General features: G+C 64.8%; 53 protein-coding genes (2 of these 53 running past the window's edge). 21 read left to right on the top strand and 32 right to left on the bottom strand.

The features are described 5' to 3' along the window. Together FHS03_RS05610 and FHS03_RS05605 are read left to right on the top strand one after the other, a co-directional pair. Window positions 1–376: the 3' portion of a hypothetical protein gene (locus FHS03_RS05610; protein ID WP_183440003.1), read on the top strand. The gene continues 206 nt to the left of window position 1, outside the view; 376 of the gene's 582 nt are visible here — the last part of the coding sequence; the start codon falls outside the window, past its left edge; its stop codon occupies window positions 374–376. A 9-nt stretch (window positions 377–385) separates the two neighbouring features. Continuing rightward, window positions 386–751, top strand: a complete 366-nt coding sequence (locus tag FHS03_RS05605; RefSeq protein ID WP_183440002.1) for a YbaN family protein — start codon at window positions 386–388, stop codon at window positions 749–751. Between the two features lie 22 nt (window positions 752–773). On the opposite strand, the gene FHS03_RS05600 is transcribed toward FHS03_RS05605, so the two are convergent. The 3 genes from FHS03_RS05600 to FHS03_RS05590 all read right to left on the bottom strand — a co-directional run bounded on the left by FHS03_RS05600 (window position 774) and on the right by FHS03_RS05590 (window position 2,441). Beyond that, a complete protein-coding gene (locus FHS03_RS05600; protein WP_183440001.1) occupies window positions 774–1,445 on the bottom strand; it encodes an RES family NAD+ phosphorylase in 672 nt (223 codons plus the stop codon). Beyond that, window positions 1,438–2,112, bottom strand: coding sequence for a hypothetical protein (locus FHS03_RS05595; protein ID WP_183440000.1), 675 nt, complete (start codon window positions 2,110–2,112; stop codon window positions 1,438–1,440). The genes FHS03_RS05600 and FHS03_RS05595 overlap by 8 nt, the downstream gene beginning before the upstream one ends. A gap of 131 nt (window positions 2,113–2,243) precedes the next feature. Next, window positions 2,244–2,441: a hypothetical protein gene (locus tag FHS03_RS05590; protein ID WP_183439999.1), complete on the bottom strand. Its 198-nt coding sequence runs from the start codon at window positions 2,439–2,441 to the stop codon at window positions 2,244–2,246. Between the two features lie 315 nt (window positions 2,442–2,756). Here FHS03_RS05590 and FHS03_RS05585 point away from each other — a divergent pair, with 315 nt between their 5' ends. Next, complete coding sequence (locus tag FHS03_RS05585) at window positions 2,757–3,812, top strand: sugar phosphate isomerase/epimerase family protein (RefSeq protein ID WP_183440072.1); 1,056 nt, start codon at window positions 2,757–2,759, stop codon at window positions 3,810–3,812. A gap of 35 nt (window positions 3,813–3,847) precedes the next feature. Continuing rightward, window positions 3,848–4,699, top strand: a complete 852-nt coding sequence (locus tag FHS03_RS05580; RefSeq protein ID WP_229426071.1) for an alpha/beta fold hydrolase — start codon at window positions 3,848–3,850, stop codon at window positions 4,697–4,699. A gap of 66 nt (window positions 4,700–4,765) precedes the next feature. Here the strand turns inward: FHS03_RS05580 and FHS03_RS05575 are convergent, their stop codons facing one another. From FHS03_RS05575 to FHS03_RS05550, 6 genes are all read right to left on the bottom strand, one after another. Continuing rightward, the gene (locus FHS03_RS05575) at window positions 4,766–5,368 is read right to left on the bottom strand and encodes a TetR/AcrR family transcriptional regulator (RefSeq protein ID WP_183439998.1); all 603 of its coding nucleotides are present in this window, start codon (window positions 5,366–5,368) and stop codon (window positions 4,766–4,768) included. Window positions 5,369–5,505: 137 nt separating this feature from the next. Beyond that, complete coding sequence (locus FHS03_RS05570) at window positions 5,506–5,676, bottom strand: hypothetical protein (protein ID WP_183439997.1); 171 nt, start codon at window positions 5,674–5,676, stop codon at window positions 5,506–5,508. Between the two features lie 16 nt (window positions 5,677–5,692). Beyond that, window positions 5,693–5,878 (bottom strand): hypothetical protein, encoded by a 186-nt coding sequence (locus FHS03_RS05565; protein ID WP_183439996.1) that lies wholly within the window; start codon window positions 5,876–5,878, stop codon window positions 5,693–5,695. A 46-nt stretch (window positions 5,879–5,924) separates the two neighbouring features. Next, window positions 5,925–6,119: a hypothetical protein gene (locus FHS03_RS05560; RefSeq protein WP_183439995.1), complete on the bottom strand. Its 195-nt coding sequence runs from the start codon at window positions 6,117–6,119 to the stop codon at window positions 5,925–5,927. Between the two features lie 24 nt (window positions 6,120–6,143). Continuing rightward, window positions 6,144–6,317: a hypothetical protein gene (locus tag FHS03_RS05555; protein WP_183439994.1), complete on the bottom strand. Its 174-nt coding sequence runs from the start codon at window positions 6,315–6,317 to the stop codon at window positions 6,144–6,146. 246 nt (window positions 6,318–6,563) lie between these two features. Continuing rightward, window positions 6,564–7,382, bottom strand: a complete 819-nt coding sequence (locus tag FHS03_RS05550) for a helix-turn-helix domain-containing protein (protein ID WP_183439993.1) — start codon at window positions 7,380–7,382, stop codon at window positions 6,564–6,566. Window positions 7,383–7,493: 111 nt separating this feature from the next. Between FHS03_RS05550 and FHS03_RS05545 the strand changes: the two genes are divergently transcribed. Beyond that, window positions 7,494–8,456 (top strand): alpha/beta fold hydrolase, encoded by a 963-nt coding sequence (locus tag FHS03_RS05545; RefSeq protein WP_183439991.1) that lies wholly within the window; start codon window positions 7,494–7,496, stop codon window positions 8,454–8,456. Between the two features lie 24 nt (window positions 8,457–8,480). Here FHS03_RS05545 and FHS03_RS05540 read toward each other — a convergent pair whose 3' ends face one another. Further along, window positions 8,481–9,401, bottom strand: a complete 921-nt coding sequence (locus tag FHS03_RS05540) for a PLP-dependent cysteine synthase family protein (RefSeq protein WP_229426070.1) — start codon at window positions 9,399–9,401, stop codon at window positions 8,481–8,483. A 161-nt stretch (window positions 9,402–9,562) separates the two neighbouring features. Here FHS03_RS05540 and lpxO point away from each other — a divergent pair, with 161 nt between their 5' ends. Then, window positions 9,563–10,462, top strand: coding sequence for a lipid A hydroxylase LpxO (lpxO, locus tag FHS03_RS05535; RefSeq protein ID WP_183439990.1), 900 nt, complete (start codon window positions 9,563–9,565; stop codon window positions 10,460–10,462). A 186-nt stretch (window positions 10,463–10,648) separates the two neighbouring features. On the opposite strand, the gene FHS03_RS05530 is transcribed toward lpxO, so the two are convergent. Next, window positions 10,649–11,326, bottom strand: coding sequence for a PEP-CTERM sorting domain-containing protein (locus FHS03_RS05530; protein WP_183439985.1), 678 nt, complete (start codon window positions 11,324–11,326; stop codon window positions 10,649–10,651). A 219-nt stretch (window positions 11,327–11,545) separates the two neighbouring features. On the opposite strand from FHS03_RS05530, the gene FHS03_RS05525 reads away from it, so the two are divergent. Beyond that, window positions 11,546–12,469 (top strand): alpha/beta hydrolase, encoded by a 924-nt coding sequence (locus FHS03_RS05525; RefSeq protein WP_183439984.1) that lies wholly within the window; start codon window positions 11,546–11,548, stop codon window positions 12,467–12,469. Here the strand turns inward: FHS03_RS05525 and FHS03_RS05520 are convergent. Next, window positions 12,466–12,798: a hypothetical protein gene (locus FHS03_RS05520; protein ID WP_183439983.1), complete on the bottom strand. Its 333-nt coding sequence runs from the start codon at window positions 12,796–12,798 to the stop codon at window positions 12,466–12,468. The genes FHS03_RS05525 and FHS03_RS05520 overlap by 4 nt on opposite strands. 31 nt (window positions 12,799–12,829) lie before the next feature. After that, window positions 12,830–14,125, bottom strand: coding sequence for an NRAMP family divalent metal transporter (locus FHS03_RS05515; RefSeq protein ID WP_183439982.1), 1,296 nt, complete (start codon window positions 14,123–14,125; stop codon window positions 12,830–12,832). 171 nt (window positions 14,126–14,296) lie between these two features. Here FHS03_RS05515 and FHS03_RS05510 point away from each other — a divergent pair, with 171 nt between their 5' ends. Continuing rightward, window positions 14,297–14,491, top strand: coding sequence for a YqaE/Pmp3 family membrane protein (locus tag FHS03_RS05510; RefSeq protein ID WP_183439981.1), 195 nt, complete (start codon window positions 14,297–14,299; stop codon window positions 14,489–14,491). 23 nt (window positions 14,492–14,514) lie between these two features. Here the strand turns inward: FHS03_RS05510 and FHS03_RS05505 are convergent, their stop codons facing one another. After that, window positions 14,515–14,700, bottom strand: a complete 186-nt coding sequence (locus FHS03_RS05505; RefSeq protein ID WP_183439980.1) for an oxidoreductase-like domain-containing protein — start codon at window positions 14,698–14,700, stop codon at window positions 14,515–14,517. A 170-nt stretch (window positions 14,701–14,870) separates the two neighbouring features. Here FHS03_RS05505 and FHS03_RS05500 point away from each other — a divergent pair, with 170 nt between their 5' ends. The 3 genes from FHS03_RS05500 (at window position 14,871) to FHS03_RS05490 (ending at window position 18,937) form a co-directional block, all read left to right on the top strand. Next, the gene (locus FHS03_RS05500; RefSeq protein ID WP_229426087.1) at window positions 14,871–16,364 is read left to right on the top strand and encodes a DEAD/DEAH box helicase; all 1,494 of its coding nucleotides are present in this window, start codon (window positions 14,871–14,873) and stop codon (window positions 16,362–16,364) included. A gap of 343 nt (window positions 16,365–16,707) precedes the next feature. Further along, window positions 16,708–16,953, top strand: a complete 246-nt coding sequence (locus FHS03_RS27905) for a hypothetical protein (RefSeq protein WP_221208046.1) — start codon at window positions 16,708–16,710, stop codon at window positions 16,951–16,953. Then, the gene (locus FHS03_RS05490) at window positions 16,925–18,937 is read left to right on the top strand and encodes an acyltransferase family protein (protein WP_183440069.1); all 2,013 of its coding nucleotides are present in this window, start codon (window positions 16,925–16,927) and stop codon (window positions 18,935–18,937) included. Before FHS03_RS27905 ends, FHS03_RS05490 begins: the two co-directional genes overlap by 29 nt. Window positions 18,938–19,035: 98 nt before the next feature. Here FHS03_RS05490 and FHS03_RS05485 read toward each other — a convergent pair whose 3' ends face one another. Next, on the bottom strand, window positions 19,036–20,946 hold the full coding sequence (locus FHS03_RS05485; protein ID WP_183439978.1) for a hypothetical protein: 1,911 nt from the start codon (window positions 20,944–20,946) through the stop codon (window positions 19,036–19,038). 126 nt (window positions 20,947–21,072) lie between these two features. Here FHS03_RS05485 and FHS03_RS05480 point away from each other — a divergent pair, with 126 nt between their 5' ends. Continuing rightward, window positions 21,073–23,139: a DUF7024 domain-containing protein gene (locus FHS03_RS05480; protein WP_183439977.1), complete on the top strand. Its 2,067-nt coding sequence runs from the start codon at window positions 21,073–21,075 to the stop codon at window positions 23,137–23,139. 46 nt (window positions 23,140–23,185) lie between these two features. Here FHS03_RS05480 and FHS03_RS05475 read toward each other — a convergent pair whose 3' ends face one another. From FHS03_RS05475 to FHS03_RS05425, 11 genes are all read right to left on the bottom strand, one after another. Further along, window positions 23,186–23,566, bottom strand: a complete 381-nt coding sequence (locus FHS03_RS05475; protein WP_371871596.1) for a GtrA family protein — start codon at window positions 23,564–23,566, stop codon at window positions 23,186–23,188. Then, window positions 23,563–24,537, bottom strand: a complete 975-nt coding sequence (locus tag FHS03_RS05470; RefSeq protein ID WP_183439976.1) for a glycosyltransferase family 2 protein — start codon at window positions 24,535–24,537, stop codon at window positions 23,563–23,565. Before FHS03_RS05470 ends, FHS03_RS05475 begins: the two co-directional genes overlap by 4 nt. Window positions 24,538–24,562: 25 nt before the next feature. Next, on the bottom strand, window positions 24,563–26,020 hold the full coding sequence (locus FHS03_RS05465) for a UbiA family prenyltransferase (RefSeq protein WP_183439975.1): 1,458 nt from the start codon (window positions 26,018–26,020) through the stop codon (window positions 24,563–24,565). After that, a complete protein-coding gene (locus FHS03_RS05460; RefSeq protein WP_183439974.1) occupies window positions 26,013–30,194 on the bottom strand; it encodes a glycosyltransferase in 4,182 nt (1,393 codons plus the stop codon). The genes FHS03_RS05465 and FHS03_RS05460 overlap by 8 nt, the downstream gene beginning before the upstream one ends. Window positions 30,195–30,196: 2 nt before the next feature. Next, window positions 30,197–31,486: an FkbM family methyltransferase gene (locus FHS03_RS05455; protein WP_229426069.1), complete on the bottom strand. Its 1,290-nt coding sequence runs from the start codon at window positions 31,484–31,486 to the stop codon at window positions 30,197–30,199. Beyond that, a complete protein-coding gene (locus tag FHS03_RS05450; RefSeq protein WP_183439973.1) occupies window positions 31,483–32,706 on the bottom strand; it encodes an ABC transporter ATP-binding protein in 1,224 nt (407 codons plus the stop codon). The genes FHS03_RS05455 and FHS03_RS05450 overlap by 4 nt, the downstream gene beginning before the upstream one ends. After that, entirely contained in the window at window positions 32,706–33,506 is an 801-nt protein-coding gene (locus FHS03_RS05445; protein WP_307729524.1) for an ABC transporter permease, read from the bottom strand. The genes FHS03_RS05450 and FHS03_RS05445 overlap by 1 nt, the downstream gene beginning before the upstream one ends. A 156-nt stretch (window positions 33,507–33,662) precedes the next feature. Then, window positions 33,663–34,394 (bottom strand): Crp/Fnr family transcriptional regulator, encoded by a 732-nt coding sequence (locus tag FHS03_RS05440; protein WP_183439972.1) that lies wholly within the window; start codon window positions 34,392–34,394, stop codon window positions 33,663–33,665. Window positions 34,395–34,439: 45 nt separating this feature from the next. Next, window positions 34,440–34,751, bottom strand: a complete 312-nt coding sequence (locus tag FHS03_RS05435) for a VanZ family protein (RefSeq protein WP_229426068.1) — start codon at window positions 34,749–34,751, stop codon at window positions 34,440–34,442. A 41-nt stretch (window positions 34,752–34,792) separates the two neighbouring features. Continuing rightward, window positions 34,793–36,013, bottom strand: coding sequence for a tetratricopeptide repeat protein (locus FHS03_RS05430; RefSeq protein ID WP_183440065.1), 1,221 nt, complete (start codon window positions 36,011–36,013; stop codon window positions 34,793–34,795). After that, window positions 36,013–37,950, bottom strand: a complete 1,938-nt coding sequence (locus FHS03_RS05425; protein WP_229426067.1) for a CHASE2 domain-containing protein — start codon at window positions 37,948–37,950, stop codon at window positions 36,013–36,015. Before FHS03_RS05425 ends, FHS03_RS05430 begins: the two co-directional genes overlap by 1 nt. A gap of 145 nt (window positions 37,951–38,095) precedes the next feature. Between FHS03_RS05425 and FHS03_RS05420 the strand changes: the two genes are divergently transcribed. The 9 genes from FHS03_RS05420 (at window position 38,096) to FHS03_RS05380 (ending at window position 50,769) form a co-directional block, all read left to right on the top strand. After that, window positions 38,096–39,439 carry a FecR family protein gene (locus FHS03_RS05420; protein WP_229426066.1) on the top strand — a complete coding sequence of 448 codons (1,344 nt, stop codon included), beginning with the start codon at window positions 38,096–38,098 and terminating at the stop codon, window positions 39,437–39,439. 406 nt (window positions 39,440–39,845) lie between these two features. Further along, window positions 39,846–44,108, top strand: coding sequence for a DUF4214 domain-containing protein (locus FHS03_RS05415; protein WP_183439970.1), 4,263 nt, complete (start codon window positions 39,846–39,848; stop codon window positions 44,106–44,108). Between the two features lie 210 nt (window positions 44,109–44,318). Then, entirely contained in the window at window positions 44,319–44,600 is a 282-nt protein-coding gene (locus FHS03_RS05410; protein WP_183439969.1) for a type II toxin-antitoxin system RelB/DinJ family antitoxin, read from the top strand. Beyond that, complete coding sequence (locus tag FHS03_RS05405; protein ID WP_183439968.1) at window positions 44,572–44,901, top strand: type II toxin-antitoxin system YafQ family toxin; 330 nt, start codon at window positions 44,572–44,574, stop codon at window positions 44,899–44,901. Before FHS03_RS05410 ends, FHS03_RS05405 begins: the two co-directional genes overlap by 29 nt. 151 nt (window positions 44,902–45,052) lie before the next feature. Then, window positions 45,053–46,900: a type I secretion system permease/ATPase gene (locus tag FHS03_RS05400; RefSeq protein WP_183439967.1), complete on the top strand. Its 1,848-nt coding sequence runs from the start codon at window positions 45,053–45,055 to the stop codon at window positions 46,898–46,900. 2 nt (window positions 46,901–46,902) lie between these two features. After that, a complete protein-coding gene (locus tag FHS03_RS05395) occupies window positions 46,903–48,264 on the top strand; it encodes an HlyD family type I secretion periplasmic adaptor subunit (RefSeq protein ID WP_183439966.1) in 1,362 nt (453 codons plus the stop codon). 2 nt (window positions 48,265–48,266) lie between these two features. Further along, window positions 48,267–49,604 (top strand): TolC family outer membrane protein, encoded by a 1,338-nt coding sequence (locus FHS03_RS05390; protein WP_371871595.1) that lies wholly within the window; start codon window positions 48,267–48,269, stop codon window positions 49,602–49,604. Between the two features lie 8 nt (window positions 49,605–49,612). Then, the gene (locus FHS03_RS05385) at window positions 49,613–49,819 is read left to right on the top strand and encodes a DUF6447 family protein (protein WP_229426065.1); all 207 of its coding nucleotides are present in this window, start codon (window positions 49,613–49,615) and stop codon (window positions 49,817–49,819) included. A gap of 122 nt (window positions 49,820–49,941) precedes the next feature. Further along, the gene (locus FHS03_RS05380) at window positions 49,942–50,769 is read left to right on the top strand and encodes a sterol desaturase family protein (protein WP_183439965.1); all 828 of its coding nucleotides are present in this window, start codon (window positions 49,942–49,944) and stop codon (window positions 50,767–50,769) included. A 131-nt stretch (window positions 50,770–50,900) separates the two neighbouring features. Here the strand turns inward: FHS03_RS05380 and FHS03_RS05375 are convergent, their stop codons facing one another. The 6 genes from FHS03_RS05375 to FHS03_RS05350 form a co-directional block, all read right to left on the bottom strand. Continuing rightward, a complete protein-coding gene (locus FHS03_RS05375) occupies window positions 50,901–51,800 on the bottom strand; it encodes a sulfurtransferase (RefSeq protein WP_183439964.1) in 900 nt (299 codons plus the stop codon). A gap of 111 nt (window positions 51,801–51,911) precedes the next feature. Continuing rightward, window positions 51,912–52,649 carry a glycosyltransferase family 2 protein gene (locus FHS03_RS05370; RefSeq protein ID WP_183439963.1) on the bottom strand — a complete coding sequence of 246 codons (738 nt, stop codon included), beginning with the start codon at window positions 52,647–52,649 and terminating at the stop codon, window positions 51,912–51,914. Then, window positions 52,646–53,041: an HAD family hydrolase gene (locus FHS03_RS05365; protein ID WP_371871593.1), complete on the bottom strand. Its 396-nt coding sequence runs from the start codon at window positions 53,039–53,041 to the stop codon at window positions 52,646–52,648. Before FHS03_RS05365 ends, FHS03_RS05370 begins: the two co-directional genes overlap by 4 nt. Beyond that, complete coding sequence (locus tag FHS03_RS05360; protein WP_183439962.1) at window positions 53,034–54,497, bottom strand: hypothetical protein; 1,464 nt, start codon at window positions 54,495–54,497, stop codon at window positions 53,034–53,036. The genes FHS03_RS05365 and FHS03_RS05360 overlap by 8 nt, the downstream gene beginning before the upstream one ends. A gap of 1 nt (window position 54,498) precedes the next feature. Then, window positions 54,499–55,365 (bottom strand): lysylphosphatidylglycerol synthase domain-containing protein, encoded by an 867-nt coding sequence (locus FHS03_RS05355; protein WP_183439961.1) that lies wholly within the window; start codon window positions 55,363–55,365, stop codon window positions 54,499–54,501. A gap of 7 nt (window positions 55,366–55,372) precedes the next feature. Continuing rightward, a protein-coding gene (locus FHS03_RS05350) for a glycosyltransferase family 2 protein (protein ID WP_183439960.1) crosses the window boundary here: on the bottom strand, window positions 55,373–55,625 show its end. It continues 557 nt past the right edge of the window; the window shows 253 of its 810 coding nt (coding positions 558–810); its start codon lies off the right edge, out of view; the stop codon is at window positions 55,373–55,375.

Raw genomic sequence — 55,625 nt, 5'->3', positions numbered from 1 at the left:
CGGCCCCGGCAACAGCTATAGCTTGAAAGGCGTAGGCGTGGGCTGGAGCTGGCGGCCCCTGGCGCGCACCGTGGTGCAGCTGCAGGTGGCGGCGAAAGTGGGCAGCAATCCGGGGCGCAACCTCAAGGGCAACGATGCCGACGGCAGCTCGTCCCGCGCGCGCCTGGTTCAATATCGCCACGTATTTCTGAAGCGCCGGCGGCAAGTCTTCCGATGCCGGCTGGACGGTTCGCCTCCTTCCGTCGCGCCAGCCGGCCTGCGGCCCGGACAGGGCCGGGCCGGGAGCAGGGGCGGTTTGCCGGGAATTTATCTTTTCGTCAATCACCTGGCGCCGCCATGGGAATCGTGCCAGCCGCCGCGCGGGCGGTTACACTAGCGCTATCTCATGCGAATCCTGCTCATCACCATCGGTTGTATCTCGGTCGCGCTCGGCATCCTGGGCGCGTTCCTGCCTTTGCTGCCGACCACGCCATTCCTGCTGCTGGCCTCGGCCTGCTTTGCGCGCAGTTCCACGCGCCTGCACCACCGGCTGCGCAACGATCCGACGTTCGGCAAATTCCTGCGCGACTACGAGGATGGACGCGGTATTCCTCTGCGCGGCAAGATCCTGGCGATCGGCATGATGTGGCCTTCGATGTTGTATTCGATGTACCGGGTGCGTTTCCTGGCCTTGCAAGTGCTGCTGGCGCTGATTGCCATCGGGGTCACGATTTACCTGCTGCGCCTGCCCACCACCCCCGCCAATAAATAGCGCCCAGGCTGCCCGCGCCGGGCTAGCCGGCGTCCTTGCCTTGCCGGCCCGGCACGATCAGCACGCCGACCAGGGCCGCCAGGTCGAGCAGTTCGCCATAGGCTTGTTCGTCGCTGTTCAGGCTGCGCGAGGGCGCGGCCGCTTGCAGCAGGCCGGGCGCGATGCGGTCGCCGAACAACATGACGGCCTTGGCTTCATCGTCCTGGCGCGAGGTCCAGCATAGGCCCTGGATGTCGCGGCGCTGGGCGTGGATGGCGGCCGCCCATGGGCGCGTGAGCGGGTACTGGTCTTTTTCGGTGTCGATCAATTGCTTGCGCGCGATGCCGAGGTGGCGCAGCGCCTTGCTGCTTAAATCGGCCAGCAGCAGGTCGCCCTGGGGCCGCAGCTGGGAATGCCGCTGGCCGGCCAGTTTGGCCTTGTCGAAGGTTTTCAGCCCGGCGGTAAAGGGAATGTCGTGAAAAACGGTTTCCATGGCCGCGCAGGTAAAGCTGGCGCCGCCGTACAGGGTGGGAATCGGCTGGCCCTGGGCATCCTGGATCGGACTGAAGCGCGCGTTGCCGGCCAGGCCGGGATTGAACTGAGCGGCCGCGTACTTGTCCTGGTGCACGCGATGCAGCAGCTCGCCCTTTTTCCAGATCGTCACGGCCAGATGCAGCTGTGTGGGCGGGGCGCCGATCAGGCCGGCCTCAGGCATGGGCCACGGCTGTCATTTCGTCGTGGGCGGCGGCGATCACGCGTTCGGGGGCGCTGGCCAGCAAGTCTTGCGGCCGCCGGCCGCCGAGAAAACTGTTGGCCGACATGAACCAGTAGGCCAGCCCCCAGCTATCCTTGGCCGCGCCGAACACGGCCAGGACCTTGGCCAGCGGTTTCAGCGGACGGTGGTCCGGTCCCAGCCCATAGCTGGGGAAATAATCATTGCCCTGGTGGTGCAGCGCGAAGATGCTGCCAGCGCGTTTCCATTTATTGGGTTGGGCGCTGGGATTGCTGGCGCTGAAGCCGGCCGCCTGGGCGATGTCGCTGGCGCTCATCCAATCGCCGCTGGTCAGCACGGCCGAGCGGGCCTGGACCCGCATCGTCACTTCCTTCAATTCATTCGGGGTCGGCACGGTGTCGGGCAGCAAGGCCTCGACCAGGGTTTCCAGCCGTTCTTCGTGACGGCTGGCCATGATTTGCCGGGCCAGCAGCGCGACCTTGGAAAACAGCTCGCTCAGGCGGCTCGCTTCGCTATCGGTGGTCTCGGGCAAGGTGACGGCCACCACATACGGGGCGCGGACCTGGTTCAGCTGGCTGCGCACATTGGCCGGCGTACCGCTCAGGGTTTGCATATTGGCGCTATCCAGATGCTTGAGGGCGCTGGTCATGGCGGCCTCCTTGGGTGAGGGTGGTTAGTTAAGTCTAATTATAACCCAAATAACCGGGCGCCTTGGACAGCCCAAGAAAAGCCCTTGTGCGCAAACAAGGGCTTACGGATCAGCTTGCGCTGGGTCGGGGCTTAGTTGCCTGGCGGCGGAAGATAACGGTCGCAATGGTACTTGCGATAGTTTTGGCAGGATTGCAGATTGCCTTCCTGGCACTCCTGGTTGTAGCTCTCACACGCTTCCGGGGTTACCGCCCACGCTGCATACGAAACACCCAGGCCCAGACCCGTTCCTACGCTGAGGACGAGCAGGGCTTTTTTCAGTTTATTCATTTGTCGCCTTTGTGGATTATTTAATTGCAAAATGAAACTGATGCGGCGATCAAGGGGATGGTCCCACCTTGATGCGCCGTAACTATCATAACATTATTTATTTTTATTTAAGCAATACAAAATACCAATTATTTTCACTTTTCCCGAGGAAAATTCCAGCGCCGCCGGCCCTTGGCCGACCCATTCGCGGCCCTCTGCCGCCGCCCCAGTCCTCCTTGATTATTTGTCGATCGTTAAAAAATTCTTTGACCTTGCCGCGCTCTGATGTATTATTTGTCGCTCGACAAACAATGAAGGAGAAAACTGATGTCTGCGATTGGAACCATGAAGGGCCCGGGCCTGCATCTGGCGCAGTTTGCCGGCGATGCGGCACCGTTCAACAGCCTGTCCGGCATTGCCGCCTGGGCCGGCGACCTGGGCTTCAAGGGCTTGCAGGTGCCAGCCTGGGACAGCCGCCTGTTCGACCTGAAAACGGCGGCCGAGAGCCAGGCCTACTGCGATGACGTAAAAGGCATGCTGGCCGAAAAAGGACTGGAAATCAGCGAGCTGTCGACCCACTTGCTGGGCCAGATGGTGGCGGTGCACCCGGCCTACGATGCGCTGGTCGACGGCTTCGCGCCGCCCGAGCTGCGCGGCAAACCGGCGCAGCGCAGCGTCTGGGCGATCGAGCAGGTCAAGCTCGCGGCCAAGGCGTCGCGCCGTCTCGGCCTGAGCGAGATGGGCACGTTCTCCGGCGCGCTGGCCTGGCCGTATTTCTTCCCCTTCCCGCAGCGTCCGCAGGGGCTGGTGGACACGGCCTTCGACGAACTGGCGCGGCGCTGGAAGCCCATCCTCGACGTTTGCGACGAGCAGGGCGTGAACCTGTGCTACGAAATCCACCCGAGCGAGGACCTGCACGACGGCGCCACCTTTGAAATGTTCCTGGATCGCGTGGGCGGCCATGAACGCTGCAACATCCTGTTCGATCCCAGCCACTTCGTGCTGCAGCAACTGAAGTACCTGGACTATATCGACATCTACCACGAGCGCATCCGCATGTTCCATGTGAAGGATGCCGAGTTCAATCCGAGCGGCCGGCAAGGCATCTATGGCGGCTACCAGAACTGGACCGAGCGCGCCGGCCGTTTCCGCTCGCTGGGCGACGGCCAGGTGGACTTTAAGGGCATCTTCTCCAAGCTGGCGCAGTACCGCTACTCGGGTTGGGCCGTGCTGGAATGGGAGTGCTGCCTGAAGCAGCCGGAAGACGGCGCGCGCGAAGGCGTGGACTTCATCAACCAGCACATCATCCAGGTGACGGACAAGGTGTTCGACGACTTCGCCGGCGCCGGCATCACGCAGCAAGAAATCAACCGCCTGCTGGGGATCGCATGACTCTCCCGCAGCAGCAACTGAAAATGGAACAAGACATGACAACTGAATTCACCCACGGCTATGCGCGCACGGCGGCTGGCCGCATCCACCACGTCAGCGTCGGCGAAGGCAAGCCGGTGCTGCTGATTCCGGGCTGGCCGCAGACCTGGTACACCTGGCGCCATGTGATGCGCACGCTGGCCGCATCGGGCTTCCGCGCCATCGCCGTCGATCCGCGCGGCATCGGCCACTCCGACCGTCCGCTGGACGGCTACGATACCGGCACCGTCGCCGCCGACCTGCATGAGGTGATGCGGCAGCTGGGCCACGAACGCTACGCCGTGGTGGGCCACGATATCGGCATGTGGATAGGCTATGCGCTGGCCAGCGACTACCCGCAGGCGGTGGAGCGGATGGCGCTGACCGAGGCCGTGATTCCCGGCCTGGCGCCGGCGCCCACGATCTTCGTGCCGCCCGAGCACAATATCTTCTTGTGGCACTTCATGTTCAACCAGGTGCGCGACTTGCCCGAGGCGCTGATCCAGGGCCGCGAGCGCGAATACCTGTCGTTCATGTTTGACAAGTGGTCCTACCGGCGCGATGCCGTGGCGTTCGAGGTGTATGCCGAAGCCTATGCCGCGCCGGGCGCGCTGCGCGCCGGCTTCGCCTACTACCGCGCCATCCCGCAGACCATCGAGCAGAATCTGCGCCGCGCCGAAACACCGCTGCCCATGCCCGTGCTGGCGCTGGGCGCCGAGCATGCGACCCAGGACGCGCCGCTGCTGACGATGCAGAAGCTGGCACCGGATCTGCGCGGCGCCATCCTGCCCGACTGCGGCCACTTCGTCACGGAAGAAAGCCCGCTCGACTTCCTGGCCGAGCTGCTGCCTTTCCTGCGCGGCGAATAAAGCCGCATAAAAACAAAAAGGCTCTTCCTGCGAAGAGCCTTTTTTCATGCCGGCAGGGCTTAGTGCTTAGTGCTTGGCGCTGGCGGCCAGCACGCTCATGGCGGGCGGGATCAGGGCCAGCAGGCGGTTGCGCGGCACGCCGTCGCGCGCCTGCACCGACAGGCCGTGCAGCAGGGCGGCATAAAAATCGCCCAGCGCTTCGGCGTCGGTGTCGGTGCGCAGTTCGCCGCTGGACACGGCCTGGCGGATGCGTTCCACGATCGATGCCGTGCGCTGCTGCCGGTGTTCGGCCAGCCAGGACATCACCGACTCGTTGCCGCTGCTGTAATTGGTGGCGGCGCTGACCACCATGCAGCCTTTGGGCTTGCCGCGCCGGGTATACAGTTCGGCGGCGTCGGTCAGCATGCGCTCGATGGCTTCGCGCGCGCTGCCGTCTTGCTTCGCCAGCGCGCGCTGGGCGAAACTGCCTTCCTCCGCCTCATAGAGTTCGACCGCTTCGCGGAACAGCGCTTCCTTGGAACCGAAGGCGGCGTAGATGCGGGCCGAGGCGATGCCCAGGGCTTCCACCAGGTCGGACAAGGCCGTACCTTCATACCCGTGCGTCCAGAACACATCGCGCGCCTGTTTCAGCGCGTTGTCGCGGTCGAATTCCCTTGGTCTGCCTGCCATGCTGCCCGCCTTTTCATTGAATTGAATGCAGGCTGTATTGTAGAACGTCCGACAAAGAATGGCGATGGCTGTCTGCGCAAATAAAAAGCCCCTGCATTCACGCCGCAGGGGCTTCAGGGATATGGTGTTGCCGGTGGTTAGCCGTGGCAGTAGGTGCGGAACAGGTTGCAGGCGATCGGGTCGCCATCGCGGCAGGAGCTCATCAGCTCCAGGCACCAATCCGGGTCAGGCAGAGCGAAGGCGCTCTGCGACATGCCGATACCCAGGCCCATGCTCACTGCCAGCAAAACCAGTTTCATCTTTTTCATGGCGTTCTCCTTTGTATCAGCACAGTGGGCCATAGGAGCGGCATGGGCCGCGATACAGTTTGCAGGAGGCTTGATCGCCCTCTTTGCAAGCGACGCAGGCGTCGCGGCAATCGTCGATCGGTGGCAGTGCCGTCGCGGACAGCGAAACACCCAGACCCATACCCAGCGCGGCGATGAACATCATTTTTTTGAGGCTTTTCATAATAGTTTTACCTTTAACGTTATGGATTTAAATATCGATGCTTCGCTTAGTCTTCGCACAGGAACGGACGGTAGGCATCGCATGGGCCGCGCAGAAAATCGCAGGACATTTGAATACCTTGGGCACACTTGGCGCATGCGGAGCGGCAGGCCTGTTCGCTTGGAATGGCATAGGCCGACAGCGATGCGCCCAGTCCCAGTCCTAATGCAGCCACAAAGGCCATTTTTTTCAGGCTTTTCATATTGGTATCACCTTTCGTTTATGGTTATGGGCAATAACGGAAATAGACCGGGCAGCCGTGGGCTTTGGGATTTTCGTCGCAAATCGGGGCCATGATTTCGCACCAGGCGGCGCTGGGGAGGGCGGCAGCGGAATAGGACAGTCCCATCCCTAGGCCAAACAGCAGAAATAGACTGGCTTTTTTCAGAGTCTTCATCATTACTATCGCTTTCATATTAATAGTGTTGTGGTGCGAAGAAATGCAAAAGTACATCTAATTAAATCGGCAGAGTGGTCATTTACTATTATTATGCAATTGACGAAATCTGCCTCCCTTTTTCGGGAGCCATTAATTTCTCATGGGTGAAAATATATTCGCAACGAATTTATTTAATTTAGTTGCAAATTTGCAGCGACTGCAAGAAAAAACGATTTATCCACGCGGCCGCTCGCGGCAAACCGGCATTTATTCGGGGCGCGCCAGCGCCTGGCAGAAAGCGGCCGTGGCTTCGTCCAGCGGGAAGCAGGATTCGATGTGCAGCTCGTCGAGGGTGACGTCGCGCGGGGTGCCGAAGGTGGTGATGGTGGAGAAGAAGCGCAGCTCCTGGCCGTTGTTGCGGAAGACGGTGCTCAGCAAAGGCGCCGGCGCGGCGCCCGGCTGGCGCCGGCGCCAGTGCGGCGGCACGCCGGGATAGGCCAGCACCTCGTCGAGCAGGGCGCGCGCCTTGGCATCGCCCGGCGACGAGGCGACCAGCGCGTGCAGATGGCCGAGCAGGTCGCTCGCCACTTCCTCATGATTGACCAGCACGGCGCGCAAATCCTGCGGATCGAAAACGTGGCGCAGCATATTGCGGTGCGGGCTGTCGCGCCCATCGAGCAGGAAGCGGTTCAGGCGCAGCGCGGCGCCGTTGGCCGCCACGATGTCCCAATAGCGGTTCAGGAGGAAGGCGGGGTAGGGTTCCTGCTGCCGCAGCATCAGGGCGATGGCTTGCTCGATGCGCGCCATATCCGGCGCGCCGAGCGCCGACTCGGGATAGTGCGGCGCGTAGCCGGCCGCCACCAGCAGGGCATTGCGTTCGCGCAGCGGCATGTCGAGGGCTTGGGCCAGCCGTCCCAGCACCTCGCGGCTGGGCTGGGCCTTGCCGGTTTCGATATAGCTCAGGTGGCGGGCCGAGAGTTCGGCGTCGAGCGCCAGATCGAGCTGGCTCAGACGCCGCGCCGCGCGCCATTCGCGCAGCAGGATGCCGATACGGGCCGGGGCGAGGGGGGCGTCATGGGTTTGCATGCGGCTTATCTTAGCGCGGCCGGGTGCGGGCCGCCATGACCTCCGAGGTTATTGAGCGCATGACCTGGCGCGCCAATACTGTGTTCACCGATTCCCCACAAGGAGCACAGCATGGACCGCAGACATTTCCTGACACTGGCCGGCGGCGCGGCCGCCGCCGCCGCCCTGGCCGGTCTGGCATCGGCGGCGACGCCCGCCGCCGCGCTGAACGCCGCCGCCTTTCACACGGCGCGCCGTTTCCAGCCGACCCGCTTCGGCCGCATCGCCTATATCGAGCAAGGCAGCGGCCCGGCGGCCCTGTTCCTGCATGGCTTCCCGCTGAACAGCTTCCAGTGGCGCGGCGCGCTGCCGCTGCTGGCGCCTTACCGGCGCTGCGTCGCGCCAGACTTTCTCGGCCTGGGTTATACCGAGGTAGCGCCGGGCCAGGGCATGGCGCCGCAAGACCAGGTGGCGATGCTGGCCGCGCTGCTCGACCGCTTGCGGATCGGGCGTGTCGACCTGATCGCCAACGACAGTGGCGGCGCCGTCGCCCAGCTCTTCATGGTGCGCTATCCGCAGCGCGTGCGCAGCCTGCTGCTGACCAATTGCGACAGCGAACCGGAATGCCCACCCGCCGCGCTGGCGCCGGTGATCGAGCTGGCCAAGGCCGGCACCTTCGCCGACCAATGGTTCCAGCCCTGGCTGGCCGACAAGGCGCTGGCGCGCAGCGCGCGGGGCATCGGCGGCATGTGCTACGCCGATCCGGCCCATCCCAGCGACGAGGCGCTGGAGTGCTATCTCGGCCCGCTGGTGAGCAGCCCGCAGCGCAAGGCGCAGATGCATGCGTATGCCGTGGCGCTGGAACGCAACTCGCTGCAGGGCATCAGCGCCGCGCTGAAGGCCAGCCGGGTGCCGGTGCGCGTGCTGTGGGGCGAAGCCGACGATATTTTCACCGCCGCCAGTGCGCGCTATTTCGAGCAGGCTTTCGGCAATGGGCGTGGCCTGCGCCGCCTGCCGGGCAGCAAGCTGTTCTGGCCGGAGGAGCAGCCCGCGCTGCTGGCGGCCGAGGCCCGGGCGCTGTGGCGCCTGGCCTGAGCGGCACGCCTGGCCTGCTGCGCGTCAGAAGTATTTGGACAGGTAGTACACGCCCGAATCGGGGAAGATGGTGGCGACGCGCGCGCTGCCCAGGCGCGGCAGCAGTTGGGCGATGCCGGCGCTGACGCAGCCGCTGGAGCCGCCGGCCAGGATGCCTTCACGGCGCGCCAGCAACTGGCAGTATTCCAGCGCTTCCTCGTCGCTCACTTGCACCACATCGTCCACCACGGCCGGATCGAAGGCGAGCGAGGGCGCGCCCTTGCCCACGCCCTCGATGGCGCTGCGGAACTCGCCGGTTTGCGGCGCGTCCGTCACCAGCTTGCGGTAGGCCGAATGGCGCGGCTCGACCCCGATCACGGTGATGCGTGGATTGCGCTCCTTCAGATAGCGGCCGATGCCGGAGATGGTGCCGCCCGAGCCGATGCCGCAGACGAAGTAGTCGAGCTGTCCGTCGAGTTGCTGCCACAGCTCGGGCGCGGTGTCGGCATAGTGGGCCTGGCGGTTCAATTCGGAGCGGTACTGGTCCAGGTGGTAGGCGCCATGTTCGGCCGCCAGCGCCTCGGCCACCGCGTAGTAGCTGCGCACATCCTGCTCCGGCACATCGGTGGCGCAGACGTGCACCTGGGCGCCGTAAGCCTGGATGCGCTTGACTTTTTCCACGCTGGTCTTGCCCGGCACGGTCACATCGCATTGCAGGCCATGCACGGCGCTGGCCATCGCCAGCGCCGCGCCGGTGTTGCCGGACGAGCTTTCGACCACGCGCTGGCGGCCGGCCGGCATGCGCGCGAGCATATGGCGCACCATGCGGTCCTTGATGCTGCCGCCTGGATTCATGTATTCCAGCTTGGCCACGATTTCGGCACGCTCGCCGAACAGGCGCGACAAACGGACGAGAGGCGTATTGCCTATCGCATCCATCACGGAATTACGGATAGAGTGGGGCATCGTGGCAACCTCCTTTGAATGATGGAAAGTCTTTTCCTGTTAGAAAGGCTATCATACTTGTTATTTTATTAGGGTTTTCTTTGCCATGAGACAGCCGCCAGCCCCGCTTCGGCCGAGCTGAGATAAAATGCCCGGTTTGGAATCTGAAACGAGGTTGCACCATGAAATGGGCAATTGTTGCTTTTTACGCGCTCTCCGTCCTGCACATCCACTTCCGCGGCAAGGTGCGCCTGCCGTTCGGCCGCCAACTGTTCGACCACTCGTCGTTCATGGCGCCGATCAATATCTTCATGCACTGGTTCTCCAAAGTACCGTCCACGCCCTGGTTGCCGGTGGCCGACTTCAAGGAACTTGAACCGCTGCAGCAGAACTGGCAAGTGATCCGGGCCGAAGCCGAGAACCTGCTGCGCCTGCAAAAGATCAAGGCCTCCGAACAGAACGACGACGCCGGCTTCAACTCCTTCTTCAAGAACGGCTGGAAGCGCTTTTACCTGAAGTGGTACGACGCTAGCCATCCCTCGGCCGAACAACTGTGCCCGCAAACCTTTGCCCTGCTGCAAAGCATTCCGAGCGTGAAGGCGGCCATGTTTGCCGAGCTGCCGCCGGGCGGCAAGCTCAATCCGCACCGCGACCCCTTCGCCGGCTCGCTGCGCTACCACCTCGGCCTGGCCACGCCCAACGACGACCGCTGCTTCATCGATGTCGACGGCGAGCGCCACAGCTGGCGCGACGGCGTCGGCGTGATGTTCGACGAAACCTATATCCACTGGGCCATCAACGGCAGCGAGAGCGACCGCATCATCCTGTTCTGCGACGTCGAACGGCCGATGCGCTTCGGCTGGGCGCAAGCGGTCAACCGCTTCCTCGGCCGCACCCTGATGACGGCGGCCGCCTCGCCCAACGAAAGCGGCGACCAGGTCGGCCTGGTCAGCAAGCTGTTCCGCGTCTCCTTCTACGCCGGCAAATATCGTCGCCGCTTCAAAGCCTGGAACAAGACCGCCTACAAGCTCACCAAGCTCGGTCTGATCGTCGGCATCGCCGCCCTCATCATCTTCCTTTGATCTTCCGCAAACAATGTCCCACCCTGGTGTCAGGCACCAGAGTGGGACATTGCTTGATCTAGCGCAAAAAATGTCCACCCTGGTGCCTGACACTAGGGTGGACATTGTTTGATCTGGCGCAAACTTCTGAATGAAAAAAAGCCCGGATGGGTATCCGGGCGAGCGTACTGCCGGCTATTGTTGTTGCTATGCTTTTTTCTTGACGCGCGCCGGTTGGCGGCGCTTCAGGGTCAGGCCGATGCTGCACAGGCCGACCAGGAACATGGCCCAGGTCGTCGGTTCGGGGACGGCGGCTGCCGTGACGCCACCGCCGGCGCCAGCACCGCCGCTCAGGTCGCGGCTGAACAGGTTCATATTGGAGAAGTTCGGGACATTGTCGGCGTTGTTGAGCCATTCGATCTTCCAGTTGCCTTGCAGGGTCTGGCCGGCGCCAAAGACTTGGTTGTCAAACAGGAAGGCGGTGCCGGCGTCGCCGGTGTGCATGGAGAAGGCGAGGTCGAGCACAACCTGGGCGGCGCTCAGATTGGTGATGGCCCAGGTGCCGCTCTGGTTGCCGGCATCCTTGCTGAAGCTGTAGCTGAAGGCGCTGTTGACGGTGGTGAAGGAGCTGCCTTGGGCCGTGCCCATCAGGCTCCAGGCGCCGCCATTGCCATAGCTGGCGAAGGCGGCGGCGAAGCTGCTGGCGTCGCTGCCGGGATTGCTGCCGTAGTAGTTCAGGGCGTCGGACCAGTAGGCGGTCGCCGTGCCGCCCAGGGTGACGTCGTCCAAAGAGGCGGCGCCGATCGTGCCGGCCTGCGCTGCGCCGGCCAGCACGAATGCGGCGGCAGTTGCCAAGAGTCTTGCCTTGCGAGTATGTTTGTTCATAGAGCACCCATTCGTGTGGTGGTTGCAGGCGGGGTCGAGGGCTGCGCAGAGGTGGCCGGCGTCTGGAAGGCCGTTGGAATGATCCTAGCGCGAGAGCATCTGTCATTGCAACGAAGAACTTGCGATTTCTCTATGGAAACTATCGAAAAATCACCAGCGCCGCAGAGTGAAAATGTGTGTATTTTGCCGCGTTGCGGGCGCCGGAATTGGAGGAAATAAATGTCGCTCATCAGCAACGTCGTGCGCCTGTTTGCGCTGTTTTTGGCGCTGGGCTTGAGCAGCGGGCTTGCGCAAGCGGCGCGCCATGGCGCGCCCGCGCACGGCCAGGAGGAGGACGGCGGCGGTCGCGTGCTGCGCGATATCGCGTATGGCGAGCTGCCGCGCCAGCGTTTCGACGTTTATCTGCCGGCCCAGCCGCGCGGCCCGGTGCTGTTCATGGTGCATGGCGGCGCCTGGCGCAGCGGCAGCAAGAGCGAGGCGGCGGTGCTGGAAAACAAGGTGCCGCATTTCACGGCCCGCGGTTATGTGGTGGTGGCGGCCGATTACCGCCTGTTGCCGCAGGCCGAGCCGCTGGAACAGGTGCGCGACGTGGCGCGCGCGCTGGCGGCGGCCCAGGGCATGGCGGCGTCCTGGGGCGCGGACCGCAAGCAGTTTGTGCTGATGGGCCATTCGGCCGGCGCGCACCTGGCGACGCTGCTGGCGGCGCGCCCGGCCCTGGTGTCGGAGGCCGGTTGCGCGCCCTGGCTCGGCACCATCGCGCTCGACAGCGCGGCCTACGATCTGGTGGCGTTGATGGAGCAGCGCCATGCGCGCCTGTATGACCAGGCCTTCGGCAAGCATGCGGCCACCTGGCGCAGCCTGTCGCCCTACCATGCGCTGGACGGGGCGCATGAGGTGCGGCCGCTGCTGCTGGTGTGCTCGCAGCTGCGCGAGCAGGCTTGCGCCCAGGCCCAGGCTTTCGCCGGCCGCGCCCGCGCGTTGGGCATCATCGCCGACGTACTGGAGCAAAAGCTCAGCCACCGCGACTTAAATCTGTTGCTGGGCAAGCCCGGGGCCTACACCGCCGGCGTGGATGCTTTCATCGCCCGCCTGCCCGGCCTGCAACTGCGCGAGCAGGAGGACGGCGCGCCCGGCAGCCGCTAGCGCGGCGGCGCATTCACTTTCAGCTTGCCTGCCGCTTCCTCGCGGCTGAGCAGCCAGATGCGTTCGATCAGGCCGTCGCGGTCTTCGATGTAGGCGATGGGCAATTGGCGGCCGCGCAGCGTGGCCGGGGTTTCGCTCAGATTGTCCTGGTTGAAGATGCGCCCGGCCGGCGCCAGGCGGCGCGGGCGGCCATCGATTTCCACTTCCGGGAAATAACCCGGCGTCAGCACGCCCTTGCGCGCCTCGAGCGGGAAGCCGCGCTCTTCGGCCCGCGCGGCCGGCAGCAGCAGCAGACAGGCGGCAAGCGCGCAGGCAAGGCGGTTCGGCATGGTCGGCTCCGGCGGATGGGATGGCTACAGCTTAGCCGGATGTGAGCAGCATCGCCAGTACTGCCAGCGCCATGGCCGCCGTGCACAACCAGCCCAGCACGCGCAACCAGGGCGCCAGCGGCAGCGGCCCCATGACGGCGGGCCGGGTCGCCAGCAGCATGGTCACCGCCATGATGGGGACGGCGATCACGCCATTGATGACGGCGCTCCAGTACAGGGCCTGGAGCGGGTCGACGGGCAGGAAGCCGATGGCGACCCCGGCCAGCGTGGCGGCGGCGATGATGGCGTAGAACTTGCGCGCCGCGCGCGGCCGCAGTCCCAGGCTGCTGCGCCAGTTGAAGGCGCCCGCCACCGCGTAGGCGGCCGAGCCGGCCAGCACGGGAATAGCGAGCAGGCCGGTGCCGATGATGCCCAGGCTGAACAGGGCGAACGCCAGCTCGCCGGCCAGCGGCCGCAGCGCGGCGGCGGCCTGGGCCGAGGAACTGATCTCGCGCACGCCCTGGGCATGCAGGGTCACGGCCGTGGTCAGCATGATGGACAGCGCGACCAGATTGGAAAAGCCCATGCCGACCAGGGTGTCGAGGCGGATGCGGCGCAGCTCGGCCGCGCCGTGCTGGGGCGCCCGGCGCAGCGGGGCGGCGGCCGGGTCGGCGCGCAGCTCTTCGACTTCCTGCGCCGCTTGCCAGAAGAACAGGTAGGGGCTGATCGTGGTGCCGAACAGGGCCACCACCGTGGTCAGGTAGCCGCGCTCCCAGGCCAGCTGGGGCAGCAGGGCCGCGCGCAGCGCCGCGCCCCACGGCACGTGCACCACCAGCACCGTCGCCATATACGCCAGCAGGGCCAGCGTCAGCCATTTGAGCAGACGCGCATAGCGCTGGTAGGGCAGCAGCAATTGCAGCAGCAGCGAAAGCAGGCCGAAACCGAGGGCGTACCACTGGGCGCGCCCGCCCAGCACCAGGCGCGCCGCCTCGCCCATGGCGGCGATGTCGGCCGCGATATTGATGGTGTTGGCGGTCAGGAGCAGCAGCACGATGGCGTGCAACAGCCAGGGCGGGCAGTGGCGCCGCATATTGCCGGCCAGGCCGCGCCCGCTGACCCGGCCGATGCTGGCGCTGGCCATCTGGATGCCCACCATCAGCGGATAGGTCAGCAGCATGGTCCACAGCAGGCCGAAGCCGAACTGGGCGCCGGCCTGGGAATAGGTGGCGATGCCGCTGGGATCGTCGTCGGCCGCGCCGGTGACCAGGCCGGGGCCAAGCTGGTCGAGCAGGCCGGCGCCGCCCTTGGGGGCGCCGGTAGCGGAAGGGACGGGTGGGGTGGTGCTCATGGCCATCCAGCATGGGGCCGCCGCGCCGCCGCGTCGGTACGCTGGCGTACCGTGTGGCGCCGCCGCCGTGGCGCATCAAACAAAATTTCCCTTCTGGCAATTCTGTTTGTACAATTTCCGCGAGCAACCGCTTAAGACGTTCCCGCGTCACGGGATTTTCTGGATTACTTTATGCGCCTTCTGATTGCCCTGTTCCTGCCCTGGCTGGCTTTTTTCACCATCGGCCGCCCTGTCGCCGGCATCATCTGCCTGCTGCTGCAATTGACCGTGCTGGGCTGGATTCCGGCCGCCATCTGGGCGGTGTATTCGCTGAGCCAGTACAACACCGACAAGAAAATCGACGCGGCGCTGCGCCGGCGCGGTTAAGTGCTCGGCCCCCCGGCCGGACTTCAGGATGCCTGGCGCGCCTGCCACTCGGCCAGCGCGCGCCGGTAGCGCTCGAGCTGGGCATCGTATTCGTCGAGCACGCACCAGTCGCAGCCGCCGCGGCAGCATTCATCGGCCGCCGGCCGGGGTGGGGCGGTGGGGGCGGGAGCCGGATCGGCGGGCGCGGGCGGGGGGGATTTGGCGGGCATGGAACGCTTATATTGTCTTAATTTGCAAGATTTTCCAGCAAAATCCCTCGTTTTTGTGCGAAGGGCTGCTGAAACAGGTATCATCCAGGGTTGGCCGCCGCGGCCTTTGCTCGCGCAAATTGTTGTTTTCCTGAAGAAAGATGGCCATCACTGCATGGCCCACCACGAATATGTCTGACACCGAGATCACCCTGGCGCCGGAGGGCGCCGTTGCCGCCCCGGCGCAAGTCCGCTTTGCCGACTTCGGCCTGTCGCCGGATATCCAGCGCGCGCTGACCGAGCAGGGCTACACCCATCCGACGCCGATCCAGGCCCAGGCCATCCCGGTCGTGCTGCAAGGCCGCGACGTCATGGGCGCGGCCCAGACCGGCACCGGCAAGACCGCCAGCTTCTCGCTGCCGATTATCCAGCTCTTGCTGGCCCATGCCAATAGCAGCATGTCGCCGGCGCGCCATCCGGTGCGCGCCCTGGTGCTGACCCCGACCCGCGAACTGGCGGTGCAGGTGGCCGACAATGTCAAAGCCTATTGCAAGCATACGCCGCTGCGCTCGACCGTGGTGTTCGGCGGCATGGACATGAAGCCGCAGACGGCGGCGCTGCGCAGCGGCATCGAAATCGTCATCGCCACGCCGGGCCGCCTGCTCGACCACGTCGAACAAAAGACCGTGAGCCTGGGCCAGGTGCAGATGCTGGTCATGGACGAGGCCGACCGCATGCTCGATATGGGCTTCCTGCCCGACCTGCAGCGCATCATCAACCTGCTGCCCAAGCAGCGCCAGAACCTGATGTTCTCGGCCACCTTCTCGCCCGAGATCAAGAAGCTGGCCAACAGCTTCCTCAACAACCCGGTCTCGATCGAAGTGGCGCGCAGCAATGCCACGGCCGACAAGGTCACCCAGGTGGTGTACAAGGTGGCCGAAGAGCACAAGCGCGACGCCGTCGCCCACATCCTGCGCCAGCGCGAGCTGAAGCAGGTGATCGTGTTCTCCAATACCAAGATCGGCGCCTCGCGCCTGGCGCGCGGCCTGGAACAAGAGGGCATGAAAGCGACCGCCATCCACGGCGACAAGAGCCAGCAGGAACGCATGGCCGCGCTCGACGCGTTCAAGAAGGGCGAGATCGACGTGCTGGTGGCCACCGACGTGGCCGCGCGCGGCCTCGACATCTCCGACCTGCCTTGCGTGGTCAACTACGACCTGCCGTACAACGCCGAAGACTATGTGCACCGCATCGGCCGCACCGGCCGCGCCGGCGCCTCGGGCGACGCCATCTCGATCTATTCGGACAAGGACGAGCGCCTGCTGGCCGACATCGAGAAGCTCATCAAGCAGACCATCCGCCGCGGCGAGCTGCAGGGCTTCGCGCCCGGCAACCACAGCGGCGACGAGCGCCATGGCGAGCGCCGCGCGCGCCGCGGTTCGGAAGCCGACCGCAGCCGTGGTGAACGCGCTGAACGCGGCGGCGCCGAGCGCGCGCCGGGCGGCGAACGCGAACGCAGCCGTGGTCCGGGCGGCCCCGGCCCGCGCCGCGAGAAGGTCGACCCGTGGTTCCTGAAACCGTATGAGCCGAGCCGCAGCGCGGCGCCGGCCGCCAGCGCGCCGCTGCCGGCCGCCAAGCCCAAGGCCAAGCTGGCCGCGCTGCTGGGCGGCCTGCCCAAGGCGTAAGCCGGGGCTGCCGCCAGAAGCCGGCCGGCGATGCGCCGGCTTCTTATATAATCGGCAGCTTTCTCTTATTGTGCCCAACTGGGGTCGCTTCGCGGCCCCGGCTTAACTACTGTGTCCATTCTCGACCAACAACGCATCGCCGTCATCGTTCCCTGTTATAACGAGGCGCTGACCATCGCGGCCATCGTGCGCGACTTCCAGGCTTGCTTGCCGCAGGCGCCCGTCTATGTCTTCGACAATAATGCCACTGACGCCACCGTGGCCGTGGCCGTGGCTGCCGGCGCCATCGTGCGCCGCATCCCCTGGCAGGGCAAGGGCAATGTGATCCCGCGCATGTTCGCCGATGGCGGCGCCGCTGCCGCAAACCTATCTGGCCACGGGCCTGGTGCCGCGCCTGCCGACGGCCGTGCTGTGCACCGGCATCGGCCTGTTCAGTGTGCTGCTGTGCTGCGGCCTGATCCGCGATACCGTGACCAAGGGCCGCATCGAACAAAAACGCTTTGCCTATCTGGTGCAACCGGCACCATCCATTCTCGCTTCCTTCCATGAAACCTCCGACCATGAAACTGGCCAGTCTTTCCAGCGTTGACGCGGCGCCCGCGGCCGCGGCACAGGCCCACCCCGCCTACCGCGCCGACATCGACGGCCTGCGCGCCATCGCCGTGCTGTCGGTGGTGCTGTTCCACGCTTTTCCGGCGCGGCTCAAGGGTGGTTTCGCCGGCGTCGACATCTTCTTTGTCATCTCCGGCTACCTGATCGGCAGCATCATCATCGGCGGCCTGCAAAGCCATAGCTTCAGCTTCGCCGACTTTTATGCGCGCCGCATCCGCCGCATCTTCCCGGCCCTGAGCCTGGTGCTCGCGGCCAGCCTGACCTTCGGCTGGTTCGGCCTGTTCGCCGACGAGTACAAGATGCTGGGCAAGCATGTGGTGGGCGGCGCCGGCTTCCTGTCGAACTTCTTCCTGTGGAACGAGGTCGGCTATTTCGACACGGCGGCCGAAACCAAGCCGCTGCTGCACCTGTGGTCGCTCGGTATCGAGGAACAGTTCTACATCTTCTGGCCGCTGATCCTGTGCGCGGCCTGGAAGCTGCGCCAGCGCCTGTTCGGCGTGGCCCTGCTGCTGGCGCTGGCCTCGTTTCTCGTGAACGTGGCCGGCATCGCCAAATTCCCCAGCGCCACCTTTTACTCGCCGGCCAGCCGCGCCTGGGAATTGCTGCTGGGCGCCATGCTCGCCTACTTCTCGGTCAATAAACTCAGCCTGTACTTCGGCGCGCGCCAGAGCGGCGGCGGCGACACCCGCTATGAGCTGGGCAGCCCGCGCGCGCGCAACTGGCTGTCCGTGCTCGGCCTGTTGCTGCTGTTGACGGCCTTCCTCGCGCTGCGCAAGGACAAGGCCTTCCCCGGCTGGTGGGCGCTGCTGCCGACCGGCGGCGCGCTGCTGCTGATTGCCGCCGGCCCGCGCGCCTGGGTCAACCGCCACCTGTTGGCGCGCCGTCCCCTGGTCTGGTTCGGCCTGATCAGCTATCCCCTGTATCTGTGGCACTGGCCGCTGTTATCGTTTGCCCAGATCATGGAATCGGGCTTGCCGTCGGCGCGCGTGCGCGGCGTGCTGCTGGCGCTGGCCGTGCTGCTGGCCTGGCTCACCTACCGCTGGGTGGAACGGCCGCTGCGCGGTCCGGCCCACGGCCGCGCCAAGGTCACGGGCCTGGTGCTGCTGATGCTGGCCTTGGCCTTGGCCGGCGCCTGGCTCTACAAGCACGACGGCCGGCCCAAGCGCGCCGCCGTGGTCGACAATGCGCTGCTGCAGAAAGACTTGATCATGGTGGAAGACGTGGCCAATGTCGAGGCGTGCAAGAAGCGCTACGGCTTCACCACCAAGTACCAGTACTGCCTGCTCGATGACCCGGCGCGCGATCCGAGCGTGCTGCTGATGGGCGACAGCCATGGCTACCACCTGATCGCCGGCTTGACGCGCTATTACCGCGCCCAGGGCGAGAACCTGTGGTTCCTCGGTACCCGCGTGCCCTTCCTCGACATGCCGCCGCTCGACGATCCCTTCCAGCAGGCCACGCCGCAGATGATGGAACTGGCGCTCAAGACCCCGGGCATCAAGACCGTCATCCTGTCGACCGCGCTCAAGCTCGACCCGAACTCGGACCCGGGCCGCGCCACCATGGACCATTTGCGCGCCACACTGCGCCAATTGCTGGCCCATGGCCGCCAGGTGGTCTTCGTCAACGACGTGCCCTTCCTGAACTTCGAGGGGCGCGCCTGCATCCGCCGCGGCGCCGTCGCCGTCACCAAGCTCCAGCTCGACTGTTCCTTGCCGGCGGCCGAGTTCCGCAAGGCCGTGGCCGGCCATGACGCGGCCGTGGCCACCATCATGCGCGAGTTCCCCCAGGTGCAGCTGTTCGACGCCGCGGCCCAGCTGTGCGACGCCCAGCGCTGCCATGCGATGATCGACGGCATGCTGATGTACCGCGATACCAATCATCTGAGCTATCGCGGCGATCTGTGGATGGGCGAGCGTTTCGCCCAGCAGCAAGCGGCGCGGGCGGCGGCGGGCCGTTAAGAGCGGCCGCCGCCAGGCGCAAAGAAAAAGCCCCCAGGCCGTGCTGGCCTGGGGGCTTTTTTGCTGGGCGGTCCAGGCGCGCTGCCGCGCCCGCGCCGTCAGCGCAGCGTCACCTCATTCAGGAAGACCGCCAGCAGGCGGGTATCCTGCGGGCTGGGGCGTTGCGGCTGCTCATGGCGCAGCTCGATCAGCACGCTGCCGCGCGCCACCGCCTCGGCCGGCAGCGGCAGCGGCTGGGGCTGTTCCAGCTGCACCCACCCCATGTCCTTGCCGTCCAGTAGCACGCGGGTGCGCGTATTGCCGTTGAAGTAGTTGCCGTGCAAGGTCACGCTGGGCGCGCTCAGCGCGGCCGGGATTTGCAGGCGCAACTGGGAGCGGGCGCCGAGCGACCAGACGCCGTCCCAGGCGCCGCCGCCATACTCCAATCCGGACCAGCCCTGGCCCAGCTGCAGCGTGTTATGCAGGCGGAATTGCTCGACGCGCAGGCGCTGGCCGCGGGCCGGATCGGCCGCGACGCAGGCCAGCGCGCCGTCCAGATAGCGCCAGCCGTGCACGCTGTCGTGGGCGGCATTGCCCGGCGCCAGCTTCATGCCTTGGCCGCACAGATGGTCTTCAATGCCCGGGTGGCGCGCGTTGTACAGGTGCTTGATCGGCGCGCCGTCGCGCGGATAGGCATAGATGCGCTCGGGATTGATGTAGTCGTCATTATTGCCGGAACGCTCGGCGAAAATCTCCGGCTCCGGGTGGTACCAGTTGGGCGCGTAGCGCAGCACCAGGCGCGCCAGCGGACTGAATTGCACATAGCTGTAGCTCAGCGCGTTGACCATGCACAGGCCTTGCGCCAGCAGCAGGCCGACGGCCAGGCGGCGCGGCCAGCGCGCCTGCTGCTGCAGGCGCCAGAGCAGGGCGAACAGCAGCGGCATGCTGGACCAGAAGGCATAGCGCATCATGCCGGCCGCGCCCGAGTTCCAGTTCAGCACGGCCAGCGCCGGCAGGATCAGGGCCAGGGTGAAGCTGGCGCAGGCGCCCAGCAGCAGGACCCGTTGCGGCGCGCCGCGCCACATCCACAGCGCGAGCAGCGCCAGCACGGCTGGAATGCCGATCAGCAGACCCTGGTTCAAATCGAAGAAGAAGGATACCAGGCGGGTCACGGTGACCAGCTCGCGGTTGGAGAACAGCTTGACGATGATATTGGGCACGCCGTACTGCCACAGATTGAACAGCGGCGGCAGGGCGATCAAGACCAGAGCCAGGCCCAGGCCGAGCAGCTGGCGCGGCGCCAGCGCCTGGCGCAGCGCGGCCGCCAGGCCGCGTCCGGGCTGGTAGTCGAGGCAGAGCTTGATCAGCGGGGCAAAGCCGAGGAAGGCCAGGATGGTCGGATTCTGCCAGGCGGCCAGGCCGGCCAGCAGGCCGGCGCGCAGCGGCGCGCCGCTCGCATACAGGGCCAAGGCGCCCAGCAGGGCCGCCGCGCTCAGGCATTCGGGACTGCTCCAGTTCCAGTACAGCGCGCCGCCGCACAGCATGAACAGGGCCGTGCCCCAGGCCGCGCGCGCGGTGTTGCGGAACAGGCGGTACAGGCACAACGCCAGCACCAGCACCATGGTCAGGTTCAGCACCTGGAAGCATTTGAGCGGCGGCAGGCCGGCCGCCTGCAGCAGCTTGTAGGGCAGCACGGCCAGCGCCGAGTAGCCGAAGAAGTGCACGGTATAGACATCGCCGCCGCGCCCGCGCACATAGGCGGCGTACACCACCTGCTTGTTGGCGCGCAGATCGGCGGCCAGGATCTCATAGATCTCGGCGCGCTCCGGCGCCAGCTGCTTGGCTTGCTCGATATCGCTCATGCGGATGGCCGGCGTGCCATGGTTGGCCATGGCGATGGTGGCCAGGGTGTATTCGACGGAATCGCCCTTCATGTGGTCGGCCTTGAACAGGAGCAGTAGCAAGCCCATGATCAGGACCAGCAGCAGCGCCAGGCGGCGCGGTGGCGGCAGGGGCATATGTGGATTCAACAGCGCACTCCAATGGCAGGGAAAACCGGCAGTATATTGCAATTGCCGGGCCTGGGCCATGCGCGGGAAGGCTTAGCAAATTGGTATAGAATGGCGGCTTTGTTCCAGTCCCTGGGAAGGAGAACTATGCAGGAGCGCGTTGCGCCGACCTTGCCGTCGACCTATCGTTACGGCTTTGTCGCGGCCTTGGCCTTGGCCTTTATTTATCTGCTGCTGCGCAATGGCGGCGTGTACCCGATGGTGTTTGCTGACGAGTGGCTGTACAGCAGCTCGGCGCGCCTGCAGCCGCTGGCCAAGAGCACTCTGCCTTCCTATCTCTACCTGGCCCTGTTCGGCCAGACCAATATGTGCGGCCCCGGCTTCCTCGAATGCGCGCGCATGCTCAATGCGCTGCTTTTCGTCGGCGCCGCCCCCATCCTCTACCTGCTGGCGCGCCCCGTGTGCGGCGCGCGGCTGGCGGCCGTGCTGGCCGTGCTGTGCCTGTTCGGTCCGATCAACAGCTATACCGTCTACTTCATGCCGGAAGCCATGTACTTCCTCGGCTTCTGCATCTTCGCCTGGGCCGCGCTGCGCGGCCGCGACCTGCCGCCGCTGCGCTATGGCGTGCTGACCGGCGCCGTGCTGGGCGTGCTCAGCGTGGTCAAGGTGCATGCCCTGTTCCTGTTGCCGGCCTTGCTGGCCTATATGCTGTATCTGTGTGCCAGCGGCCCGGCCGCCGGGCGCTGGACGCGCCTGCTGCGCATGGCGCTGGTGGCGCCGCTGGTCATGCTGGCCGTCAAGGCGAGCCTCGGCTACCTGCTGGCCGGCGCCGACGGCGTGCAATTGTTCGGCAGTTTCTACGGCAACAACCATGGCGGCGATCCGCGCGGCCTGGCCCGCTTGCTGGCGCCGGGTTGGCTCAATCTGCGCGGCCATCTGATGGGCCTGGTATTGCTGCTGGGTCTGCCCTTGGGCATGCTGTTGTGGCAGCTGGCCAGCCGCCAGGGCCGGGCCCAGGCCACGCCGGCGCTGCGCGACCTGCAAGTGTTCGCCTTGCTGGCGCTGGGCGCGGCGCTGGGCATGGCGGTGCTGTATACGGCCAGCATCGCCGAGCAGGGACCGACCGAGGGGTGGCGCCTGCATATGCGCTACTACAACTTCGTCTTCCCGCTGCTCTTGATCGTGGCCGCCGCGCCGCTGGCCAAGCCGGCCGAAGCCGTGAGCGCGGCGCGCTGGCCGCGCCTGCTGGCCGTGGCCGTGGTCGGCGCCGGCATCGTGTATGCCTACTTCCACCTGCAGCCGGCGTATCTGGTGTCGTATATCGACAGCCCGGAGCTGATGATGATGACGCGCAAGCGTGGCCAGTTCGCCGCCGGCGTGGCGCTGCAATTGCTGATGCTGGGACTGTGGGTGTGGCGGCCGCGCTGGAGCGCGCTGCTGCTGGTGGGCTTGCTGCTGCCCGTGCTCTCGCTGTATTCGGAATCGGGCATCCGCACCATCTTGCAGCGCCAACGCGTGCCCGAAGTGTATGACCGCGCCGCCCTGCTGGCACGCAACTACCTGCCGCGCGAAGAGCTGGCCCAGCTGACCGTGGCCGGCGAGGGCGCCGGCCTGCTGCGCGCCCTGTTCCACCTCGACACGCCGGGCGCCGACTTCATCGAGCTCAAGCCGGGCGCGCCGCTGGCCGCCAATGAAGTGCCGCCGCGCCGCCGCTGGCTGCTGGTGGTCGGCCAGCACGAGCTGGCGCCGGAATTGCAGCCGGTGGTGCGCACCCCCGACTTTGCGCTGCTGCGTGTGCGCGCCATCCCGCAAAGCTTGCTGCGCGCCGATTTCAACGAGCCGCTGGACAGCGGCTTGCTGAGCGCGGCCGAGGGCTTGGCCAATCCGGAACACTGGGGCGCCTGGTCGGTCGCCAAGCAGGTCAAGCTCGAGTTCGCCCAACCGCTGCCGAAACAAGCCCGCCTGATCCTGCGCGCCAGCACCTTCGGCCCGAATCTGGAGCAAGATTTCCAGATCATCGTGGGCGGCCAGAGCCAGCGCTTCCGCCTGCAGGGCAAGGTGCAGGACCGCCTGTTCGAATTCAATACCGATGGCGCCACGCGCAGCGTGGTGATCGAGGTGCCGCAGCCGGCCTCGCCGCTCGAACTCGGTCAGGGCAATGATGACCGCAAGCTCGGGCTGGCGCTGACCAGCATCGAGCTGGGCAAGCCCTAGGCGCCAGCCAGGGCGTACCACCGGCCCGCCCCGCGCGGGCTTTTTTTTAGCGGAAGATCCAGTATTTGCCGGCCAGGAAACCGCTGGCCGCCACCACGGGCAGGGCCAGCAGCTTGCCCGGCAAGGCTTGGCCCAGCAGGCGCACCGAGAGCGCCACCAGGGCCAGGGTCAGCAGATAATTCACGGCCACCAGGCTCAGATAGCGCAGCAGGCTGGCCGCGCTGGCGCCCTGGCGGAAAGTGAAGCGGGCGTGGAAGGCGTAGTTCAGCAGCAGGCCGGCCAGGAAGCCGGCGCTGGCCGCCGCCAGCGGCGCCATGCCGCCGTTCAGCAGCAGCTGGAACAGGCCGATGTCGGCCGCGGCGCTCAGCACGCCGCCCGCCAGGTAGATGAGAAACTGCGGCTGCAGCAGCGCGCCCAGGCGCTTCACTGGCGCTCCGGGCGCAGCGCCAGGTGGATGGCGCGGCGCGGCACGGCGGCGATATCGTAGGCCAGGAAAGCCAGGATCAGCTGCATGCCCATCAGCACCGGCAGGGCCGACAGCATGACGGTGCCGGCCGAGGTGGCCACGCCGGCGCGCGCCGACTCGATCCAATGCCAGCCGCCATAGCTGGCGCCCATCACCAGCAAGCCCAAACCCAGCGGCAGTTCCAGCGAAGCCAGCGACATATTGCGCAGATAGTAGTTGTAGAACAGGCGCTTGCCGAAATTGCGCACATGCTTGTACAGGAATTCGCTGACGATCTTGGAAATCTTCAGATTGCTGATCTCATCGCCATAACTGGCGTCCATCGGCACGTCGATCACGGCGGCGTTGACGGTGTTCAGGCGGAACAGCATATCGGTTTCAAAGAAGTAGCGGCGGCTGATCTTGTCCAGCGGCAGATGGCGCGCCACGTCCACCTGCAGCGCCGTATAGCCGTTGGTCGGATCGAACAGGTCCCAGTAGCCGGACGATACCTTGGTCATCAGCGACAGCACGGCGTTGCCGAACAGGCGCAGGGCCGGCATCTGGCGGATGTGTTCGAGGTCGAAGAAGCGGTTGCCCTTGGTGTAGTCGGCCTCGCCGCGCAGAATCGGTTGGACGAAGCGGTCGAGCAGGCTCGGGTCCATCTGGCCGTCGCCGTCGATCTTGACGACGATGTCGAGGTTTTCCTCGATGGCGGCGCGGTAGCCGCTCATCACGGCGCCGCCGACGCCCTGGTTTTCGGCATGGCGCAGCACGCGCACGCGCGGGTCGCGGCATTCGCGCTCGACCAGGTCGCCGGAACCGTCCGGGCAGCGGTCGTCGACCACATAGATGCGCTGCACCTGGGGACCGATGGCGGCCAGCACGCCGAGGATGTGGCGGGTGACGCGGTAACTGGGGATGACGACGGCAATCTTGGCAGTAGAATTCATAAGCGGGGGATGAGAAGGGAAGGCCTCACAGGGCGGCGGCCAGCAGCAGGGCCGCGCACAGCGCGAACACGCTCAGGCTGACCTTGTCCTTGCTGACGTAGAGTACCGGGTCTTCATTGATTTCGCCGCGGCTGGCCAGGGTCCACAGGCGGCCCAGCCAGAACACCAGCAGCGGCACGGCGCCCAGCAGATAGGCCGGCGTGTGGTACTGCACCAGCACATTTTCGGAATTGAAATAGAGCACAAATACCAGTACCGAGAGGAAGGCGCTGTTGACGCCCATCATGGCGATGGTCGCCTTGTCGCCGATGCTGTAGCCGCGCCCGTGCGTCCTTTCCTTGCCCTGGCGTTTCAGGTTGTACAGCTCGCTGTAGCGCTTGAGCAGCGCCAAGCTCAGGAACAGGAAGAAGGAGAAGGTCAGCAGCCAGAACGAGGGCAGGATGGCCGTGGCCGCGCTGCCGCCCAGGATGCGCAGGGTATACAGCAGGGCCAGGGTGACGATGTCGACCATCAGCAGGCGCTTGAGCACGAAGGAATACGCCAGGGTGCTGGCGAAATACACCAGCAGCATCAGCAGCAGGAAGCCATTGGTGGCGGCGCACAGGGCGATGGCGCTGACGGCCAGCAGCGCGCTGGCGCCCAGGGCCAGCGGCAGTGGCAGGCGGCCGGCGGCGATCGGGCGCAGGCGCTTGGTCGGATGCTGGCGGTCGTCGTGGGCGTCGAGCGCGTCGTTGAGCAGATAGGCGCTCGAGGCGCACATCGAGAAGGCGACGAAGGCCAGCAGCGATTGCAGCAGGGTGGCCGGCTGCAGCACATGGCCGGCCAGCATCGGCACGAAGACCAGCAGGTTCTTCAGCCATTGGCGCGGCCGCAAGCCCTTGAACAGGGCCGGCCAGGCCGACTGGCGGATGCTGCCCATGGGCGCGGTCTGGCGCCCTGCGGCCAGCTGGAAGGGACGGCGCGTGACGGCATAGGCCGCGCGGCTGGCCTGCCAGACCGGGATGTCGACCGTGGCATTGCCGATATAGTCGAAGCCTTGCGCGCCATAATGCTGCACCAGGGCGGCGGCCTTGTTGTGCGCGGTCAGGTTGACGTCCTCGGTGGCCAGCACCTGGTCGAACACTTGCAAATGGGCCGCGATGCGCTCGGCCAACTGGCGCTGGCTGCCCGTGGCCAGCACGATGCGGCGGCCGGCGCCGTGTTCGCGCGCCAGCTCGTCGAGCAGGGCGCGGTCATAGGGCAGGGTGGCCGGATCGGGCTGCACGTACTGGGCGATCTGGTGCTTGAAGCCGGCCTTGCCGCGCAACAGCCAGAGCGGCAGGCGCCACAGTTGCCAGAACTGGGTCTTGAGGAAGAGCAGCAGCGATTCCCACAGCAGGTCGGAATAAATCAGGGTGCCGTCCAGGTCCACCACCAGCGGCGGCTCGGCAGCACGACTATGGCCGCGCTCGGCGGCCAGCTTCATGGTCAGGGCTTCAGACATGGCTTGCGGTTTCCTCGTATGCGGGGCCAAACAGGGTGGCCGTCAGCACCTGCACATTCTGCGCCCAGGTCTGCCACGGCATGCCGGCCGAGCTGGCGGCGCGGCCTTGCGCCTTGAGCTGCAACCAGTCGCGCACGGCGGCGGCCAGGTCGGCGCCGGCCATGCCGCTGAAGTAGTGGGCATGTTCTTGCGCCACCTCGCGGAACACCGGCAGGTCGCGCGCGATCACCGGCAGCGCATGGCGCGCCGCCTCGATCAGCGGCAGGCCGAAGCCTTCGCCCTCGCTGGGCGCCAGCAGGCAGGCGCTGGCGCGGTACACCTGTTCCAGGTATTCGTCGCTGATGCCGCGCAGCCAGTGCAGGCGGCGTCCCAGTTCCGGATGGCTGGACAGGCGCTGCATGATGGCCGGGATGGAACGGCGCTGCGCGTCCGGCACGCCTTTCCAGCCTTCGCCGCCGACCACCACCAGGCGCACGTCGGCGCCCTCGGCCCACAGCTGCTCGAACGCGTCGAGCGCCTGCAGATGGCCTTTGCGCGGCTCGATCGTGCCCACCATCAGGAAGCCGGGCGCGGCGCCCAGGTCGGCCAGCACGGCCGGCGCGTCGTCGGCCAGGCCGGTGCTCGGGCGCGAGGCGTCGATGTCGGCGCCGTGGTGCACCACGGCCAGTTGCGGCGGCGCGCCGTCGCCGTGGCGCTGCAGCCAGGCGCGTGTTTCCTCGGCCACGGCGCCGCTGATGCAGATCAGGCGGTCGGCCACGCCGCTCACGGTGCGCAGCCATTTCTCGAACACCTGGTCGACCTTGGGCGGGAAGAAGTCGGGGCGCAGCACCGGCAGCAGGTCGTGGATCAGGAAGTTGATGCTGACGCCGCGCGCCCGCCATTCCTGGTACAGGCCGATGCGTGCCGCTTCGCACACGGCGCCGGGGAAGAAGTCGGGGCTGTAGAACACGTCGCCACTGGTGACCTGGACGTCCTCGTCGACCACGCCGCTGTCATCGGTGCCCAGCAGTTGGTGGGTGTAGCGGCGGCCGTAGCGGTAATGCCAGTGGCCGCCCTCGTCGGTCAGATACACCGGCAGCACGCGGTAGCGCGTGGTGGCGGTGCGCAGCAGCTCCGAGAGCTGGGCGCGCACCACGCGCTGGATGCCGGTTTTCAGGTCGTCGCGCACGATGGCCGAGACGTCGACCAGCAATTGCGGCGCGACGCCGGCCGGCACGAAGCGGCGGTAGACCTGGCCGTCGACGGTGGCGGCCAGCAGTTGGCGCGCGCTGGCGCGCCAGGTGAGCCAGGGCAGGTTGGCCGAGGCCGGCGCCTGGCCGGCCGCGTGCAAGGCCAGCCAATGGGCCACGGCGGCCGCCAGTTCGGCCGCGTCGGCGGCCGTGAAGAAGCTGGCATGCGCGCCCGCCACTTCGCGGAACACGGGAATGTCGCGCGCCAGGATCGGCAGGCCGTGCTGGGCCGCCTCGATCAGCGGCAGGCCGAAGCCCTCGCCCTCGGACGCGGCGAGCAGGGCGGCGCAGCGCTGGTACAGTTGTTCGAGCATCTCGTCCGACACGCCGGGCAGCCAGAACAGGCGCTTGCCTTGCTCGGGATGCTGGTCCATGCGCTTGGCGAATTGCTCCATCAGCCAGCCGTTCTTGCCGACGATGACGAGGTTGACGGCCACGCCCTGGGCCCACAGCTGTTCGCAGGCGGCCAGCGCCTGGGCTTGGCCCTTGCGCGGCTCGACCGTGCCCACCATCAGCAGCGTCGGCGCGCGGGCGGTGGCGGCCAGCACGGCATCGGCCTCGGGCGGCATGCCGCGGCTGGGCGCGCTGGCGGCGAGGTCGGCGCCGAGGTGGAACCAGGCCAGGTCGAGCGGCGCGCGGCGGCGGTTCGGTTGGGCCGCCAACCACTGTTCGAGTTCATCGGCCACGGCGCGCGAAATGGCGACCAGGCCGTCGGCCACCATGGCCACGGTGTGCAGATAGTCGCCATAGTATTTCTGCGTGCCGTAAGGGAAGCTGTCCGGCCGCAGCAGCGGCAGCAGATCGTACACCACGAATTGCACGCGCACGCCACGCCGGCGCAGTGCCAGCAGCAGCTCTTCATTCTGGGTCGTGATGTTCGACGCCAGGTCGAGGCCGAGGAAGTGGTCACCGGCCCGCGCTTCGATCGGCGCGTCCTCCAGGCCCAGGCCGGCTTCGCCGAGCATGGACAGCATGAAGTGGCGCGCGTAGCGGTAATTGTGGCCGCCGCCCTCGCTGTACACCGGTTCCACGCGGTAGCCCGGCGGCGGTTCGGCGATCAGGGCCAGCAGGATGCTGCGCACCACGCGCTGGATGCCGGTCTTGTGGTCGGTCTGCACCAGGGCCGAGATATCGATCAGCAGTTGGCGCTGGGCCGGCGCCGGCCGGTTGGCCGCCAGCAGGGTCGCCGTTTCCAGCAGCGCCGCCTGGTTCGGACGCGGCGTGCCGGGACGGGCCAGCGCGGCCAGCTGGCGGCGGTAGTGGGCGGCCGGGCTGTGGCGCGCGAAATGTTCGATGGCTGCGTGGTATTGACGGCCGACGGCGGCCGGCGCGTGCGCGCTGCGGATATAGTCGCGGCCGGCCGCCGCCAGCGTGGCGCGCAGGGCTGGATCGGCGGCCAGTTCCTGCAGCGCGGCGGCCAAGGCCGCGGTGCTGAACTCGTCGGGCAGCATGCGCAGCACGGCCGGCGGCAGGTCGGCCGCGGCGCCGTGGGCGTTGATGATGGTGGGCACCCCGTGCAGCAGGCAGTCGAGCACGGCGGCCGAGGTTTCGCCGCGCGTCTGGGCGCGCAGCTGGACGGCGGCGTCGCTGGCGGCCAGCCAGTGGGCGTAATCGGCGCCCGAGACGAAGCCGGTGATGCGGATGCGGCCGGCGGCCGGGCTGGCCGCGATCTGGCGCTGCAATTCGCGGCCATAGGGGCCGGCATCGTTCTCGCCGACGAAGACCAGTTGCGCCTTGGCGTCCTGGGCCAGGGGCGAGGCCAGGAAGGCGTCCAGCAGGCGCGCGTTGAGCTTGGTCGCGCCCAGCATGCCGAAGCTGCACACCAGGAAGGCGTCGTCGGCCAGGCCGAGGGCGGCGCGCGCGGCTTGGCGCGCGGCGGCCGGCTCGGCCGCGCCGACCTGGCCGCGCAGCAGCGGCAGGGTGCGCCAGGCGTCGGCGCTGCCCGGGCCATACCACTGCTCGGCCAGGCGGCAGGAGAAGGCGCTGTGCACGATCACGCCGTCGGCCTGGTCGAGCACGGCCTTATTGCAGGGATAGGCCCAGATGGTCGGGTTGCGGCCATGCTCGCGGTGGTGGCCGAGGGCGCCATAGCCGTGCGCGCCGTACAGCGCCTGCATGAAGGCGCCCGGCTGGTCGCCGTCGCGCTCCATATTGTCGAGCACTCCGCTCAGATAGAAATCGTGCAGCACCACCACGCCCGGATGGCGTTGCAGCAGGCCGAACATATGCTTGTGCATATTCGAATTGCCGAAGTGGTAGAGGCGGCGCGCGAACTGGTGTGCCTGTTGTTCGAAGTCGGCCACGCTGAGCTGGGGGAAGCGTTGCAGCGCGGCGTCCGGCGTGGCGCCGGGCGTGAGCACCAGGCTCAGTTCATAGTACGCCTCCAGCTCGGCGATCAGCTCGGCGCTGTAGTCGGCGATGCCCGAGTGTTCCGGCGGCAGCGGCGAAATGAAGGCCAGGCGCGGCCGCGCGCCCGCTGGCGCGGCGGCGTCGTCGTGCGGGGGCGCTTCCGGCAGCGCCGCCAGCAGGGCGGCGGCGGCCGCTTCCGGCGTGGCGCCGGCGGCGGCCAGTTGCTGTTCGGCGGCGCTCGGCAGGCGCAGGCCGTCGGCGCTGGCGCGCACCAGGCCCGGCGCGTGGCGGCCCGCTTCCAGCAGCAGGTCGGCGTTGAGCGCGGCCAGGAAGCCGGCGCGCAGCTCGCGCGCGGCGTGCTCCTGCCAGGCGCCGCGCGGCGCCGGCGTGCCGTAGGCCAGCAGTTGCGCGCGCGGCAGCAGGCCGTCGAAGGCGGCGCGCAGCTCGTCCACGCTGTCGGCGTGGCGGCGGTCGCAGGCCAGCAGCACGGTGTGCGGCGCCAGCAGCGGGAGCAGGGCGCGGACCAGGGCCAGGACGGCGGCGCGTCCGGGCGCCGTGCCCTCCTGCCAGGACTGGAAATCAAGAACGATGCGCATAATCAGTGTTTCGCTTGTTGGTCAAAGGCGCGCTGCAGATCGGCCAGGGCGCCGCGCGCCGACTGCGGCAGTTCGCGCAGCAGGGCCGGCACGTCCGGCGCGTCGGACACGGTGTCGGCCGTGGCGCGCTTGGCGGCGCGCAGCAGCTTGCCGACCAGGGTGTTGAGCACGGGAATGCGGTCCATCAGCGGCAGGATGCTGCGGCGCAGGACTTCGCGCGAGGTGAGCCAGCGCAGGCTGCGGCGCAGCGCGCCACGCGCCTTGCGCCGCGCCAGATTGGGCAGGCTGTTCGGGCCGCGCCGCAGAATGGCGCGCAGCGGCGCCGTGATGCGCCAGGAGCTGCTGGCATACACCGCCAGCAGGCGCTGTTCCACGTCCTGGCCCCAGGCGTCGGCCTGCAGCAGGCGCGCCTGCGCCTGCGCCGCCTCGCTGGCGGCGGCCTGCCGGGCGGCCAGCGCCGCCTGCAATTCCTGGCCCAGCTTCAGCTTGTCCTGCTGCACCGCTTCGACGGCGGCCGCCAGTTCTTCCACGCGCTGCCAGTTGGCGTTCACCTGCTGCGCGAGGTCGTGGTTTTCGCGCAGCGCCTTGTCCAGATGGTAGGGCGTGAAGGCGTCGAAGACATTGGCCTGCACTTGCAGCGCGGCCAGCAGCTCGCGGTGCTCGCCCGCCACGTAATAGCGGTTCAAGCCGTCGAAATAGGCGAAGTGGTAATCGTGCGGCAGCACCAGGCCTTCCCAGCTGGCGTGGTTGCTCACCGTGCTGCCGGGCAGGGTGGCTTCCACCACCAGCACCCAGGGGCGCCAGCGCGCGAAGTCCATGCCCTTCAGCACCTCGCCCTCGAAGCCCTCGACATCGATCTTGAGGAAGTGGATCTCGCCGGCCACATGGCTGGCGCAGATCTCGGCCAGGGTGCGCAGGGGCACGGTGGCCTGGGTCACTTCATAGCCGTCGGCGCGGTGCTGGGCCGCCACATCGGCGTCGGTGGAGGCCCAACCGTTCATCGACGGCACTTCGAACAGCGTGATCTCGCCGGCCGCGGCGCCGGCCGCGCAGCCCAGATTGATGTCGCGCGGGCGCTGTTCCAAGAAAGGCGCGTGGTAGGACGGCATCGGCTCGATATTGATGCCGTGCCAGCCGGCATCGTAGAAGGTCTTGGTGACCGAGTGCAGCACCGGGTCGTTGGCGCCGACGTCGATGTAAAAGCCTTGCGGCACATGCTTGAGGGCGCGCCACAGCAGCACATCCTCGAAGTTCTGCGAGTAGGAAATCAGGGTCATAGGCGCTTGGCTCATGGGCGGATGATCTCGATGGCCGGATCGATCCAGGCCGACCCTTCGAAATGGGGACGGCGCATATTAATCACGGTAAACACCAGGGCCAGGTCGCGCCACTCGTAATTGTTCACCAGATGGGTGTCGGTGCTGACGATGGCGGTGGCCACCGAATACGTGCCGGCGCCCAGGTTGGCGTGGAAGCGGAAGCGGTACACCACCTCCTCGCCGGCCTGCACCGCGTCCAGCGGCAGCTCCTTCAAATCGGTGTTGGTGCCGTACATGGCCTGGCCCAGGCGGTCCTTGATCATATAGCCGAGCACCATGCGTGGAATCGCCGCGCGCGCGCGCACCGTCACCTGCAAAGTCACCTCAGCGCCGACGTCGATCACCTCGACGCGCTGGCCGTCGGCGTCGAGCAGGGCGATGTCGGCCACCGTGGCCTCGCCCGTGCCGGACACGGTCTGCACCTTGCCGTCGTCGCGCGCGTTCAGCTGCAGCATGCTGTTTTCGCGGTCGGCGATCATGGCGTTGTAATAGTCCATCACCTCTTCCGGCGCGCCCTGCTTGCTCAGGCGCCCGCCGTCGAGCATGATGGCGCGGTCGCACACCGACTGGATGGCTTGCTTGTCGTGCGACACCAGCAGCAGGGTGGTGCCGGCGCGGCGGAACTGGCGGATGCGCTCGAAGCTCTTGTGCTGGAAATAGGTGTCGCCCACCGACAGCGCCTCGTCCACGATCAGGATGTCGGGACGGCGCGCGGTGGCCACGCTGAAGGCCACGCGCATCTGCATGCCGCTCGAATACACGCGCACCGGCTGGTCCATATACTCGCCGATCTCGGCGAATTCCTCGATCTGCGGCATCAGGGCCGTGATCTCGTCCATGCCCAGGCCCAGCAGCTGGCCCGCCATGTACACGTTCTGGCGGCCCGTGAAATCGGGATGGAAGCCCATGCCCAGTTCCAGCAGTGCCGCCACGCGGCCCTGCAGGTGCACGCCGCCCGTGGTGGGCTGGGTGGTGCCGGTGATCAGTTTGAGCAGGGTGCTCTTGCCGGCGCCGTTGATGCCGATCAGGCCCACGGCCTCGCCGCTGGCGATCTCGAAACTGATCTCCTGCAAGATCCATTTCAGCTTGTGCTGCGGGCCGCGGAAGGGCAGCAGCCATTCGCGCAGGCGCGACCAGCGCGTCGGATACTGCTTATAGGCCTTGCCCAGATTGCTGACGGTAATCGTGCCCATTACAGTTCATCCACCATTTCGCCGGCGCGCTTGCGGAACAATTGCAGGCCCAGCGCGCACAGCAGCAGGGCCAGGATGGCCGGCAGCGTCAGGCTGCCCCAGTGCGGCGCCTGGCCGTTGACCAGGATCTGCTGGTACGCCTGGATCACGGCCAGCATGGGATTGGCGTCCAGGTAGGGCCGCACGCTGGCCGGGATGATCGAGGCCGGGTAGACCACCGGTGTCAGCCAGAACCAGAATTGCAGCGCGATGGTGAAGAACTGGCCGACGTCGCGGAAGAAGACATTCAGCACGCCCAGCACCATGGCCAGGCCGATGGCCAGCAGCACCTCGATCAGCAGCACCGGGAAGACGGCCAGGAAGACGGCGCCCGGGAACTGGCCCGAGAGCAGCAGGAAGGCGACGAACAGGCCGAAGATGATGGCGAAATTGAGCAGGGCGTTGGCGACCACGATCAGCGGCAGGCAGATGCGCGGGAAGCTGATCTTCTTGATCAGGTTGCCGTTCTCGAGAAACATGGCCTGGCCGCGCGCCGTGATTTCGGCGAACAAGCCCCAGGTCAGCACGCCGGCGCACAGATAGATGCTGTAGGCGAATTCGGAATTCGAGCCGGGCAGCTTGCTGCGCATGACCTGGGAAAAGATCAGGGTATACACCAGGATCATGGCGAGCGGACTCAGCACGTTCCAGACGGCGCCCAGCATGGTGTTGCGGTACTTGGACTGGAATTCGCGCTTGACGCTGCCGCTGATAAAGCCGCGGTAAGCCCAGACCCCGCGCAGCATGGCGGCGGAAATCATGCGCCGCCTCGCGGGCCGGACGGCAAGGCCAGGATAAGCTCGTTCATTGGGAGTCGTGCGGGACACGGCGAGGGGCCGGGTCCGGAAATTTACAAGAGCCAGATTATATACCGCCCGTCCTTGCCACAGTTGTAACAGGTTGCAACGAAGGAATAGTCAGCCCTGCACCAGTTTCTGCAGCGCTTCCGGGTTTTTGATGACCAGGCGGTGCGGTTCCTTCTGCACGATGCCCTGCTGGGCCAGCGCGAGCAGGGCGCGTGTCACGGTTTCGCGGCTGGTATTGATCATATTGGCAATATCCTGGTGGGTCGGCAGGTTTTCCACCACCGTGCCGTCGGGCGCTTCGCGCTTCATCAGCACCAGATAGGTGTAGATGCGCTTGGCCGTGTTGTTGATGCTGAGCAGGGAGCGGAATTCCGAGTCGCGCTGGATCTTTTGCGCCAGGTGGCGCAGCATCTGCGAGGCCACCGAGGGCGAGTGGGCGAACAGGTGCATGGCCGTGGGCGCGGGCAGGAAGGCCACCAGCACCTCGGTCATCGCTACCACCGAGGCCGAGCGCGTGGAATTGTTGATCAGGGCGATTTCGCCGAAAAAGTCGCCCGGCGCCAGCATGCGCAGGCCGATGGCGCGGCCATCCTCGGTCACGTCGATCACCTGCAACTGGCCCGAGAGCAGGAATAGCAGGCCGTCGCCGATGCCGCCCTTGTGCAGCACCACCTCGCGCTTGGCGTACTGGCGGATGCGTAATTCGCCCTTGATCTTGAGCATTTCCTCGTCGGACAGGCCGGCCAGCAGCGGAATCTTGCGCAGGTGGATCTGCACCTGGCGCTCTTCGGCCGGCGGCGGGGCCGCGGAAGGGGCGGCGGAGGGATCCTGACTGCTTGACATGGCGTTCCTGCTTGGCTCGGGTTATCGGTTGCTTGCGATTGCGTATCAGATGGAGACGTAGGCCAGGGCGAACAAGCCCGCGAACGCCAGCCCGGCCGCATTGGCGGCCATATCGCGCCAGCAAAAGCTGCGGTCGGGCAGCAATTGCTGCAGGCATTCGATGGCCCAGCCCAGCACCAGCAAGCCGGCCAGCCCCATCAAGGCTTGCGCCGGCCCCTGGGCCAGGCGCAGCGCGAGCAGGCCGAGCACCGCGAAAGCGCCGAAATGCAGCAGCTTATCGTTCGGCATGCGCACCGGCAGCCAGCGGTTCGGCACCAGACAACCGGCGACCAACAGCAGGCCCGCGGCCAAAAACAATCCCCAATCCATTCCCATTGTACAAGCTCCAACGCCCAGCCTTAAGGGGTTTGCCACTGCCAGCTGATTTGCAATTGGCGGTCATTGTACTGAAAGATCGAGATATTTTCCTTGTTGCGCACGGCGCGGCCTTCGACTATCAGCGATTGGGTGCGCGTCAGCGGGTAGCTCAGCGTGGCGCGCCACAGATGGCTGGCCTGCCGGCGCACCTGGTCGAGGAAGCCGGGCGCATACACGCGCTCATTATTCCATTGCTGGCGGTTATAGCCGAGTTCACCGATCAATTCGCCGTACAGGCGGCGCCGCCACTGCGCCGCCACTTGCCAGCCGTGGCGGTCGCCGCCGGGCCGCGCGGCTAGGGCATGGTCGCGCTGGGCCGCCAGACTCAGGCTGGCATAGCTGTCGCCGCCGCGGTAGCTGAGCTGGCTGCGCAGTTCCACGGTATTGGCGTCGAAATTCTCCAGCGTGGTGTAGGCGACATGGGTCAGGCCGCCGGTCACGCTGAATTGCCAGCTGCCCGGCAGCGGCAGCGGCGGACCGACGCGCAGCTGCACTTGGCTCAGGCGCTGGTACAGCTGGCCGCCCAGGGTAATCAAACCGAGCATGGCGTTGGCGCGCAAGGTCCAGCGCCCGAAGCGCCACGGCGACTCGACCCCGGCGTACAGCGAGGCCGAATCGTACTGGTGCAGCTGGTCGTAGCGGCGCGCCTGGTATTGGACGAAGCCGATGCTGCCATTGGGCGTCAGGTCGCGCACATGGTCGGCCGAGAGCGTGCTGTATTGGTCGTGCTTGGGCAGGAAGTCGGGCAGCAGCAGCTCGGCTTCGCGCGCGCCCTGGTTCACGTTCTGGTCGATGCCGCGGCCCACGCTGAACGAGGACTGGCTGTGCGGCTGCCAGCCGGCGCAGCCTTTTTCGCGCGCCTCGGCGATCAGTTTCAGGATATCCTCGGGCGGATCGAAGCGCACCTCGACGGCGGCGAACAGGCGCTCAGCCTCGGCCGTGTGGCCCAGGGCGCACTGGATCAGGGCCAGGTCGAGCCAGGCGCCCGCGTGCAGCGGCTCGTTTTCGATCACGCGCTGCAAGGTGGCGCTGGCGTCGTTCTTGCGGCCTTCGGCGATCGATTGCAGCGCCTCCTGGTAAAGCTGCTGGCTTTCCGGTGGCGCCTCGTCGCTGCCTGCCGGCGGCGCCTCGGCCAGCGCCAAGGCCGCCGGCAGGCTCAGGGCCAGGGCGGCAAGATGGCGGCGCGGCGGCCAGCAGGGCATCACGCGCGGCTCTCCAGGGCGGTATCGGGGGCAGGGCTGGAATTCTCGGGTAAAACCATATTGCTTGGGTCAAAAGTATAGAGGGTAGTCGGCTTTTCCTTGCCGCGCAACAAGCGCTCGCCCAGGCACAACAGCGTATGGCGGCGCGCCCGCGCCATGGCGCCGGCGCCGACGATCACGCGCGAGGGATAGTCGCGCGCCGCCTGTTCCAACCGGGCCGCCGTGTTCACGCTATCGCCCACGGCGGTGTAGATGCTGCGGAAGCGGGTGCCAAAATCGCCCGCCATCGCCGTGCCGCTCTCGATGCCGATGCGCACGCGCAGCGCCGGCCGTCCGAGTGCCTGGCGCTGGGCGCTCAATTCCGCCACGCGCCGCACAATAGCACGGGCGGCGTCTATTGCCAAATCGGCATGCTCGGGCTGGGGCAGGGGCGCGCCCCAGAATGCCACCAGGCCGTCACCGGTGTACTTGTCCAGCGTGCCGTGGCAGGCGATGACGGGGCCGGTCAGGCATTCGAGAAAATCGCGCGTGAGCTGGGCCGCCTCTTCCACCGGCAAGGCTTCGACCTGGCTGGTATAGCCCTCCATATCGGCCACCAGGGTGGTCACGTCGAGCTGGCGCGGCGCCAGCGGGTCTTGCAGGTCGCGCCGCAGCAGCTCGGCCACCACGGCCGGCGCCACATACTGGCGCAAGGTGTCGAGCAGGTGGCGCGACTTGTGCTGCGCCTGCTGCCACTGGAAGGGTACGGCGAAGGTGAGCAGGAAGAAGACGGCGGCCAGCGGCGCGGCCGGCGAAAAGTCGGGATCATGCCGGCACAGCGGCAAGGCCAGGGCCAGCCACAGTCCGGCGCCCAGGCCCAGCAGCAGCACATTGCGCGTGGCCGACAGGCGCGGCAAGGTATAGCCCAGGCTGAACGCCAGCAAGGCGGTATACAGACAGGCCAGCCAGCGTCCCGGCCAGGGCGCCGGCGCCCGGCCATCTTGCCGGTCGAGCAGGGTGGAGAGCATGGTCGCCTGCACGCCCAGGCCGGGCCGGTTGGCCGCCAGCGGCGTGGTCACGCGGTCGCCCAGGGTCAGCGAGGACGAGCCGACCAGTACCAGGCGCCCGCTGGCGCCCTGCGGCGCCAGACTGCCGTTAAGAATATCGGCCGCGCTGACCACGGTGTACGCATCCCAGTCGCGTTCATAGGCGATGCGCGCGGCGCGGCTGTCGGCGGGCGCCGGCCGCGTGCCATCGCCGCAACACTGCAGCAGGGCCAGCGACAGGGCCGGATAGACCTTGCCCTGGTAGCTGGTCAGCAGCGGCAGGCGGCGCAGCGCGCCGTCCGGATCGGGCAGAAAGCCGATATTGCCGATATGGGGCGCGCGCGCCAGTAGCGCATGGTTGGCGATGTGACCGCTGGCCGGCTGGGCCGGGCCGGCAGCGGCGATGGCGCCGCCCGGCACGCCCTCGCGCAGCGGCTCGGGCCGGGTCAGGCTGTAGTCGAAGGCTTGCGCCAGCACCAAGGGGCCATGCTGGGCCAGCATGGCCAGGCGCGCGTCGCCCAGGGTATCGCCGGGCTTGGGCAGCACGATGTCCAGGGCCACGCCACGCGCGCTGTAGTTTGAAAGCAGCAGCTCCACCAAGTCGGCCAGGCGGGCGCTGGGCCAGGGCCAGGGGCCGATCTGGGCCAGGCTGGCCTCGTCGATATCGACCACCAGGATGCGCGGTTCGGGCGCCGTGCTCACCTGCAAGCGCAGATAGCGGTCGCGCAGCCACTCGTCGCCCACCAGGCTGCTGCCGGCCGGCGGCAGCCACTCCAGCCCCACGGTCAGCAGCAGCGCCATCAGCGCCAATAGCCAGCTGAGCTGGCGCGGGCGGGGCAGAAGAGGACGGCGCAGGGCCGGTTGCAGGCTCATCGGTGGTGGCTTGGCTGACGGGTGGCGGCGGGAAACCATCAGTATATCGTGTTGCCAAACGATAAGAACTTTTTGCTACAAAGTGTAACGCCGGGAAACGCGAAAACGGCTTCAGGTAGAATGTGACCTCGGTCACGGAAAGCTGTGGCAGGTTCACCGCATAATCGGGCAGAAGGGGAATAATATGATGAAACAACTTGCATTCACAGTCGGCTTGGTGCTGGCGGCCCAGGCCGTGCAGGCGGAGGAGGCGGGCAAGATTATTTTCGTCGCCGGCTCTGCCCAAGTCGCCGGTCAGCCGGCCGCGCTCGGCACCATGGTCCAGGAAGGACAGCTGCTCAGCACCGGTAACGACGGTTATCTGTATGTCAAGACCGTCGACAACGGCTTGTTCATCCTGCGGCCCAAGACCCAGGCCCGCATCGCCACATATCATGTGGACAAGGCCAATCCAGCCAACACCATGGTCAAGCTTGAGCTGATCAGCGGCGTGGCGCGCAGTCAGTCCGGCGAGGCCGTGAAACTGGCGCGCCAGAATTTCCGCTTCAATACGCCGGTGGCCGCCATCGGCGTGCGCGGCACCGATTTCACCGTGTTTACCGACCAGAACACCTCGCGCGTGGCCGTGATTTCCGGCCGCGTCACGGTCAGCGGCTTCGACGGCGCCTGCCGTCCCGAAGGCGCCGGCCCCTGCGAGGGCCAGACCGCGCGCGAACTGGCGGCGGCACAGAAAGGTGTGCTGCTGCAGATCCAGCGCGGCCAGGCGGCGCCGCAACTGATGCAGGGCAACAGCCTGCTGGCGCCGGATGTGGTGGCGCCACCGCGCGGCGACGAGCCGGTGGGCAAGAATGGCACGGGCGGCACCGCCGGCGAGCCGAACCTGGACGCGAAAAAGAATGTCTCGCTGCAGGAAAAGGCGGCGCAGCAACCGGCGGTCAAGAATGAACCGAACGCCGGTGGCAATGTGCCGCCGCTGGTCGTGCGCCCGGATCCCGATCCGGTGCCGGTGGTGCCGGTGGTGCCGCCGCCGCCAGTGCGCGAAGTAAGCTGGGGGCGCTGGAATACGGTGCTCAATATGCCGGCCAACAGCGGCCTGTCCAAAGATGGTGCGGAGCGGATCGCTCTAGGCGATGATTTCGTGCTGTTCCGTAGCCGCTCAGGATCCCAATTCATCGCTCCAGAGCGCGGTAGCATTGGCATGGTTATTGCCTCCAGCGAAGCCTATGTGCGCGATATTTACACTGGTCCACAGGCGGCCACTCTTGAAAATGGGCAGCTCCTGTTTAATTTCGATAAACGCAGTTTCACCACCAGTTTTGATTTGGTGACTGGAGATGAAACTCGCAAGATGGCCAGCGAAGGCGGGGTCAATTCGACGGGTGACTTTTTCGGACAAAATCGCTATTCACCAAATTCAAATATGACCGTAACGGGCGCTATGACCGACCTGAATGGCGCCACCTATCTTTTCAAAAGCAGCCTGGATGCAAAACGGTCGGCCGGTGGTGTTGTAGTGTGGAAGAAATAAGTTTCCAGATCAATTGCTTATGAAAAAGAAGCCCGCTTGCGGGCTTCTTTTTTGTGCGGCTCAACTTGTCTTCTATATCGCGCGCATTTGGTCGATGCAATTATTGGTGAGTATTTAGCCGAAAGGTTCTCCAGACGAAGCCGTAGTTGTCAAATTGAGTAGATAAACCCAGTTTGAAATGAGTCAGATGCCAAAATATTGCTTTATCCATAGGCTTCTTTCATAATGGCCGCGCGGTAAATTTACTGTCGCAAATAAGCGCAAAAAAAGTGGAATTCTTTGGTGAAATGTGATGGTCATCACATTCCATGCTGAGGGCTTCTGCGATTATCTCGTCACGCCGTCTTGCGGGCGCAAGTCTTGCGTGGCCGAAGCGCTACTTTTTTAACCCTAGGAGTTAATCTCAATGGCTACTAATCTCGAACTGGTACAAAATCTGTACGTTGCTTACTTCAACCGTCCTGGTGATCAGAAAGGCATCGACTTCTACGTTGACGTGCTGAACCGTGGCGCTGCTACGATCGATCAGCTCAGCGCTGCTTTCAACCAGTCCCCAGAGTACACCGGTCTGTTCGCAGGCAAAAACTCCGAACAAATCGTGGGCATCGTGTACCAGAACCTGTTCGGCCGCGCTCCAGACCAAAAAGGTCTGGCCTTCTGGGCTGATAAGCTGGACAAAAAAATCGTTACCGTTGCCGACGTAGTGAAATACGTGGTTGCTGGTGCTGTTAACACTGACGGCACCCCGAACGCCGACGCTAAAGTATTCACTAACAAAACCGCTGCTGCTATCGCCTTCAGCGATTCTCTGCTGCAAGAAGGCAACGCTCTGGCGAAAATCGCCTACGGCTCCGGCGACCCAGTCATCCTGGCCATGGTCAAAGCCTTCATTGCCAATGTAACCGACGACGCTTCCCTGGCTGCCGCTACGGCTGGCCTGCCTAGCCTGACCGAAGCTATCGCTGGTCAGAACAACCCAGGCCAAAACGCCAACCTGACCGCTGGTGTTGATACCCTGAATGGTACCGCTGGCAACGACGTGTTCACCGGCACGCTGGACGCTGGCAGCACTCCATCGACCACCACCCTGAGCGCACTCGACACCATCAACGGCGGTGCTGGTAACGATACCCTGGTTATCAACGTTCTGAGCGCTGCTGGTGTCGCAGGTTCGGCAGCCACCCTGCCAACCGTGACCCTGTCGAGCGTTGAAACCGTCAACCTGCGCGCCGCTGTTGGCGTGGATGGTGATGTTTCGACCTGGAACGGCGTTAACACCGTGAACGTGAGCCAGATCGCCAAGTCTGCTCTGGCTGATGCACTGAAACTGAAGGCTGCTGCCACCACCGACGTAAACGTAAAAGTAAGCGCTGTTGGCGACACCATTAAAGTTGACGGCGGCAAAAACGTAAACGTCTCGCTGAACAATGTTGCTACCGCTGACGTTGTGACTGTCACTGGTGCCAAAGCTGCCGTAACCGTAAGCAATACCGGTGCTGCAAGCGTGGCTGGTACTGCTGCAACCTTGGCTGCCGTCAATGTGACCGGTGGTTCGACCATCACCGTAACCCAGAAAGCCACCAGCGACGCTAGCGCTGCCGCAACCGATGGCACTGGCGCCACCATCACCCAAGGTAAAGTCACCATCGTTGGCGATGCGTCGACCGCCACCGTTGTTGTGAAGCAAGATACGGCAGTTCAAGCGTCGGCCGCTACTGCAGCTACTACCGCCAAGGCCACCACCAAAGAAGTGGTATTCACTGCGGCTGCTAAAGGCGACATCGTTACCATTGACTTCGGTGACGGCGCGCTGAGCTTCCAGGCAAACAAAGCCCTGACCGCCGCTGAAGTGGCATCCGCCTTCGCCAACCTGGCTAAGAATGTTAAGCAGGGTAGCGCTTCGGCCGCTCTGGGTATTTACAGCGACCTGAGTGGTGGTGTTTCTACCGGCGTGAGCGATGGCTGGACTTCGGGCGCCGTTCAAACGGTTGACGCTACCCATGCTAAGGTTGTATTCAGCAGCGCCGTAGCTGCTGCTGACCTGACGATCGCTACCGGCGGCGCTATCGCTGTTGCCCAAAACCGCGTGGCCGGCGCAACTGGTGCAGGCGCTGCAGCTGGCGTGCTGGGCGTGGCAAACGGTATCGTTGACATCCAGGATTCCGCTGCCGCCTCGATCAAAACCATCACCGTTGATGGCTACGCTGACACTTCCGTGATCGGCACGACCGGTGCGACCGCTTCCCTGGCAACCCTGAACCTGTCCAACGCTGAGCTGAAAGACGCTGCCGGCGCGGACGGCATTCTGGACGCCGCTGCAGGCATTACCGTTGGTGACACTGCTGCTACCCTGGCACTGAAACTGGAAAAAGTGGGCACCTCGGTGTACTACGATGGCCAAGCTGCTAACACCGTAGTGAAAGCTGGCCTGTCGTTCACCGCCGCACCAACCACCCTGAACGTGAACTCCGTTGGCGACAACTACGTTGCCCTGACCGCTGCGGCTACCGAGACTCTGAATGTCTCTGGCACTGGCACTCTGGACGTGAGCGCAAACGATCTGGCTGGCCTGAAATCCGTCAAAGTGACCGAGAAAGCTGGCCTGGTTCTGAACGCTGCCGTAGCTGACACCGTTGAATCGGTTGACACCACCGGCACCACCGGCACCGTGTCCGTCAGCATCGAAGGCAACCGCGCAACCTACACCGGCGGCGCTGGTGTGGACAACGTGACTGTGACCAACTCTGACGTTGCTATCTCCAAGGCAATCAACCTGGGCGCCGGCAACGACACCCTGGATCTGTCGCAAGACCTGACTGTTGACCCAACCGTTGAACTGAACGGTGGCGACGGTGTTGACACCATCATCCTGTCGGCTGCTGCTGCCGCCGCCCGCTCCGCTGCATCCACTTTCGAAACCAAGATCACCGGCTTCGAAAAACTGGGCATCACCGCTGCAACGAGCAACTACACCGTTGATATGACCAATATGGACGATATCAACTACGTGGTCAGCGCTAATTCGACCGTTGGTGCTACTCCGGAAGTCCAGACTTTCAGCGTGACCAGTGGCGTGGCCGCTGTCAAGACCAACGCAACCCAGACCCTGAACTTCGCTGGCACCGCAATCACCGTCAACGGCAACATCACTGTAGGTGGTGTGACCGTGGCTGTGGTTACTACCGACACCGCTAGCGATATCGCAACCAAAGTCGTGACCGCGCTGAACGGCCAGCTCGCAGGCGGCTCGGCCAATGCTGTGAAAGCGGCTGCGGTTGGTAGCACTGTGACCTTCACCATCGACACCCGTGACGGTGCACTGGCGTCGCTGCCAGTTGTTGCTACCACTGCAACCGCCACTGGCCTGCCTGCAACGGCTACCGCCGGCATCGCTTTCAACGCCAATGCTCAGACCATCACCATCGGTGGTGTTGCCGTAAATCTGGTTGCTGGTGACATTGACGCTACTGGTGCTGCTGTTGCCGGTTCCGGCGACGACACCGCTGCCGAAGTAGCAACCAAGATCGTTTCCGCCCTGGACGCTGCAACCGCTACCTACGACGCCGCTGGCACCAGCAACGCCGGTGCTGCTGTGACCGTCAAGTACGCTGCCAACGGCAACCAGGCTAACATCACGCTGGGTGCTACCACCTCTGGTGTGGCCATCGGTGCTGTTACCGAAGCGACCCCAGGTACGGCTGGTACGGCTGGTCTGATCATCGACAAGCTGGCCAATAAAGGCACTCTGGAGCTGACCGCCGCTGGCGCTGGTGTTGAAGTGAAGATCCTCGACGCCGCTACCGGTACCGCCGATGTGCTGAACATCGTGACCAATGCCGCTACCGGCGCAAATCTGGGCACCGTGACCGCCAACAAAGTGGAAACCATCAACGTGTCCGCCAACGACACCGATGTCACCACCTCCGCTTCCGGCGCCGCCAAAGTGTCCACCAACACCCTGACGCTGGCTGCTGACAAGGCTGCCACCATCAACGTGTCGGGCGCTGGCAACGTGGTTCTGAAGCTGGATGCAAGCAGCACCGCTGTTACCCTGATCGATGGCAGCACCGCTACCGGCAAGCTGACCGTTACCACCCTGGCTGGCGACGCTGCTGCTACTACCGTTAAAGGTGGTGCTGGTGCCGACGTTCTGACCGCACAAGGCGCGAACGACGTGCTGATCGGCGGCGCAGGCACCGACACCCTGAAAGTGGTTGGTCTGGCTGCTAGCGCAGTGACCCTGACCGGCGGCGACGGCGTTGACTCCTTCGACGTGAGCGGCTTCCTGGCTGCTAACGCGGGTGCAGCTGTCACCATCACCGACCTGGCTAAAGGCGAAACCATCAAGTTCGTCAGCGACGTCAACCTGAACTTCGCTAGCTCGAAAGTTGCTCTGATCCCAGAAGCTACCTTCGACAACTACGTGACCGAAGCTGCCAAGGCTGCTGGTCTGGCTGCTGCTACCCACACTGGCACTCCTGCGACCCCAGCCCTGCACGGTATCGCTTGGTTCCAGTTCGGTAGTAACACCTTCATCGTTCAGGACAATGGTGGTTCGGCTGGCGTGTTCGACAACGCTACCGACATCATCGTCAAGCTGACCGGTACTGTTGACCTGAGCAACTCGTCCATCAACGACGTTGGTCAAGGCACCCTGCAGTTCCTGTAATCTGCGATAGCCAAGCCTCAGCAATGAGGTTGCAAATCGGGTAGCAAAACATCGCTGCCTGATCGCTTAAAGGCCAAACCTTCGGGTTTGGCCTTTTTTATTGGATCTGTTGGATAGAGCTTGAGCCGATGTGACATATGGCCCAGCCCATTGCGAGGAAAGGGAGGTGCGCGATACAATGTATCTCAATTAGTCGCTATGGAGATCTTTATGGCCGCCACTACCACCATGATTCACGTCCGGGTAGACGAGAACGTTAAAGCGCAGGCTGCGGAAACGCTGGCCTCGATGGGGCTATCCCTTTCCGATGCGATTCGCGTTTTCCTGACCCGCGTCGTCGCCGACAAGGAACTGCCATTCGCAATCAGGGCGCCAAATGCCGATAGCCGCGCTGCAATGGCTGAAGCCAGCGAGCTCATCAAGAGTCACAATGCTCGCTTCACCAATGCCGAGGCCTTGATCGATGAGCTCGAAAAAGCCAGCCCCGAGTAAGCGGGCACGCCTGCCGCGGGCTTCGGATTACACCAAGGAATTTCTCAAGGATTGGCAGCGCTTGTCGCACTCTGGCCGGTATGATATGGCCCGGCTTAAAGGGGCGATGATGTTGCTGATGTCCAATTATGGTCCACTGCCGCCTGAGTGGTTGGATCACCAACTGATCGGAGACTGGGCCGGTTACCGGGAATGCCATATCGGAGGAGACTTCCTGTTGATCTACGCGCTGGACGACAGCGGCAAGCACGGCATGGTCGTGTTTGTTCGTAGTGGGACGCATTCCGAGCTTTTTTCATGAACGGCTTTTCCTCTATTGACGTTGCGGTTTCGGTGTTGCTTCAAAATAATTTGTGATATCCGTCACATTTTTTGTTGTAGTTGGGCGATAATGTCACGTCTGCGCAAGGGGTAGGCCTGCGTGTAGCTGAAGTGTTCTCTCTGTCACCCAAATGAAAAAACTCATCCAACCGAAGAACGAAATCGAACAGGTGCTGCTCAAGTTCAAGAGCACCTTCGTCACGGTCGGCACTTTCAGTGCGATCAGCAACCTGCTGATGCTGGTGCCTTCCCTGTATATGTTGCAGGTGTATGACCGTGTTCTGGCCAGCCGCAACGAAATCACTTTGTTGATGCTGACCCTGATTATGCTGGGCGCATATATGTTCATGGGCGCGCTGGAATTGATCCGCAGCTTCGTGCTGGTGCGTGTGGGCGCCAAGTTCGATATGGAGCTGAACAAGCGCGTTTATACGGCCGCCTTCGAACAAAATCTCAAGTCCGCCGGCGGCAATGCCGGCCAAGCTCTGAGCGATCTGACCAATCTGCGCCAGTTCCTGACCGGGAATGCGCTGTTTGCCTTCTTTGATGCCCCTTGGTTCCCGATTTACCTGATCGTGATCTTCTTCTTCCAGCCATCGCTGGGCGTGTTCGCGCTGTGCGGCACCGTGGTGCTGGTGATCCTGGCTTATGTTAATGAGCGCGTGTCGCACAAGCCACTGGCCGAAGCCAATGCCATGGCTATCGCCTCCGGCACCCTGGCGACGAACAATCTGCGCAATGCCGAAGTGATCGAATCCATGGGCATGCTGCCCAATCTGCAGGGCCGCTGGTTCAAGCTGCACGGCCGCTTCCTGCAGCTGCAGGCCGAGGCGAGTGAAAAGGCGGGCACTGTCGGTGCCATTACCAAGTTCGTGCAGGTTTCCCTGCAATCGCTGGTGCTGGGTTTTGGCGCCTTGCTGGTGCTGGAAAATAAAATCACCCCCGGCATGATGATTGCCGCTTCCATCCTGGTTGGCCGCGCGCTGGCGCCGGTGCAGCAAGTGATTGGCGTGTGGAAGAGCTGGAGCAGCACCCGCAGCGCCTACGAGCGTCTGACCAAGCTGCTGGAGACGAATCCGGCCCGCGATGCCGGCATGGAGCTGCCTAAGCCGCAAGGTAATTTGTCGGTCGAAGGCGTGACCGCTTCGCCGCCAGGCATGAACGTGCCGATCCTGAAAGGCGTGAGCTTTGCGATCCAGTCTGGCGATGTGCTGGGTGTGATTGGCCCGAGCGGTTCGGGAAAATCGACGCTGGCTCGTCTACTGGTGGGCGTATGGCCGTCCGCCGTAGGCAAGGTGCGTCTGGACGGTGCTGATATTTATCAGTGGAACAAGGCCGAACTGGGGCCGAACGTGGGCTATTTGCCACAGGATATCGAATTGTTCGGCGGCACCATCGGTGAAAATATTGCACGCTTTGGCGACGTGGATTCGGAGAAAGTCGTACTGGCTGCTAAGCGTGCGGGGGTGCATGACATGATTCTGCACTTGCCCAGAGGCTACGATACTCAATTGGGCGATGGCGGCGCCGGTCTGTCCGGCGGTCAAAAGCAGCGCCTCGGGCTGGCGCGCGCCATGTATGGCGACCCCTCCATCATCGTGCTGGACGAGCCGAATTCGAATCTCGACGACGTGGGCGAGGCCGCCCTGGTGCAGGCGGTCAGCGATCTGCGCGCACGCGGCAAAACCATTGTGTTGATCACCCACCGCACCAGCGCGATTGCCGCCACCACGAAACTGCTGCTGCTGCGCGATGGCATGGTAGGCGCCTTTGGTCCGACCAACCAGGTGTTAGCCGCCTTGCAGGAAGCCAACCAGAAACAGCTGGAAGCCCAGCAAGTAGCCGCGCGCCAGCAGGCTGCCCAGCAACAAGCCACCGCCCAGCAACAAGCTGCGCAAATGGCGGCTGACCGTGCCTTGCAGGAGCAGGCTCAGGCAGTTGCCGACAAGGCCGCAGGCGCCGCAGCGGAACAGGAGTAAGCATGTCTGATATCGTAAAAAAACAGCAGTCCGCTGCGGACGTCATTTCTCATATGGTGACGCCGTTGGAAGTGAATACAGACGCCCGCAGCTACGCGCGTCTGGGTTGGATCATCGTTCTGGTCGGCGTCCTCGGCTTTTTGTTGTGGGCCTCGTTTGCTCCTCTAGACAAGGGCGTGCCTATGTCTGGCACTGTGGCCAAGGAAGGTAACCGCAAAGCCGTGCAATATCCTGTGGCCGGCGTGGTGGAGGACATTCTGGTCAAGGATGGCGACCACGTGAAGGCGGGCCAGCTTCTGGTACGTATGAATGACGCCCAGCCGAAGTCCTCACTAGAAACGACCGTGGCCCAATACTTGGTGGCGCGTTCGACCGAGGCTCGCCTGCTGGCAGAACAAGCAGGCAAAAGCAGCGTGGCGGTACCGGAAACGCTGCAAGCCTATAAAAACGATCCGCGTACGGCCGCCAATATTGCCTTGCAAAATGAGCTGCTAGCTTCGCGTCAGTCAGCTTTGCGCAGCGAATTAGGGGTGGCGGATGAAAACATTGCTGGCTTGACTGTTCAAATCAAGGGCTTGCAGGAATCGCGCGATAGCAAGAAAGCCCAGCAAGCCTTTTTGAAAGAACAGCTGGACAATACCCGCGACCTGGCCAAAGAAGGCTATATTGCTCGCAACCGTCTGCTGGAACTGGAGCGCACTTATGCTCAGATCACGGGCTCCCTGTCTGAAGACCTGGGCAATATCGGTCGTTCGCAGCGCCAGATTATGGAACTGAGCCTGCGCAAGAGCCAGCGTAGCCAGGAATACCAGCGCGATGTACGCAACCAGCTGGCCGAAGTACAGAAGGAAGCCGAAGCCCTGCATAGCCGCATCCAGGGCCAGCAATGGGAGCTGTCGAACGTGGAAGTGAAAGCACCAGTGGATGGCATTGTGGTCGGTTCCAGTGTTTTCACCCGTGGTGGTGTGGTAGCTCCCGGTGTGCACATGATGGAAATCGTACCGAGCGACGACGGCCTGGTGGTGGAAGGCCAGTTGATGGTCAATCTGGTAGACAAGGTGCATTCCGGCTTGCCGGTGGAATTGATCTTCTCGGCTTTTAACACTAACAAGACTCCACATATTCCGGGCGTGGTGCTGAACGTGGCAGCGGACCGCACGGTGGATGACAAATCGGGCATGCCTTACTACAAGGTACGCGCCAAGGTCAGCCCGGAAGGCGCGGCCCTGATCGCCCAGAAGAAACTCGACATCCTGCCCGGCATGCCGGTGGAAATGTTCGTGAAGACGGGCGAACGCACCATGATGAGCTATCTGTTCAAGCCGGTCGCCGACCGTGCCCACTCGGCCATGTCGGAGGACTAAGCGTGCGCCAGACTTTGAAACGTCACCTGCCCCGCTTGCTGCCCATGGCCGTGGGCGCTGCCCTGATGCTGCACGGCAGCGGCGCGGCAGCCCTCGGCCTGCTGCAAGCTTACGAGGCGGCCCTGCAGAACGATCCCGCCTACCGCGCCGCCCGCTACGCGCGCGACGCCGGGGCGGAAAACCGCATCGTCGGCCGCTCCACCTTGCTGCCCTCCTTGTCGGGCAGCTTCAACGGCAGCAAGAACAACAGCACCATTGGCTTCGACGGCAAGGAAAGCCCGCGCGACTATATCTCGCGGTCCTCCACGGTCCAGCTGCGCCAGCCGCTCTTCAGTTTGGAAGCGCTGGCGCGCTACAAGCAGGGCGTGGCGCAGAGCGACTACGCCCAGATGCAGTACGCCAGCCAGTCGCAGGAAGTGATCGTGCGCGTGGTGAACGCCTATCTCGACGTGCTCTACCGCAAGGACCAGCTGGCACTGGCGCGTGCCCAGCGCGATATGTATGCCGAGCAGCGCCAGGTCAACAACCGCCTGTTCACCAAAGGCGAGGGCACGCGTACCGATATGCTGGAAACCCAGGCCCGTCTGGACCTGTCCGAAGCCCAGCTGCTCGAAGCCCAGGATGAGGTCGCCAACGCCACCAGCGCCCTGTCCGGCATCATCGGCGGCGAAGTGGATGAACTCGACCCGCTGGCACCGGGCTTCCGCGTCCAGGCTGCCGACCAGCGCAGCTTTACCGACTGGAAGACGCTGGCGCTGGAACAGAATCCGGACGTGCGCGCCCTCACCAATGCCGTCGAGATCGCGCGCCAGGAAGTGAACAAGCAGCGCTCCGGCCACGCGCCGCGGCTCGATTTTGTTGCTGTGTACCAGAAGAGCGCTTCGGAAACGATCAATCTGTACAACCAGGATACGACGGTGCGCAGCCTGGGCATCCAGCTCAATATTCCGCTGTACAACGGCGGCGCCGTGAGCGCGCTGACGCGCCAAGCCGTGGCCAACCAGGAAAAAGCCAAGGCCGACCTGCAGACCCAGGTCGACAAGGTCAGCACCGAGTTGCGCCGCCAATACAATCTGGTGGCCAGCAGCGTCACCCGCATCGCGGCGCTGGAAAAAGCCGTGTCCTCAGGCGAATTGTTGACGCAGGCGACGCAGCAAAGCATCAAGGGCGGCGTGCGCATCAATCTAGACTTGCTCAACGCCCAGCAGCAGCTCGTCAGCAGCAAGCGCGACCTGGCCCAGGCGCGCTACAACTATCTGCTGTCCTCGCTGCGCCTGCGCGCCGCCGCCGGCATCCTGAGCGGCGAAGACTTGCGCGCCATGGCCGCCTATTTCCGTTGAGGTGAGTCATGTTGCACGATGAAGTCGAAGTCACGGTCGGGGGCGTCAGCTACCGCTTCAGCCAGCTGAGTGCCGAGGCGCAGGAGCAGGTTACCAATCTGCAATACGTCGACGCCCAGATTGCCGACCTGAAGTCCAAGCTCGCGGTCTACACCACGGCCCGCTCGGCCTACGAAAACGCCCTGCAGCTATTGCTGCCGCGCACGACGCAGTAGGTAGTCGACCTTGCCGCAAAAGCCAGCTCTGCTGGCTTTTGTTTTATCGGCGCCCGAAAATGCGCGATAGGGTGCGGTATTGTGTTATATATAACAAAATACCGCACCCTCCAGGCAACCATATGGTCACTTATCTGAGTCAGGCTGTTGACGGGATTCTCGATTATGGCTGGCGCATCTTCTATGCGTCGATGATATTTTTTGCGGCCGAGATGCTATGGGGGCGCAATCGCTACACGCTATGGTCGCGGCTGCGCAGCGCCGTGTTCTGGCTCAGCTACATCGTCATCACGGTGCTGTTTTTCACCTGGTTCAATCAGCTCTGGCGCGGTTTGGGTATCCAGCCCCTGTTCAAGCTGCAGTTGGGTTGGCTGGCCAGCACGCCGTATCCCATGCTGAATGTGGCAGGGTGGATACTCGTCTCCGTGCTGGCAGCCATTCTTGGCGAGTTCTTCTACTACTGGTTTCACCGCGCCCAGCACCGCTTCAGTTGGCTTTGGGCCTTCCACAGCGAGCACCATGCGCTGCGCGAAATGAGCGCGTGGAACAGCAATCACCACTTCACCGAAGAGATCCTGCGCATTCCCTTCATCACCTTGCCGCTGACGCTCTTATTACAGGTCGACACCGGCTATGTGCCGTTTCTGCTGATTTTCCTGATTGGGCTGCAAGGCCAGTACGAACACTCGCATACCCGCCTGCATCTCGGGCCATTACGCCATATCATTGCCGACAACCGCTTCCACCGCATCCACCACTCGGTCGAAGCGCGGCACTTTGACAAGAACTATGGCTCCTTCACCTCGGTATGGGACCAAGTTTTCGGCACCGCCTATTTTCCGGCCAAGCACGAGTGGCCCGACACCGGCATCGACGCGCACGACGAAGCCAAGACCCTCTCCGAATTCCTCTTCCGCCCCTTCCGCAAGCTGCTGGGCAAGCAAGCCTAAGCCCCCTTTGATCCAGCGCAAACAATGTCCTACCGTGGTGTCAGGCACCAGGGTAGGACATTGTTTGACTTAGATCAGTAAATGTCCGGTTTTGGTGCCTGACACCAGGGTGGGACATTGTTTGCGGAAGATCAAACCGCAGGCTTTAGCGCCGGCTGGCCGTGGCAGTGGGGGCAGGAGACGCCGAGCACGTATTCGGGCGCGAGCTGCTGGCGCGGCGTGACGACGGCGCGGCAGGCGAAGCATTGCACGGTTTCGGTGGGTTCGAGCTTGGGATTGAGCGCGGTGCGGTAGTCGAAGACGAAGCAGTCGCCGCTGTAGTGGGCGCCGCCGACTTCTTCGAAATACTTGAGAATGCCGCCTTCGAGCTGGTAGACGTTGTCGTAACCGATGTTCTGCATGTGGATGGCGGCTTTTTCGCAGCGGATGCCACCGGTGCAGAAGGTGACCACGGTCTTGCCGTCGAAGTCGGCCTTGTGCTCTTCGATCACGGCGGGGAATTCGGTGAATTTTTTGATGCGGTAGTCGACCGTGTTGTCGAAGGTGCCGACGTCGACTTCAAAGTCGTTGCGGGTGTCGACCATGACGACCGGCTTGCCCTCATCGTCATGTCCCTGGTCCAGCCAGCGCTTGAGCGTGTGCGCTGCGACGAAGGGCGCGCGGCCGTCTTCGGGCTTGATCAGCGGCATGCGCATGGTGATGATTTCCTGCTTGATCTTGACCAGCATGCGCTTGTGCGATTGTTCGGCCGACAGGCTTTCCTTCCATTCCAGATCGGCCAGGCGGGCGTCGCTGCGGACCCAGGCCAGGTAGTCGTCGATATGGGCGCGGGTGCCGGAGAGGAACATATTGATGCCTTCCGGCGTCAACAGAATGGTGCCTTTCAGGCTGAGGCGGGCGGCGATGTCCTGGTACTGGAGGCGCAGCGCGTCCAGATTGTCCAGGGTGATGAATTTGTAAGCGGCAATATTGACGTAAACGGCAGGTGCCGCGCCGGCCTGGGCGGGCGCGCTCGAAACAGTTGCTTGCATGGTAAATATCGGTAAACGCGGGACAGGCGACATTATAAGCCTTATCGCCATGCAGGTTTGTATCATGCCCGAAAAAGCGGCAAAAACGCCCGCCGCGCCGGGCGCCGGAGCTCAGGCCGGCGGCCGGGCGCGGAAGCGGTCCAGTTCGGCCGGCGTGCCGAGCACATGGACCGTCTCGGGCGCCAAGTCGCTGATCGCGATCTTTTTCCCATCTTGCAGCAATTGGCGGTAAAGCGGCGCGATATAGCGTTCGCCGCGCACCAGATTGGCCGGGTCGGCGAAAAAGCGCGCATAGGCGTCGGCATAGTCGGCGGCGCGCGCGAACCAGTACAGGCCGATGGACGCGTAGTCCGAAATGCGCTGCTTTTCAGCCAGATCGCAGGCCCAGCCATCCTGGCCCAGGCGCACGAAGCTCCAGTGCTCGCCTGGCACCTGAAAGCAGGGCACCCAGCCGTCCGCGCCGGGCCGGATGTGTTCCGGGCGCAGGGCGTCGGGCTGCACATAGGTGTCGATGTTATAGACCAGCAGCGGCGCCGCGGGCCGCCACAGCGCGCGCGACAGCAGGGCGCTGGTGGCTTGGCCGTCGGTCAGGCTGTCCAGTTCGACGATGTGCACGTCGTGCAGGCCGAGGGCGGCGCATTGCGCGCGCACATAGGGCCCGGAATGGTTTTCCGCGAGGCAGACGAAGATCAGGCGGCTGTCGGCGTCGAGGAAATGCCGCAGCGACAGCATGGACCAGTGGAACAGGCTGCGTCCATGCACTTCGATCTCGTATTTCGGCACGGTGTAACCGGCCTCATAAAAGCGCGAGCCGCGCCCGGCCATGGTGATGACGATATTGGCGCTCATTCGTGGCCGCCCAGCAGCTGGTGGATTTCCGCTTCGGACAGGCGCAGGAACTCGTCGGGCCGCACGGCGCGGTCGTCGATGTAAAAGCCCTTGTTGCGCGGCCAGGGTTTGCCGAACAGCAGCTCGTCATAGGGAATGTCCCAGCGCGCCAGCCATTCCAGCAGCACCGGCGCCGTGTGCTTGTTGATCAAGCCCAGATTGTGGTTGTGGGTGCGCATATTGCGCGAGGTGTACAGCAGAATGCGGTAGCCGCGCTGCTGGTATTCGCGCAGGCGCTCGACCATGGCCGGGCGCGGCACCAGGTCGGCATAGCTTTGCTGCGGGGTTTTGATGTCGCACAGCGTGCCGTCGATATCGACCACCAGCATGCCGTCCGCTTCGTCCTTAATCACTTTCTACCTCGTCGAGTATGGCGTGCGCCTTCAGCAGGAAGGCGACGATCTTGTTGGGAATGTCGATGTGCAGCGGCAGCATCGACAGGAACAGCGACGCTTCGCCCAGGCGCAGCAGGCGCGCGTCATAGCCCTGGGCGCGCAGTTGCTGCCGGAACAGCGCCTTGAGCGGCGCGTGCTGGCCCTGGCGCAGCTGCAGCACCAGCCGGTTGTCGTCGGCAAAGCTGACCTGGTACAAGCCGTTGTTGATGAAGTCGTAATCGCCCAGCACGCTGTGCGACACCTTGCACAGATCGTAGAACGGATGGGTCCACAATTCTTCCTCGCTGAGCGCGCCCTTGGGATCGATCAGCTTGAGCAGATAACGGCTCTGGTCGTACAGCACATTGGAGAAGCAGGGATCGCCATGACCGATCGCCATCTGCTCCAGGGCAAAGCCGGCTTCGTGGCGCGCGTACAGGCGGCGGAAGCGTTCCAGCTGGCGTTCCAGCGCCAGTTCCGGCGTGGAGCTCTGCACCAGGGCATTGATGCGGCGGCCCTCGTCCATGGCCAGGAACTGGCTGGCGCGCTGCTCCAGCTTGTCGACGAACAGGGCGCGCGCGGCGGCCGCTGATTGCGCCTTGCCGCAGTCGCGCCGCGGACGCTGGGCCAGGAAGAACAGCAGGCGTTCGATGAAGGCGGTGAAGCTGGCGGCGTCGAAGGCGTCATGCACCCATTGCAGGGCAGCGTCGGCCAGATAGAAACGCTGCATGCGGTAGGAGGCGCGGCCGGCCTGCTCGCGGTAGTCGAAGGGCTGCACCAGCCAAGGCTGCATCGCTTCGGGCACCAGCTGGTAGAAGCGGTATTCGGCTTCGAGCTTGCGGCAGTCGGCCGAACTCTTGGTGTAGTAGTAGTTGTCCGCCTGCACCTGGTTGAAGTGGCGCGCCGCTGTGGCGCCGGTGGTGAAGGAGAGCAGGTCGCGGATCAGGCCCAGGTCGAGCGCCTCGAGCGCCTGCACGCGCTGGCTGCCGTGCCAGGCGCGCTCCCAGCGATGCAGCGGCGCCGCCTCGAAGGCGGCCCAGTCGGCCACCAGCGCGTGGCCATTGTGCAGAAAGGCCAGCAGCGGCTGGTACAAGCGGTCCGTAAAGTCTTCCTCGGCGTAGGGCAGGCGCTCGATCAGCTGGCGCAGGCGTTCGGGCTGGGCGAAGCCGGCGCGCCCGGCAATGATGCAGATGGCGCAGTCTTCGCCGCTGGCCGCCAGCGCGGCGCGCAGCGGCGGCAAGTCCTCGGCGCTGCGCAGGCGCAGCAGGCGCTGCTGCGCCCATTGCGGCAAGCTGGCGCGGAAATGCTCGAACAGCGTGCGGCGCTGGAAGATGATGTCGCCGAAGCGGCGCTGGCCGACCAGGCTGCGCACTTCCTCGGTGCTGAATTCGCGGTCGTCGACGACCAAAAACAGGTTCGGATGCGGTTCGGACATATCAAGACCTCGTAAGGCGCATGCGGGCCGCCAGGCTCAGGGCGGCCAGGAAAAGCAGGGTCAGGGCCACCAGCGCCAGCGACTGGTATTGGCCGAAAGCGCCGGCGCCGCCGCCGGGCAGGCTGGCCAGCAGGCCGGCGGCGAACATGGCGCTGAAATCGGTTTCGGCGGCGCCGAGCCGGTTCAGGAACAGCGACAGGGCGGCGATTTCGAGCGACCAGATCAGCACCGACAGCAGCAGCAGGCCGGTCAAGCGGCCTTCGACCGAGCGGTAGATGTCGAGTTCGAGCTGGCGCAGCGCATGGCTCACGCGCAGCAGCCACAAGCCGTGGCGGCTATGGCTGACCAGCACCAGGTGGCGGTTCAGGTAGACGAAGGTTTTGGCCACGGCGAACATGGCCAGCAGGCCGAACAGGCTGGCCAGCACGAAGAAGAAGAACACGGTGCGCATCGCTGCCGGCACGCGCACGTCGAACAGGTACAGGCCGAGGATGAACAGGGCGATCACGACCACGTCGCCAAAGCGTTCGGCCAGCCAGACGGCGCCAGCCTTGCGGCGGAAGTCAAAGACGTGGAACAGGGCCGCCAGACGCAGGATTTCGCCGATCTTGAAGGGCAGGAAGCTGCTGGGGAAGGCGGTCAGCGCATGCGCCGCGCTGAGCGCGAAAGCCTTGTCGCGCTGGTCCAGCGTGAGCAGCACCAGGCGCAGCATGCGGAACAGGTGGGACAGGCCGTAGAGGGCGGTGGCGCTGAGCAGCAGCAGGTCGGCGCCGCGCGCCATGTCGCCCAGGTCGGACCAGTGCCGTCCAGCCCAGAGCAGCACCAGGGCCGCCAGCAGCAGCAGGTAAATGCGCAGGGTCCGGTTCATGGCCGCTTCAGCCGCGCGGCCCATGCTGCTGCACGATGCGCCCGCCATACGCGGCAAACGCCTTGCCGCGCATTTCGCTGGCCAGGAAGGCGCCGCGCCGCAGGCCGTAACTGGCCAGCAGGCGCAGCACCTTGAAGGCTTGGCGGAACAGGCGCACATTCGATACCTGGTCTTCCTCGCGCCAGCTGATGGGGAAGAAGCGCACCGTCTGGCGCCGGTGGTAGCTGGCCAGCAGCATCACGTAGTTGAAGGTCAGGTCG

This window comes from Pseudoduganella violacea, assembly GCF_014191875.1.
GTDB classification, from domain to species: domain Bacteria; phylum Pseudomonadota; class Gammaproteobacteria; order Burkholderiales; family Burkholderiaceae_D; genus Rugamonas; species Rugamonas violacea_A.
This window is presented reverse-complemented; position numbering and strand designations above follow the sequence as displayed.

Excerpts from the sequence above, each read along its gene's own strand:
- FHS03_RS05605 (WP_183440002.1), top strand. The coding sequence starts at position 386 with ATGCGAATCCTGCTCATCACCATCGGTTGTATCTCGGTCGCGCTCGGC.
- FHS03_RS05600 (WP_183440001.1), bottom strand. The coding sequence starts at position 1,445 with ATGCCTGAGGCCGGCCTGATCGGCGCCCCGCCCACACAGCTGCATCTG.
- FHS03_RS05595 (WP_183440000.1), bottom strand. The coding sequence starts at position 2,112 with ATGACCAGCGCCCTCAAGCATCTGGATAGCGCCAATATGCAAACCCTG.
- FHS03_RS05590 (WP_183439999.1), bottom strand. The coding sequence starts at position 2,441 with ATGAATAAACTGAAAAAAGCCCTGCTCGTCCTCAGCGTAGGAACGGGT.
- FHS03_RS05580 (WP_229426071.1), top strand. The coding sequence starts at position 3,848 with ATGACAACTGAATTCACCCACGGCTATGCGCGCACGGCGGCTGGCCGC.
- FHS03_RS05575 (WP_183439998.1), bottom strand. The coding sequence starts at position 5,368 with ATGGCAGGCAGACCAAGGGAATTCGACCGCGACAACGCGCTGAAACAG.
- FHS03_RS05570 (WP_183439997.1), bottom strand. The coding sequence starts at position 5,676 with ATGAAAAAGATGAAACTGGTTTTGCTGGCAGTGAGCATGGGCCTGGGT.
- FHS03_RS05565 (WP_183439996.1), bottom strand. The coding sequence starts at position 5,878 with ATGAAAAGCCTCAAAAAAATGATGTTCATCGCCGCGCTGGGTATGGGT.
- FHS03_RS05560 (WP_183439995.1), bottom strand. The coding sequence starts at position 6,119 with ATGAAAAGCCTGAAAAAAATGGCCTTTGTGGCTGCATTAGGACTGGGA.
- FHS03_RS05555 (WP_183439994.1), bottom strand. The coding sequence starts at position 6,317 with ATGATGAAGACTCTGAAAAAAGCCAGTCTATTTCTGCTGTTTGGCCTA.
- FHS03_RS05550 (WP_183439993.1), bottom strand. The coding sequence starts at position 7,382 with ATGCAAACCCATGACGCCCCCCTCGCCCCGGCCCGTATCGGCATCCTG.
- FHS03_RS05545 (WP_183439991.1), top strand. The coding sequence starts at position 7,494 with ATGGACCGCAGACATTTCCTGACACTGGCCGGCGGCGCGGCCGCCGCC.
- FHS03_RS05540 (WP_229426070.1), bottom strand. The coding sequence starts at position 9,401 with ATGCCCCACTCTATCCGTAATTCCGTGATGGATGCGATAGGCAATACG.
- lpxO (WP_183439990.1), top strand. The coding sequence starts at position 9,563 with ATGAAATGGGCAATTGTTGCTTTTTACGCGCTCTCCGTCCTGCACATC.
- FHS03_RS05530 (WP_183439985.1), bottom strand. The coding sequence starts at position 11,326 with ATGAACAAACATACTCGCAAGGCAAGACTCTTGGCAACTGCCGCCGCA.
- FHS03_RS05525 (WP_183439984.1), top strand. The coding sequence starts at position 11,546 with ATGTCGCTCATCAGCAACGTCGTGCGCCTGTTTGCGCTGTTTTTGGCG.
- FHS03_RS05520 (WP_183439983.1), bottom strand. The coding sequence starts at position 12,798 with ATGCCGAACCGCCTTGCCTGCGCGCTTGCCGCCTGTCTGCTGCTGCTG.
- FHS03_RS05515 (WP_183439982.1), bottom strand. The coding sequence starts at position 14,125 with ATGAGCACCACCCCACCCGTCCCTTCCGCTACCGGCGCCCCCAAGGGC.
- FHS03_RS05510 (WP_183439981.1), top strand. The coding sequence starts at position 14,297 with ATGCGCCTTCTGATTGCCCTGTTCCTGCCCTGGCTGGCTTTTTTCACC.
- FHS03_RS05505 (WP_183439980.1), bottom strand. The coding sequence starts at position 14,700 with ATGCCCGCCAAATCCCCCCCGCCCGCGCCCGCCGATCCGGCTCCCGCC.
- FHS03_RS05500 (WP_229426087.1), top strand. The coding sequence starts at position 14,871 with ATGTCTGACACCGAGATCACCCTGGCGCCGGAGGGCGCCGTTGCCGCC.
- FHS03_RS27905 (WP_221208046.1), top strand. The coding sequence starts at position 16,708 with ATGGCGGCGCCGCTGCCGCAAACCTATCTGGCCACGGGCCTGGTGCCG.
- FHS03_RS05490 (WP_183440069.1), top strand. The coding sequence starts at position 16,925 with ATGAAACTGGCCAGTCTTTCCAGCGTTGACGCGGCGCCCGCGGCCGCG.
- FHS03_RS05480 (WP_183439977.1), top strand. The coding sequence starts at position 21,073 with ATGCAGGAGCGCGTTGCGCCGACCTTGCCGTCGACCTATCGTTACGGC.
- FHS03_RS05470 (WP_183439976.1), bottom strand. The coding sequence starts at position 24,537 with ATGAATTCTACTGCCAAGATTGCCGTCGTCATCCCCAGTTACCGCGTC.
- FHS03_RS05465 (WP_183439975.1), bottom strand. The coding sequence starts at position 26,020 with ATGTCTGAAGCCCTGACCATGAAGCTGGCCGCCGAGCGCGGCCATAGT.
- FHS03_RS05460 (WP_183439974.1), bottom strand. The coding sequence starts at position 30,194 with ATGCGCATCGTTCTTGATTTCCAGTCCTGGCAGGAGGGCACGGCGCCC.
- FHS03_RS05455 (WP_229426069.1), bottom strand. The coding sequence starts at position 31,486 with ATGAGCCAAGCGCCTATGACCCTGATTTCCTACTCGCAGAACTTCGAG.
- FHS03_RS05450 (WP_183439973.1), bottom strand. The coding sequence starts at position 32,706 with ATGGGCACGATTACCGTCAGCAATCTGGGCAAGGCCTATAAGCAGTAT.
- FHS03_RS05445 (WP_307729524.1), bottom strand. The coding sequence starts at position 33,506 with ATGATTTCCGCCGCCATGCTGCGCGGGGTCTGGGCTTACCGCGGCTTT.
- FHS03_RS05440 (WP_183439972.1), bottom strand. The coding sequence starts at position 34,394 with ATGTCAAGCAGTCAGGATCCCTCCGCCGCCCCTTCCGCGGCCCCGCCG.
- FHS03_RS05430 (WP_183440065.1), bottom strand. The coding sequence starts at position 36,013 with ATGCCCTGCTGGCCGCCGCGCCGCCATCTTGCCGCCCTGGCCCTGAGC.
- FHS03_RS05425 (WP_229426067.1), bottom strand. The coding sequence starts at position 37,950 with ATGGTTTCCCGCCGCCACCCGTCAGCCAAGCCACCACCGATGAGCCTG.
- FHS03_RS05420 (WP_229426066.1), top strand. The coding sequence starts at position 38,096 with ATGATGAAACAACTTGCATTCACAGTCGGCTTGGTGCTGGCGGCCCAG.
- FHS03_RS05415 (WP_183439970.1), top strand. The coding sequence starts at position 39,846 with ATGGCTACTAATCTCGAACTGGTACAAAATCTGTACGTTGCTTACTTC.
- FHS03_RS05410 (WP_183439969.1), top strand. The coding sequence starts at position 44,319 with ATGGCCGCCACTACCACCATGATTCACGTCCGGGTAGACGAGAACGTT.
- FHS03_RS05405 (WP_183439968.1), top strand. The coding sequence starts at position 44,572 with ATGAGCTCGAAAAAGCCAGCCCCGAGTAAGCGGGCACGCCTGCCGCGG.
- FHS03_RS05400 (WP_183439967.1), top strand. The coding sequence starts at position 45,053 with ATGAAAAAACTCATCCAACCGAAGAACGAAATCGAACAGGTGCTGCTC.
- FHS03_RS05395 (WP_183439966.1), top strand. The coding sequence starts at position 46,903 with ATGTCTGATATCGTAAAAAAACAGCAGTCCGCTGCGGACGTCATTTCT.
- FHS03_RS05385 (WP_229426065.1), top strand. The coding sequence starts at position 49,613 with ATGTTGCACGATGAAGTCGAAGTCACGGTCGGGGGCGTCAGCTACCGC.
- FHS03_RS05380 (WP_183439965.1), top strand. The coding sequence starts at position 49,942 with ATGGTCACTTATCTGAGTCAGGCTGTTGACGGGATTCTCGATTATGGC.
- FHS03_RS05375 (WP_183439964.1), bottom strand. The coding sequence starts at position 51,800 with ATGCAAGCAACTGTTTCGAGCGCGCCCGCCCAGGCCGGCGCGGCACCT.
- FHS03_RS05370 (WP_183439963.1), bottom strand. The coding sequence starts at position 52,649 with ATGAGCGCCAATATCGTCATCACCATGGCCGGGCGCGGCTCGCGCTTT.
- FHS03_RS05360 (WP_183439962.1), bottom strand. The coding sequence starts at position 54,497 with ATGTCCGAACCGCATCCGAACCTGTTTTTGGTCGTCGACGACCGCGAA.
- FHS03_RS05355 (WP_183439961.1), bottom strand. The coding sequence starts at position 55,365 with ATGAACCGGACCCTGCGCATTTACCTGCTGCTGCTGGCGGCCCTGGTG.